We start from the raw sequence: 52988 nt of genomic DNA on the forward strand, positions 1-52988 counted from the left end.
CTTGGCCTCCAGATACTGCGTGCGGTCCATGCCCTCATCGGGCATGTCCGGGTTGAGCTCATAGGGCAGCCAGGTGATGGCGAAGCGCTCGGTCAGCCCATGGCGGGCAAGCGCCGTCTCCAGCCGCGTCTTGCCGATGAAGCACCACGGACAGGCAATGTCCGAGACGATCACGAGCGGCAGCTTGTCCTGCATGTCGATGTCCTTCGTATCAGGCGGGCGGATAGCGATGTTGCCCGCCATGTCGGTCTTCGGCGATGGCTTCCGCACCCGGCATCTCGCAACCGGAGAGGAAGGAAGGGCCGACCGGAATCTTGCCGGCGCCGCCGGGGATGTCGAGGATATAGGTCGGCTGGCACAGCCCCGAAAGGTGTCCGCGCAGGCTTTTGACCAGGGCCTGCCCCTCCTCCAGCGTCAGGCGGAAATGCGAGGTGCCTGGCGCGAGGTCGGGATGGTGCAGGTAATAGGGCTTGATCCGGTTCTCGACGAAGGCGCGCATCAGGGCACCCAGCGTCTCGACATCGGCATTGACGCCCTTGAGCAGCACGGACTGGCTGAGCAGCACATGGCCGGCATCGGCCAGCGTCGCGATGGCCGCGCGGGCGTCATCCGTGAACTCGCGCGGATGGTTGGCGTGAACAGCGATATAGCTCGCCTTGCCGGGGATGCGCAGCGCCCTGGCATAGTCCGGCGTGATCCGGCCGGGATCGACGACGGGCACGCGGGTGTGCCAGCGCGCGACCTTGATATGCGGGATGCTGGCAAGGCGCTTGGCGACTTCGCGGATGCGGCGGGCGGAGAGGATGAAGGGATCGCCACCGGTCATGATGACTTCCCAGATCTCGGGATGGGAGGCGAGATAGGCGAGCGCTGCGTCGAGCTTGGCGCCGGTCAGCGCGTCACCGCCCGGGCCGACCATTTCGCGCCGGAAGCAGAAGCGGCAATAAACCGGACAGGCATGGACGAGCTTGAGCAAGGCGCGGTCGGGATAGCGATGCACCACGCCTTCGACCGGCGAATGGGCGTCGTCGCCGATCGGATCGGCCAGTTCCTGCGGCAGCGTGACGAGTTCGGCGGCATCAGGAATGAACTGGCGCGCAATCGGATCGGCCGGGTCCGTGGGATCGACCAGCCCGGCGACGGCTGGTGTCACTGAGACGGCATAGCGCTCCGCCACCTTCTGCAGGGCTTCACGACGCTCGGGCGCGGCAAGCCCGGCCTCGACGAGCGCGTCGATGCTGCGCAGCGGCTGGCCTCCGGGGGGCTGGTGAACGGTCATGCGCCTCCCCTGCCCGGTTCCGCAACCGGCGTCCAGAGCACATCCTCGATCCGACGCGCAGCCGTGCAGAGCATGACGAGCCGGTCGAAGCCGAGCGCAATGCCGGACGCCGCCGGCATCAGCGCCAGCGCTTCCAGGAAATCGGCATCGATCGGATAGCGCTCGCCATAGATGCGCTCCTTCTCGTCCATGTCGGCCTCGAAACGGCGGCGCTGCTCGGCCGGGTCGGTGAGCTCGCCGAAGGCATTGGCGAGCTCGACACCGCAGGCATAGAACTCGAAGCGCTCGGCCACGCGCGGATCGCCGGGCTTCGGCCGGGCGAGCGCGGCCTCGCTGATCGGGTATTCGCAGAGGATCGTGGCACGGCCGCGGCCGAGATGCGGTTCGACGCGCTCGGACAGCACGCGGCTGAAGATGTCCGACCAGCTATCGTCGTCAGCCAGCCGGATGCCGGCGGCGAGCGCCTGAGCGGCCAGCGCGGCGCGGTCCGTCGCGCCGTTGGGCGAGACGGTCGCAAGCAGGTCGATGCCGGCATGGCGCGCGAACGCACCGTGCAGCGTGAGCCGCTCGGGCTCGGCGAGGGGATCAGCCTCGCTGTCGCGCCAGCGCAGCAGGGTCGCCCCGGCGGCGCGGGCCGCCTCGGCCATCAGTGCGGCGCAATCCTGCATCAGCACCGCGTAATCCTCGCCAGCGCGATACCATTCGAGCATCGTAAATTCGGGGTGGTGCAGTGCCGTGCGCTCGCGGTTGCGGAAGACGCGGGCGAAATCGAAGATGCGCGTCTCGCCGGCCGCCAGCAGCTTCTTGGCCGCAAATTCCGGCGAGGTATGCAGGTAATAGGGATGCGACTGCGCGGCATTGTCGATCAGCGTCGTGCCGAAGCCGTGCAGATGCGTCTCGTTGCCGGGCGAGCGCTGCAGGATCGCCGCCTCGACCTCGATGAAGTCGCGCGCCTCGAACCAGCGCCTGAGCGCCGTCTTGATCCGCCCGCGGGCGAGAAGGGCCGGGCGGCGGTCGGCATGAACATCGGGGCGCCAGAACGGCGTGGGGGACGAACTCATCGAATCTCGCGTCGGAACCGTCGGGAAGCTTCCGTTTCGCGCGCGAATGCGGTAGTTGCGCGGCGACAGGAATTCGCATAGCGCGCGAGAACGCCGCGCACCAGCAAGGACATTCACGTGGTCAAGGTCATCGCCTCTTCCGTCCGCAAGGGCAACGTCCTCGAGCTCGACGGGCATCTCTGCACCGTCATTTCGGCCGAGAGCTTCTTCCCCGGCAAGGGCACGCCGACGACGCAGATCGACATGCGCCGCATCGCCGACGGCGTGAAGATGACGCAGCGCTACAAGACGACCGAGCAGGTCGAGCGCGCCTATGTCGAAGACCGCGACTTCACCTATCTCTATCAGGACGGCGAACAGTACGTCTTCATGAACCCGGAGACCTACGACCAGATCCATGTCGACAAGGACGTCGTGGGCGACGCGGCCCCTTATCTCCAGGAGAACATGAAGGTCTCGCTCTCGGTGTTCGAGGACAAGGCCGTGGCGATCGAGCTGCCGCAGCGCGTCACGCTCGAGGTCGTCGAGACCGAGCCGGTGACCAAGGGCCAGACGGCCTCCTCCTCCTACAAGCCGGCGATCCTCTCCAACGGCGTGCGCAGCGCCGTGCCGCCGCATGTTGGCGTCGGCACCCGCATCGTCGTGATGACGGCCGACGGCTCCTATGTCGAGCGCGCGAAGGATTGATCTGCTGGAGCAGAGCAAGCTGAAAGAATATTCTTTATAACGATGCGCAGCGGGCCCTTTCCGGGCCCGTTGTCGTTTCGAGGTTTCCCATGCCACTCACAGTCCAGGCCGCCGCCCTTTCCGGCTTCGTGCAGACGCTCAAGGCGCTCGACGCCATTCTCGACAAAGCCCTGGAGCAGGCCGAGACCCGCAAGATCCAGCCCGAAGTGCTGCTGACGGCGCGTCTCGCTCCCGACATGCTGGCCTTCACCCGCCAGATCCAGCTCTGCTGCGATTTCGCCAAGAACGCCGTGGCGCGGCTCTCGGGCGGCGACAACCCGCGCTTCCCCGACGAGGAGAAGAGCTTCCCGGAGCTGAAGGAGCGCATCGCCAAGACGCTGGCCTTCGTCGCCGCCGCCGACAGCGCCGCTCTCGATGCCGGGCTTTCCCGCGAGGTCACCTTCCCGCGTGGCCCCTCGGCAACCGTGACGATGACAGGCGAGGCCTATCTCACCCGCTTCGCCATCCCGAACTTCTATTTCCACGCCACGACGGCCTACGACATCCTGCGCGAGAACGGCTTCCAGATCGGCAAGCAGGACTTCCTGCTCGGCGTCTTCGACGCCTGAGGCTAGAACGGGCCGGGGCATGCCCGCGGCGCCTGCGATCACGATCGAACGCGCCTCTCCCCGGGATGCCGGGGAGATTGCCGCGCTTTATCTGGCCTCGCGCACCGAAGCCCTGCCCTATCTGCGCCGCTGCCATAGCGACGAGGAGATACGGGGCTGGATCGAGGCCGTGAGGCTGCCCACGGGCGAGACCTGGGTCGCACGCGAGGCCGGGCGCATCCTCGGCTTCTTGTCACTCGACGGCGGGGAACTCGACCAGCTCTATCTGCTGCCCGGGCATTTCAGGCGCGGCATCGGCTCGCTCCTGCTTGCCAAGGCCAGAGAACGCAGCCCCGACGGCCTCAGCCTGTTCACTTTCCAGCGGAATACGGCCGCGCGGGCCTTCTATGAACGCCATGGCTTCCGCCTCGTCGATCTCAATGACGGCACGCGCAACGAGGAGGGCGAGCCGGACGCGCTTTACGAGTGGCGGAAATCGTCGGCCACCGAGGGCTTGTAATCGGCGACCAGCCTTCCCATCTCAGGGTCACGATGATGTATCGAGGGCGTTCCACTGCTCTCCATCTTCGTTGAAGACGGCCATGAGCCGAACGTGTGACGCCGGATGTACGCGCGCCCGTTCCGGACATGGCCGTTGGCTTTTAGAATGCCCGTAGCGCCCTGGCGCTGCGGGCTTTTTCTTGCGCCCGGGGACGGAAGCGCGCGCAATGTTCATTGTATGTTCATATCAAAAAGCGCAGATTGAGTGTGAGGCGAGGCTCATTTGATGGGAGGTTCGTCATGATCTCAACCTTCAGCAGCAACAAGATGGTTGTCACGGCTTTCGCCGCGGCAGCGCTCTCCATGGGCGTCATCGCATGGTCGGCCCCCGCCGAGGCGCGGTTCGGTGGCGGCGGCTTTGGCGGTGGCGGCATGGCGTTCCATGGCGGCGGCAGCTTCCATGGTGGCGGCATGGCCTTTCGCGGCGGCGGTGTCCCGATGCGCGGTTTCGGGGGCGGCGGGTTCGCGCGTCAGGGTTTTGCGCGCCCGGCATTCGTGGGCCCCGGCTTCGTCCGGCCAGGCTTTGCCAACCGGGCGGTGTTCTTCCATGACCGGCGGTTCTACAATAACCGCTTCTTCTACGGTCCGGCCTTCGCGTTCGGCGTGGGAGCGCCCTACTACTACAACAGCTATTATGGCGACGACTGCTACTATGTGTGGCGGCGCAGTTTCGATCCGTGGGGCTATGTCGTCGCTCGCCGCGTGCTGGTCTGCCAGTGACACGGCCCTTCACGGGGCGCGACAGCTTCAGCGGCGGCAGCCCGCACCGCCGCGAAGCGATGCGGATGTGCCGGTCACGCTCGCAGTAAGCGATCGTGCGGCGTTTCATCGCGATTGACGACGACCATGAGCCGAACATGGGAGGCCGATGCACGTGCACCGTTCCCGCCGCATGGCCGTTGGCGTTTTGGCGCCGCTATGATGCGGGCGCCGCGCGGTTCCAAGGCATGCGCGCGAGCAGCATGGCCAGTCCGCACCAGCCCGTCGCACCGGCAAAGGCCAGCATCGCCCCCATGATCCCGGCAATGGCGAAAGCCACAGTCAGACCGGCAAAGCCGGCGAGGACCAGGAGCGCGACCATCATTCCGACGATCATCTGAACCTGGCGGAAGATCGACAGCCGCGGACCGGCGTTGCCGACGATCGGCAAGCCAGCGGCCCGCCAGGCGACGATGCCGCCATCGAGGCTGACGCTCTCCGCCCGCTGGGCGGCAAGCGCGCAGGCCTGAGCACTTCGCATACCGCTCTGGCACTGGAAGATCAGCGTCCGGTCGCGGGGCAGTTGCGCCAGCGCGCCCGGCAAGCCGCTCAGCGGCAGGGAGACCGCGAGCGGGATATGGCTGGCGGCAAATTCGGCCGGCTCGCGCACATCGATCAGGAGCGCTTCGCCAGCGGCCAGCTGACGCTGCGCCTCTTGCGGGGAAAGGGAACGGGTCATGATGGCTGCCTTCCGCAGAAGTGGACGTAGAGCACCCCCATCAGCTCCATCACGGCCGGATGGGCGATGAAATAGTGCAGGGTTCGGTGGTCACGCCGGAAATCGACGATGCCCTCCGCCTTCAACTTCGCCAGATGCTGGGACATCGAGGTCTGCGCGATGGCGGTTTCGGCGATCAGTTCGCCGACGCTGCGCTCGCCCTTCGACAAGGCGCAGAGGATCAGCAGTCGCTGCGGATTGGCGAGCCCCTTCAGGAAGCCCGCCACCCCTTCGGCCTTCTCAGCCATCGCCTCGGCCAGCGCCGGCTCTTGCTTCGTTTCATAATTCATGTTTTTATGATATTATAAAAATATAAACTGTCAAGGATCGACATCACCATGAGCAAGGACTACCGCACCATCACCCAGGATATTTCCGCCTATATGCGCGAGCTGCGTGGGCTCCAGCCGGAGGCGATGAAGGGCTTCAGCACCCTCGCGCAGGCGGCCGGCGCCGATGGCGCGCTCGACAAGAAGAGCAAGGAGTTCATCGCGCTCGCCATCGGCATCACGCAGCGCTGCGACGGCTGCATTGGCTTCCATGCCAAAGCCTTGGCCGGGCTCGGCGCCTCGCGCCAGGAGATCGCCGAAGTCGCGGCGATGTCGGTCTATATGGGCGGCGGCCCGGCCCTGATGTATGCCGCGGATGCGCTGCGCGCCTTCGATCAGTTCGCCGCCCCGGCAGCCTGAAGCAGCGCCCGGCCTCTAGGATCTGCTCAGCCCTCGTCCTGAGGAGCCGTTCCGGCAGGAACGGCGTCTCGAATGATGATGGCTCCACACTCCAAAACAGACGCTGGAGCACGCGCCGATCAGGTTGTTTCAACCTGATCGCATCCGGCTCTAGCCCTGCAGGAAGGGGTTGTTCAGCCGCTCCTCGCCCAACGTGCTGGCCTGGCCGTGTCCGGGCAGGAACTGCACGTCGTCACCGAGCGGCAGGAGCTTTTCCCTGATCCCCGAGATCAGCGTCTCGTGATTGCCATAAGGGAAATCGGTGCGGCCGACGGAGCCGGCGAAGACCGTATCGCCGGCGAGCAGGAAGCGCAGATCCTTCTGGAAGAAGGTGACATGGCCCGGCGTATGGCCGGGGACGTGCTGGACCGAGAAGGTCAGGCCGCCGAGCGAGACTTCGTCGCCCTCCTGCAGCCAGCGCGTCGGCTTCACCGCCTTCATGCCGAGGATATCGAAGCGCAGGCCCTGCTCCGGCAGGGCATCGAGCAGGAACCGGTCGGCCTCATGCGGGCCGATGATCGGCAGCGAGAGCGCCTCGGCGAGCTCGGTGGCGCCACCCGCATGGTCGAGATGGCCATGCGTTAGCCAGATCGCGACCGGTGTGACGCCGAGCTCCTTCAGGGCTTCCTGCAAGCGCGGCGCGTCGCCGCCGGGATCGACGATGGCGGCCTGCTTGGTCTTCGTGTCCCAGAGGATGGAGCAGTTCTGCTGGAACGCCGTCACCGGCACGACGGCGATCTGGAGCGGCGCTTCGGGCTGGTCGGTCATCGGAGAGCCTTCGGTTCGAGCGATACGAAAGGGCCTCAGCGCCCGCCGCAGCGATTGGCGAGGAGGGCGCGGTAGTTCACCAACTCGGAATCCATCTCCGCGACATTGCGCTCGCGCTCCGCCCCGCTCTGGCAGGCGGCGAAGACCGAGCGAGCCTTCTGGAGATAGCCGACATGCTCGCGAAAAGCCCGGCACTGGGTCGCCTGATCGGCGCTGGCCGCGGCCGAGAGCCGGGTCTGCTGCAAGCGGAAGCCGGCCTCGTTCTGGAACAGGTCGCGCGAGCAGGTTGCCGGGCGCGGCTGCTGGGCGAGCGCCGGACCGGCAAGCAGAGCCGACAGCAGCGCCAGGATCAGCGCAGTCCTCATCCGAGGTTCAGCTCCTTGAAGAAGTCGTTGCCCTTGTCGTCGATGACGATGAAGGCCGGGAAATCCTCGACCTCGATCTTCCAGACCGCTTCCATGCCGAGTTCCGGATATTCCAGGACCTCGACCTTGCGAATGCAGTCCTGCGCGAGGCGCGCCGCCGGGCCGCCGATCGAGCCGAGATAGAAGCCGCCATGGGCCTTGCAGGCTTCCCGGACCGCTGCGGACCTGTTGCCCTTGGCCAGCATCACCATGGAGCCGCCGAAGGACTGGAACTGGTCGACGAAGGAATCCATGCGGCCGGCCGTGGTCGGGCCGAAGGAGCCGGAGGCGAAACCCTCCGGTGTCTTGGCCGGGCCGGCATAGTAGACGGGATGGTTCTTGAAATACTCGGGCATGCCCTCGCCGCGCTCAAGCCGTTCGCGGATCTTGGCGTGGGCGAGGTCGCGGGCGACGACGATGGTGCCGGTCAGCGACAGGCGGGTCTTGACGGGATGCTTGCTCAGCGTCGCCAGGATCTCGCTCATCGGCTGATTGAGGTCGATCTTCACGACATCGCCGCCGAGCTTCGCCTCGTCGACATCCGGCAGGTATTTCGAGGGGTCCGTCTCCAGCGCCTCGAGGAAGATGCCGTCCTTGGTGATCTTGCCCTTGGCCTGGCGGTCCGCCGAGCAGGAGACGCCGAGCCCGATCGGCAGCGAGGCGCCATGGCGCGGCAGGCGGATGACGCGGACGTCGTGGCAGAAATATTTGCCGCCAAACTGCGCGCCGACGCCGAGCGCCTGCGTCATCTTGTGGACCTCCTCCTCCATCTCAAGGTCGCGGAAGGCATGGCCGGAGGGCGAGCCCTTCGTCGGCAGCGCATCGAGATATTTGGTCGAGGCGAGCTTCACCGTCTTGAGGTTCTGCTCGGCAGAGGTGCCGCCGATGACGATGGCAAGGTGGTAGGGCGGGCAGGCCGCGGTGCCGAGCGTCAGGATCTTCTCCTTCAGGAACGCCATCATGCGGTCCTTGGTGAGAAGCGACGGCGTCGCCTGGTAGAGGAAGGTCTTGTTGGCGGAGCCACCGCCCTTGCAGACGAAGAGGAACTTATAGGCATCCTCGCCCTCGGCGTAGATGTCGATCTGCGCCGGCAGGTTGGTCGCGGTGTTCTTCTCCTCGAACATCGAGAGCGGCGCGAGCTGGGAATAGCGCAGGTTGCGCTTGAGATAGGCGTCATGGACGCCCTCGCCGAGCGCCGATTCGTCGTCGCCGTCAGTCCAGACCTTCCGGCCCTTCTTGCCCATGACGATGGCCGTGCCGGTGTCCTGACACATCGGCAGGACGCCGCCGGCGGCGATATTGGCGTTCTTCAGCAGGTCATAGGCGACGAACTTGTCGTTCGAGGTCGCCTCGGGGTCGTCGAGGATCTTGGCGAGCTGAGCCAGATGGCCCGGGCGCAGCAGGTGGTTGATGTCGATGAAGGCTTGTTCGGAGAGCTTGCGGATCGCCTCGCGGGAGACGCTCAGGACCTCGCGATCACCGACCTTCTCGACGCTGACGCCTTCACTTCCGAGTTTGCGATAGGGCGTCTTGTCCTCACCGAGCGGGAAGAGATCGACATGCGTGTAGGCCATGATCAGCGGCTCCGAAGCGATGAAGCGCTGCGCTCTCGATTTGGGACAGAGACCGCTCCACCGACAGGCTCGCTGTGGATCAGAACGGTCTCCAGCCGGACGCGCGGCGCCGTATGGCCGGCGTCATAGCCCGTCGACCGGCATCGTCCAAGCAGTCTTTAATGAGTTTAAGCGCAGGCGGCCTGAGTGGCCGACTCGGCAAGGATGGCGTGGATCGCCGCCGGGTCACGAATCTTGCGAACCTGCTCCAGCACCGACTGGTTGCGCAGCACGCGCGCAACGCGAGCCAGCGCCTTGAGATGGTCGGCCCCTGCCCCCTCCGGCGCGATCAGCACGAAGATGATGTCGACGGGCTGGCCGTCGAGCGCGTCGAAATCGATCGGCTTCTCGGTGCGGGCGAACAGCCCAACCAGGCGGTCGATGCCGGGCATGCGGCCGTGCGGGATAGCGATGCCGTCGCCGATCCCGGTCGAGCCGAGGCGCTCACGTTGGAGCAGCGCCTCGAAGATCTCTCGATCGGGCAAGCCCGTGAGGGCGGCGGCATGCTGGGCAAGCTCCTGCAGAGCCTGCTTCTTGCTGTTGGCCCGCAGTGGCGAAATCACCGCGGCGGGGCTCAGGAGATCGGTCAGCGTCATTCGCCCGTCCATGCATGTCCCGTGCCGGCCGAAACGCCGTCGGCACGGTTCAAGGTTCGACGGCCGGAGCGGTCGCCCCGCCGGCCTCAGGACAGCGATGCCGGCGGGTCGATCCAGCCGATATTACCGTCGCGGCGGCGGTATACGATGTTCATCCGGCCATTGCCAGCATGGCGGAAGATGATGACGGGCGAACCAGTCAGGTCGAGCTCCGCGACCGCATCGCTGACTGTCAGAACATGCAGCGATTTGGTGGTTTCGGCCACGGTCACCGGGTGATCGCCTGCGGAAACACCGTCGAACTCCTCGATATCGTCATCCGGAGCCGCAATCACATAACTGGGGATTTCGATTCCGGCGTCGCGTCCGTTGGCGGTCGAACGGTCCTTCAGCCGACGCTTGTAGCGTCGCAGCCGCTTCTCGATGCGCTCAGCCATCTTGTCGAGGCTGGCATAGGGATCGTGGGCGGTGGCGGAGGCTTCCAGCGTGATCCCCGAAGAGAGGTGGATGACGGTGTCGGTACGGAAGGCCGTACCGTCCTTGTCGACCGTGACGTGTCCCTGATAGCCGCCCTCGTAGTATTTGCTGACGGCTGCAGCGACCCGCTCTTCGGCCTGGCCGCGCAGGGCCTCGCCGACATCGAGATTCTTGCCGGAGATTCGCAAGCTCATGGACTGCTTCCCCTTGTTTAGCCATGGCCAGTGCTTGGCCATCTCCAAGAGCTAAGAACTGCGAGTCCGGGATGTCAATGTGACAAGGGCAGCATGGCGCCGATGCGCCGGCGTTTTGGAACCAAATTGCTCAACGCCCTGCGGCCGCCATCGCAACCTTCTCCCGCCGCCGCTCCATCGATGAGGGAATGCGCAGCGATTCCCGGTATTTCGCGACGGTGCGCCGGGCGATGTCGATGCCGGTGGCCTTGAGCTTCGTGACGATGGCATCGTCGGAGAGCACGTCGCGCGGACTTTCCTCGTCGATCATCTGCTTGATGCGGAAGCGCACGGCCTCGGCCGAATGCGCCTCGCCATAGCCGGTGGCCGCAATCGCCGCCGAGAAGAAGTACTTCATCTCGAAGACGCCACGCGAGCAGGTCAGGTACTTGTTCGACGTGACGCGCGAGACGGTCGATTCGTGCATGCCGATGGCGTCGGCGACCGTCTTCAGGTTGAGCGGGCGCAGATGCTCGACGCCATAGGCGAAAAAGCCGTCCTGCTGGCGCACGATTTCGCTTGCAACCTTCAGGATCGTACGGGCGCGCTGCTCCAGCGAACGCGTCAGCCAGTTTGCCGTCTGCAGACATTCGGCGATGAAGGCCTTGTCCTCGTCGTTGCGCGCCGCCTTGGAAACGCGGGCATGATAAGTCTGATTGACGAGCAGGCGCGGCAGCGTGTCCGGGTTGAGGTCGATCAGCCAGGAGCCATCGGGCGCAGCGCGGATGAAGACATCCGGAACGACCGTCTCCGCCGCCGAGCCGCCGAAGGCCCGGCCGGGCTTGGGATCGAGCCGGCGGATCTCGGCGACCATGTCGGCGATATCCTCGTCATCGACGCCGCAGACGCGCTTCAGCGCTGCAAAATCGCGCTTGGCGACGAGGTGGAGGTTCGCCAGCAGAGCCTGCATCGCCGGATCGAAGCGGTTGCGGTCGCGCAGCTGGATCGCGAGACATTCGGCAACGTCGCGTGCCGCGACGCCCGAGGGGTCGAAGCTCTGGACGATGCGCAGCACGGCTTCCACTCGCTCCGCGCCGACGCCGAGACGTTCGGCAATGTCCGGGACGGGCTCGGCGAGATAGCCGCTGTCATCGACCGCATCGATGAGGTGGCGGCCGATGATGCGCTCAGCCTGATCGGCAACGGCGAGGTCGAGCTGGGCGCTGAGATGATCGTGCAGCGAGGCTTCGGCCGTCAGCCCGCTCTCGAAGCCTTCCGGCCCGTCCTCAAAGGAGCCGCCGCGCGAGCCATAGGCGCCACCGATCACCGGAAGGCTGTCGGCGCCGCCTGAATCGCTGCGGGCCGTGCTCGGCTGCTCGCTCTGAAAGACATTGTCGAGACCGGTGCCGAGCCGGCCCTCCATCCCCTCCTGGGTATGCAGGCTTTCGGCACGGGCAAAGCTCTCGGGATCGGCAGCATGCAGGCTCTCGGCCTCCGCGCCGCTGCCCAGCGGGGCTTCCGGGCCGTCGTCCCGCTCCAGCAACGGGTTCCGTTCAAGCTCGCCGTCGACGAAGTTCTGGAGTTCCAGATGAGAGAGCTGCAGGAGCTTGATCGCCTGCAGCAACTGCGGCGTCATCACCAGGGACTGGCCCTGACGCAACTCCATGCGCGGCATCATTGCCATGCGCGAAAAGCCCTTCTCGATCACGCGCCGCACGGCACGCTTCTTGCTTGCGAGAGGACCCTAGCGTCTGCTCACCGCCGCGTCAAAGCCCATGCCCCATTCGTGGGCAGGAAATTTGATGCACCGCAGCAAAACGACGCAAATCGAAGCAGGCGCCCCAGGTTAAAGGCGGAAATCCTCGCCGAGATACACACGGCGGACATCGGGATTGGCGATGATCTCGGCCGGCGAGCCTTCCGTCAGCACGCGGCCGGAATGGATGATGTAGGCGCGGTCGACGAGGCCGAGCGTTTCGCGGACGTTGTGATCGGTGATGAGCACGCCGATGCCGCGGTCGGTCAGCTGGCGCACCAGCGCCTGAATGTCGCCGACCGCGATCGGATCGATGCCGGCGAAGGGCTCGTCGAGCAGGATGAAGGAGGGCTTTCCGGCAAGCGCGCGGGCGATCTCGCAGCGACGACGCTCACCACCGGAGAGCGCGATCGACGGCGCCTTGCGCAGCCGCGAAATGGTGAACTCCTCGAGCAGTTGGTCGAGCTGGCGCTCGCGCGCCTTGCGGTCGGGCTCGACCACCTCGAGCACGGAACGGATGTTGTCCTCCACCGACAGTCCGCGGAAGATCGAGGCCTCCTGCGGCAGATAGCCGATACCGAGGCGGGCGCGCTGGTACATCGGCAGCCCGGTGATGTCGTTGCCTTCGAGCGAAATGACACCGAAATCGGCACCGACCAGGCCGGTGATCATGTAGAAGATCGTGGTCTTGCCGGCGCCGTTCGGGCCGAGCAGGCCGACGGCTTCTCCCTGGCGCAGAGAGAGGCTGGCATCCGACACCACGGTGCGGCCGCCATAGCTCTTGCGCAGATTGCTGACGGCGAGGATTCCCGGCCCGCCGATCGCAGCAGCCGTGGCGCCAAACGCGCCCTCGCCTGCGGCGCGGTTTCCGCCGCCAAAAAGCCCGCGCAGGCGGCCGAACACTCCGCCCGGGCTCGGGGCCTGGGTCCGTGCGGGCATGGTGGCGGGGCGAGGTGCTTCGGAGACAGTCACTGCGGCACGATCGGTTGGGGGCTCAGTTGGTCGGCTTGGGGGCCGGCTTGGCGCCCGGCTTGTTCGCGTCGGGCTTGTTCGTATCCGAGTTCGGCACGAAGAAGCCCTGGACGCGGCCGCCCTTGTTGGTCTCGACATTCGCGACGCCGGTGACCGTGTTGTAGGTCAGCTTCTCGCCGCGAGTGATGTTCGGGCCATCGTTCAGGGCGACGTTGCCGGTCATGATCACGACATTGTTTGCGCGGTCGAACTCGGCATTGTCGGAGGTCGCGGCCTGGGTCTTGGACACGACCGTCACCGGCCCCTTGCAGAGGATGCGCTTGATCGAGCTGTCATTGCTGTTCGGCGCGGCCGGAGTCGCGGCAGCGGGCTTGGCAGCGCCAGCGCCGCCCTGGCCGCCGGCACGCCCTTCGTAGAGCACGGTCATCACCGAACAGCGAACCGTGGTCTCGCCCTGAACCGCCACGACATTGCCGGTGAAGACGGCCTTGTTCTCCTTGTCGAGCACATCGAGCTTGTCGGCATCGATCTTGATCGGCTCCTTGCTGTCGCCGCCGAGACCGCCGAGCGGAGAAGAGGCATTGCCGCCGCGCGCCTTGCCCTGCGCGGCCTGCGCAAGAGCCGCCTGCGGGGCTGCTGCCATGGCGAAGCCCGCGGCCAACAGCAAGGCGGCAGCGCGGAATTCCTTGGCGAAACGGAAACTGTGGCTTGCCGTGCTCATGTCACTGTCTCTTCCCGTTGCCAGCATCGTTGGCGGGCGTGTCGCCTGCCGGAGCCACCCGATTCGCGTTCAGCAGTTCCAGCATCGGCGTGCTGCCCTCGCGCTCGGGCCCGGCGATCGTACCTGCTGGCGCGTTCCTGATGAAGACCCGGACTCGCCCCTCGAAGACGATCAACTCGCCATTGTTCTTCACGTCAAGCGTGTTGGCGTCCACCGTCGTCTCGCCGAGAGAGACCTTGACCGGCTCCTGCGAAGTCACGGCGCCGGATTTGAAGTCGATATCGGCCGTCTTCATCTGCATGTCGTGGCCGCTCTCGGTACGAACCTTCACGTCGTCGACGAGCTTGAGCTTTTCCTTCTGCGTATCGAACAGTCCGGTCTTCGCATTGACCGTCACCCAGCCCTCGCGCTCCATCTGGATGCGCGCGGTCAAGATCTGCAGCTCGATTTGCGTCGGATTCTTGATTTCCTGAAAGGCGTTCTCGGCCGTGACCTGATAGGGCCGGTTATTCTTGCGGTAGCCGGAGAGCTTCGGCGTCTCCATCCGGACCTTGCCGCCGGTGATGCCGACCGAACTGACCGAGACATTGGCGAGCTTGCCGCGGAGCGGATTGAGGAAGGGGACGACGACCAGCGCAACCACCAGCGTCACCGCGGTCACAGGGATCAGCTTGCGCAGGATGTGAACGGCCCGGGTGTGACGGCGCGCGGCAGCAAAGGCCGCACGGCGGCGCAGCGCCTGCGCGGAAATCCTCCCCGCCGGGTCGTTCAAGGTCATTGCCACAGTCATGCCCCGCGCAATGGCAGCCGCTCACGGCTTTTTCGTGTCGCCGGGCGAACCGCAACGCGCCCCCGCGCCGCTCGCTCCAGACCGGACGGGCGCGCCCCTTGCGCCAATCTTCGCGGCAGACTGACGCAAGAACCCTTCGAAATTGTCAAGTGTGAGCGAAGATGTCGGTCTCGCTCCAGCCGGCCAGATCGAGCTCCGCACGGTAAGGCAGGAACTTGAAGCAGGCCTGGGCGAGATCGCCGCGACCCTCGCGCGCCAGCATCGCCTCGAGCTTGGCGTGGAGCGCGTGCAGGTGCAGCACGTCGGAGGCTGCGTAAGCGAGCTGGGCCTCGCTGAGCGTATCCGCCCCCCAGTCGGAAGATTGCTGCTGTTTCGAGAGCTCGACGCCGAGCAGCTCGCGCACCAGATCCTTCAGTCCGTGACGATCCGTGTAGGTGCGGGTCAGCTTCGAGGCGATCTTGGTGCAGTAGACCGGAGTCGTGACCACTCCGAAAGCGTGGCGCAACACCGCAACGTCGAAGCGCGCGAAGTGGAAGAGCTTCAGCACGGCCGGATCTTCGAGCAGGCGGATCAGGTTCTTGGGCCGCTCGCCACCCTTCAGGATCTGGACGACGTCCGCCGTACCGTCACCACGCGAGAGCTGGACCACGCAAAGCCGATCGCGATGCGGGTTGAGGCCGAGCGTCTCGGTGTCGATCGCGACGCTCGAGCCGGCCTCATAACCGTCAGGCAGATCGCCGCGATGAAAACGGATGGTCATGCTCGAAACCTCACTCGGGCCGCGCTGAGGCGCCCTTCAACGGTACCCACGGAATGGAACGGCGGCAGACCGCGCCGCAACGACGCGCCTTCCGCAGCTAGCGACCCCGTATCGCCGGTTCAAGCCTTTTCTGATTTGGCACAACTGGCTGACCACACCGTTAACCTTTTATTCACTATAAGCTTCAAGCTTTCGTTAAGACATGCGAAAAGGGGCGGCAACGGAGCGCGACGCATGTCCCCGATTCGCCTTTTCTGCGATCTCGATGGCCGCATCGGTTTGCGCGCCTTCTGGCTCGGCAGTGCCGTCGTGGCGCTCACGCTGTTTGCGCTGCAAAGGATCCTGCCCCAGCTGATGGTTCCTCAGACCGCGCGAACCGTCCTCGCCTTCGCGAACGCCTTCGCGCTGTTTCCCTGGGCGGCGCTGGCCGCCAAGCGCGCCGCCGACCGGGGCGGCAGCTCGCTCTTCGGCGTCTTGCTGGTCTGCGCGATCGTGCTGCCGGAGTACCTGCGGTTCTACATGCCATTCGGCTGGCGCCCTTCACTGGAAGCGATCTCGACCATCGCGTGGGTCGTCGCTTTCATCGATCTCGGTCTGATGCCTTCAGCCCGGAACGAGCCGGCAGAAGCGCTGGTCGCGGTCGAGGCCGGTTCCCGCTAGGCCGAAAGCGCGCTAAAGCGGCGGCATGACGAACGCACCTGCCGCTTCAGCCCCTGCCCTTTCCTTCGACCCGGCCGATCCGGCTGCGCTCACGCAGGCGCTGGTACGCTGCCCCTCCGTCACGCCGCAGGAAGGCGGCGCGCTCGCCCTGCTCGCCTCCGTTCTGGTGGCCGAGGGCTATGAGGTGCAGCGCCCGGTCTTCAGCGAGCCGGGCACGCCGGATGTCGAGAATCTCTATGCCCGCATCGGTAACCGGGCCCCGGTCTTCGTCATCGCCGGGCATACCGACGTCGTGCCCGTCGGCGATGAGGCCGCCTGGACACGCGCGCCCTTCGATGGCGCGATCGAGAACGGCATCCTTTATGGACGCGGCGCCTGCGACATGAAGGGCGGGCTCGCCGCCATGGTCTCGGCTGCGATCCGTTATCGCCGCGAGAATCCCGATGCGCCCGGCTCGATCGCCTTTCTCGTCACCGGCGACGAAGAGGGACCAGCCGTCAACGGCACGGTGAAGCTGCTGCAATGGGCGCATGAGCGCGGCGAGCGCTTCGACCACTGTATCCTCGGCGAGCCGACAAATCCGGCGACGATGAGCGACATGATCAAGATCGGCCGTCGCGGCTCGCTGACCGGCAAGCTCACCGTCCACGGCATCCAGGGCCATGTCGGCTACCCGCATCTCGCCGACAATCCGATCCGCGGCATGGTCCGGCTGCTGGCGGCGCTCGACGCCACCCCTCTCGACGCCGGTACCGAGCATTTCGACCCGAGCAACCTCGAAGTGACGACGCTCGATGTCGGCAACCCCGCGACGAACGTCATCCCCGCCCAGGCCAGGGCCGTCTTCAACATCCGCTTCAACGACGTCTGGACGCCGGAGACCCTCGCGGCAGAGCTTGACCGGCGCCTGCGGGAGGCGGCGGGCAACACCGTGCGCTACGAGATCGACTTCCAGCCGACCAATGCCGTCGCCTTCCTGACCGAACCCGGCCCCTTCGTAGCCATGGTCGCGGATGCCGTCGCCGCCGAGACCGGCAAGCGGCCGCAGCTTTCGACGACCGGCGGCACCTCCGACGCCCGGTTCATCAAGAGCTATTGCCCCGTTGTCGAATACGGTGTCGTCGGCAAGACGATGCACCAGATCGACGAATGCGTTGCCGTCGCGGACCTCGCTGCGCTTGAGCGGATCACGCATCGGTTACTCGCCAGCTATTTTGCAGCGCAACACAAGGCTTGACGCGCCGGAACCACGGGTCATTATCCGCCTTAGACGAAAGTCTAAGATCGCAGATGATGGAGACCGTGATGAGGCTCGCCGCCGACGACATCGCGCGCTCGCTGCGCGGTTCCTGGCACTTGATGACCCGCGGCACAGAGGCGCTTTCCGAACTCGACCTCAGCCGGGACGGATTCTGGCGCTCCTATCTCGCCTTCGCATTGATGCTGCCGGCAACGATCGCAATCCTCGCCGCGACGCGCCTGATGGCCGGGCTGCCGAACAGCGCCGGCCTCTTCACCGCCCCCGCGCTCGTGCTGGCGGTCATCGGCGCGCTCTGTCTCGCCATCCTCGCCGTGCCGGCCCTGCTGATCGCGCTGCGGCCCGAACTGGCGCAGGCGCCGCGCTTCACCAGCTTCGTCATCGCCTGGAATTGGGCCGGCATCGTCTCGGCCAGCCTGATGGCGGTTCCGGCTGCCGTCTTCGCACTCGGCTGGTCGACACCGCAGCTCGCGATGGTGCAGTCCGCTTTCTTCGCCGCGATCGTGCTCAGGCTGCGCTATTGCGTGGCGCGCGCCGCCTTCGGGCCGGAGGGACGCGCCATCGCGCTGCCGCTGGTCATCGCCAGCGTCGTGCTCGACTATGGCGTGATCCAGCTGTTCGACCTGTTCTGAGCCGGCCTCAGTAGTCGACCCCGGCGAGATAGAGCCCGCAGGACGGCGCCAGCGCCGCGCACTGCGCCCGGTCGCGCGCCGCCAGGATCTGGCCGAGCTTCGCTTCCGGCCAGCGCCCCGCCCCGACCATCTTCAGGCTGCCGACGATCGAGCGGACCTGATGATGCAGGAAGGAGCGCGCATGGGCGTAGACCACGATCTCCGCGCCCTCGCGCCGGACATCGAGCCGGTCGAGCGTACGCATCGGGCTGTTGGCCTGGCATTCGGCGGCGCGGAAGGTGGTGAAGTCGTGGTGGCCGAGCAGCGCCTTGGCGGCCCGGTCCATCGCCTCATGGTCGAGCTTCACGGGGACGTGCCAGACGCGTCCTCGATCGAGCGCCGGCGGCGCCCGCCGGTCGAGGATGCGATAGATGTAATAGCGGCGCTTCGCCGAGATGCGGGCATCGAAATCGCCGGAGACCTGCTCCGCGCTCAGCACGCTCACCGGGACGCTGGATTTCAGCCGGGCATTGGTCGCGTCGCGCACGACATCGGTGCGCCAGTCTTTCTCGAAGTCGACATGCACGACCTGATGGGTGGCGTGGACGCCGGCATCGGTGCGGCCGGCGCAGTGCAGCCTGACGGGATGGCCGCAGAAGGCCTCGACCGCCTCCTCGACGCTCTGCTGCACTGAAGGCCCGTTGAGCTGGCGCTGCCAGCCCGAGAACGGCGTGCCGTCATATTCGATGACGAGCTTGTAGCGCGGCATCAGACGCTCTCCCCTGCACCGTCATCCCGGACAAGCGGCGAAGCCGCGCCGATCCGGGATCCATGCCGGAGCGCTGCCGATGAAGGTTTCGGCATGGATCCCGGGTCTTCGCTTCGCTGCGCCCGGGATGACGGCGTGGAGGGTGAGATCATCGATTCAGAGCTTGTCGCCGGCCCCGAGCCGGGCGCCGCGCAGGAACTCGGCCCCGCTCATCGGCGCCTTGCCGGCGCGCTGGACCTGCAGCAGCTTCACCGCGCCGACGGCGCAGGCGACCGTGCCCTCGTCGTCAAGCAGCGTGCCGGGCTCGGCCGCGCCGCCGGCGCGCGCGGTACGCAGGATCTTCAGCCGCTCCGGCCCCTTGCCGAGGTCGATCTCGGCGAAGGCGCCCGGGAAGGGCGAGAGGCCGCGCACCCGGTCATGCACCTGCTGTGCCGGCAGCGTCCAGCTCAACTTCGCCTCAGCATTGGTGATCTTGGCGGCATAGGTGACGCCCTCTTCCGGCTGCGGCGTGAACTGCAGGCCGCCGCGACCGAGGGCGGCGAGCGCCCGCACCATCAGATCGGCGCCGAGGATACTGAGCTGGTCATGCAATTCGCCGGCGGTCAGATCCGGGCCGATCGGCAATGTCTCGACCATGGCGACGGGGCCGGTATCGAGCCCGGCCTCCATCTTCATCACGCAGACGCCGGTTTCGGCGTCCCCGGCCATGATCGCGCGCTGGATCGGCGCGGCGCCGCGCCAGCGCGGGAGCAGCGAGGCATGAAGATTGAGGCAGCCGAGCTCGGGCAGGTCGAGGATCGCCTGCGGCAGGATCATGCCATAGGCGACGACGACGGCGACATCGGCCTGATGCGAGGCGATGATCTCGGCCTGCTCCGGCGTCTTCAGCGTCGCGGGCGTGAAGACCGGGATGCCGAAGCGCTCGGCCGCCCTGTGCACCGGCGAGGGCTTGAGATCGAGGCCGCGGCCGGCCTGCGCCGGAGCGCGGGTGTAGCAGGAGACGACCTCATGCCCCTGGCCGACGATCTCCGTCAGCACCGGCACGGCGAAATCCGGCGTGCCCATGAAAATGACGCGCAAACTCATACGCTCGACTTTACCTCAGCTCCGGCATGGCACCGGAAAGAATGAAACAGCCCTCATCCTGAGGAGCAGCCGGAGGCTGCGTCTCGAAGGATGGTCCAGTAACCTCCTGAAGCATCCTTCGAGACGCCGCGTGCCGCGGCTCCTCAGGATGAGGGCCCGGATGATGCCTGTCGATTACGCGGCCCGCTCGCGCTTGGCCGCCTTGGCGAATTTCTTGGTGACGCGCTCGCGCTTCAACCGCGAGAGATGATCGATGAAGAGCACGCCGTCGAGATGGTCGATCTCGTGCTGGAGGCAGGTGGCGAGCAGACCGTCAGCCGCGATCTCATGTGTCTTGCCGTCGAGGTCCATGTAGCGGACCTTGACCTTGGCCGGGCGCTCGACCTCCTCGTAATACTCGGGGATCGAGAGGCAGCCCTCCTCGTAGGCGCTGAGTTCCTCCGAGGACCAGGTGATCTGCGGGTTGATGAAGACCTGCGGCTTCCTCGGCTCCGGCTCCTCGCCCTCCTTCGTCTCCGGCTTCGACAGGTCGATCGTCACGACGCGCAGCGGCGCGCCGATCTGGATCGCGGCGAGCCCGATGCCGGGCGCGTCGTACATCGTCTCGAACATGTCCTCGACCAGCGTCCGGATCTCGGGCGTGATAGCCGCGACCGGCTTCGAAACGAGGCGAAGCTGGGCGTCGGGCAGGATGACGAGCGGGCGAACGGACATGGGATTCCAAAGAGAAAGAGCTGTTGAGCCCGGGACATAAGCATTTGTGAGAGAGCGGTCAAACTGTTCCGCTTTCGTTCGCTATTCTACATCGAATCGGCTAGGCTCCGCGCATGAACGAGATCGCCTTCACCCTGCTTGAACGCCCGGTGACATGGGCAGAGGCCGCCCTCGGCTTCGCGGGCTTGAGCCTCGTCTTGCTGTTCATGGCGGTGATCGCTGGCTGGCGAGGCGGCAAGAACCGCGCGATCGAGGCCGCGATGGCAGCGGAACGTGCCCGCGAGATGGACGACAAGGTCGCGGAGATGAACCGCCAGCAGGCCGAGCTCGCCGGCCGGATGCAGTCGATGGCGGAAATCCTCTCGACAAGGCAGGGCGACCTCGCCCGGCTCGTCGCCGACAGGATGGACGGGCTGAGCCACAAGGTCGGGCAAGGCCTGGAGCAGAACGTCCGCCAGACAACCGAGAGCCTCGGCAAGCTGCAGGAGCGGCTGGCGGTGATCGACACCGCCCAGAAGAACCTGACAGACCTGACCTCCGAGGTGGTGACACTCCGGGACGTGCTCGCCAACAAGCAGGCGCGCGGCGCCTATGGCCAAGGCCGGATGGAAGCGATCATCCGCGACGGGCTGCCCGCCGCCTTCTTCGCCTTCCAGCCGCAGCTCTCGAACGGGCGCCGGCCGGACTGCCTGGTCACCCTGCCCGGCGACGGGCGTGGCCTTGTGATCGACGCCAAGTTCCCGCTGGAGAGCTTCACGCTGCTGCGCGAGGCGCGTGGCGAGGAGGCGAAGAAGGCCGCCGGCCAGCGCGTGCGCAGCGATGTCGGCGTGCATGTGAAGGACATCGCCGAGCGCTATTTCCTGCCCGGCGAAACACAGGACGTCGCGCTGCTCTTCGTGCCCTCGGAATCGATCTATGCCGATCTGCACGAGCATTTCGACGATGTCGTGCAGCGGGCGCATCGGGCCCGTATCATGATCGTCTCCCCCTCGCTGCTGGCGCTGGCGATCCAGCTGATGCAGTCGCTGGTGCGCGACGCGCGAATGCGGGAGGAGGCGCAGGTCATCCAGACCGAAGTCGGCAAGCTGCTTGACGATGTGCGCCGGCTCGGCGAACGCGTCGATAAGCTCGACAATCATTTCCGCCAGGCGCAGGACGATGTCGGCCAGATCAAGACCTCGGCCGGCAAAGTCACGAGCCGCGCCGAGAAGATCGGCGCGCTCGATTTCGACGACGAGAAGAGCGAGCCGAAGCTGCCCTTCGCCAAGGGACTGGAGCTGAAGGCCGCGGCGGAGTGATCAACTCCGGTTGAGCACCGCCGACAGTTCGGGCTTCACGTTCAGCGTCTGGAAGACGACGCAGTAGCGCTCGGTGAGCTTGAGCAGGGTGTCGAGCTTCTCCTGCGGCGCATCGGTCTCGACATCGAAGGAGAGGCGGATCGCCTTGAAGCCGACGGCTGCATCCTTTGCGACGCCGAGCGTGCCGCGGAAGTCGAGATCGCCCTCGGCGCGCACCACGCCCTTCTTCAACTCGATCTCGAGCGCGGTCGCCACCGCCTTCAGGGTCACGCCGGCACAGGCGACCAGAGCCTCCAGCAGCATATCGCCCGAGCAGAGCTCCGCGCCCGAACCGCCGGTCGCCGGATGCAGGCCCGCAAGCGCGATGGCGCGGCCGGTCTCGACCTTGCAGGCGATATGCTGGTCGTCGAGCTCGCCATGGGCCTTGAGCGTGATGACGGCGGCCTCGGGATTGGTCCGATACTCGTCCTTGAGCGGCGCCTGCAGGGCGCGCAGAGCGGTGACGTCCATGATCGTGATCCTCGTGAAGCGGTCCGCCGGCTTGTAGCCGCTTCAGGCCGCCGCCTCCACCTCCGGCGCGGCGTGCCGGTTTTCCTTGTCGAGCGCCCGGCGCAATTCGCGCCGCAGGGTGACGAAGCCGACGGAGCCCTCCTCGCGCGGACGGGCCAGCAGATTGTCGAGGCTGAAGGCGGGCGGCCCCGGCTGCCGTGGCAGGACGAGGATGCGATCGGCCAACCGCAAGGCCTCCTCGACGGAACCGGTGGCGATGGCGACGGCGGGTCGCGCTTGCGTACAGAGCTCCGGCAGAAAGGCGGCGAGCCGGCTGCGGGTTTCGGCATCGAGCGCCGCAAAGGGCTCATCGACCAGCAGCAGCCGCGGCCTGACCAACAGAAGGCGGGCAATGGCGAGCCGCAGCAGCCCTTCGGGCGAGAGCGCGCCCGGCCGCTGCGTCGCCTGCCCCGCGAGGCCAAGGCGCACCAGCACATTGGCGATCAGGCCCTCGCGCTCGAACGGCGTCGCCTTCGGCAGGACGAAAGCCAGGTTCTCGGTGAGATCGAGCCAAGGGAAGAAGCGCGGCCGCGCGCAGAGCAGGCCGATTTCGGCCGTCGGCACCTCACCCTCATCGGTCCGCAGGCCGGCAAGCGCACGCAGCGCCGCCCGCCGCACCTCGGACGCGCCTAGCAGGGCGACGATCTCGCCGGCAGCAGGGCGCGGCGGAACGGTCTCGGGAGAGCGGGAGAGAGTGTGAAGAGCGGCCGACATTGCTGGCTCCATCCATGAACAAGGCGGAAGGAGCGCGGACGGCAGCAGGCCGTCCCGTCGTCCCGCGCTTTAGCTGCATTTGTTTCGCGCCCGCAAGCTGAGGCTCAAATCGGCGCGTGTCCTTTTCTAAGGTCCGAACGTCCGCTTTGTCAAACGACATGCCGGCCGTCTCGACCGTCCTTTCCTGATGCGGCGCCTCGTCGCGCAGGGAGCGGTCGACCGCGCGCAGCGCCTCGCGTTTCGCGCTTCGCGAGGCGGCGGGTGATGCTTGTCATTGATGCGATCCCTCATTTCGACGACGCGAGGAATCGGGACGGGTGGCGTCCTTGGCCCCACGCTTTAGCTGCACTTATTTCGCGCCCGCAAGCTGGTGGCTCAAATCGGCGCGCATCCGCCTTTTAGGTCCAGTCGTTCTGTTTGTCGAACAACACAATCGTGATCGGCAACTGCATCATTACCGTATACAGGCTGTAGAATTTAGTTCTCTCGTCCCCTTTCCCCGCGTGCTAGAACAAATGGCAGACGACGGAACCGTGCCCACGTGACAGCCTCCTCGACAGCGCCCGCACTTGCCCTCTCCGACATGCTGCACGATCCGGAGGCGGGCATCGCGAGACTGTTCGAGGCGGCGCGGCGGAAGGACAAGGCGGAGAAGCGGCAATTGCTGGTGGCGGCGCTGCGGCAGTTGCTCGACGATGGCCGGGTTTCGGCCAAGGCGATCCTGACCGGTCCGCGCGGCGGGCTTTCCTGCGCGCACCGGCTCTCGGCCGTGATGGATGCGGTCGTCATCGGGCTGCACAAGGCCGCGACTTCGTATTTCTATCCGGCCGACAACCCCTCGCAATCGGAGCGGATCGCGGTGGTCGCCGTCGGCGGCTATGGCCGCGGCACGCTGGCGCCCGGATCGGACGTCGATCTTCTCTTCCTCTTCCCGCATAAGCAGACCGCCTGGGGCGAGAGCGTGGTCGAATCCATGCTCTATCCGCTCTGGGACCTGAAGTTGAAGGTCGGCCATTCCGTGCGCTCGGTCGATGATTGCGTGCGCGAGGCGCGGGCGGACATGACGATCCGCACCGCCCTGCTGGAGGCACGCTTCCTGGTGGGCGACCGGGCGCTGTTCGACGAGATGACCCGCCGCTTCAATGCTGAGGTGGTCGAGGGCACGGCCGCCGCCTTCACCGAGGCCAAGCTCGCCGAGCGCGAGACGCGGGTGCAACGGGCCGGCGCGTCGCGCTATCTGGTCGAGCCCAACGTCAAGGACGGCAAGGGCGGCTTGCGCGACCTCAATACGCTGTTCTGGATCGCCAAATATTCCTACCGCGTCGATGACGTGCGCGAACTGGTCGCGGCCGGGCTCTTCGACGAGGACGAGCTGCAGATGTTCCAGCGCTCGGAGGAGTTCCTCTGGCGCGTACGCTGCTGGCTGCATTTCATCACCGGACGCGCCGAGGAGCGGCTCTCCTTCGACCTGCAGCGCCAGGTCGCCGCCGCAATCGGCTATGTCGGCCGCAGCGGCCAAGCCCCCGTCGAGCGCTTCATGAAGGCCTACTTCCTGATCGCCAAGGATGTCGGCGACCTCACCGCCATCGTCTGCGCGGCGCTGGAAGCGCGCCAGCAGAAGCCGCGCGCGACGCTCTCCCGGCTTTTCGATACCCTGGCGAAGCGCAAGCGTGAGCGCTCCCTCGGCCATCGCGACTTCAAGCTGACGAGCCAGCGGCTCAACGTCGTCGACGACAGCGCCTTCGAGCGCGACCCGGTCAATCTGCTGCGGCTATACGAAATCGCCAGCCGCGAGGATCTCGCGATCCACCCCGGTGCAAGCCGCCTGGTGACGCAGTCGCTCAGACTGGTGACGCCGGGCCTGCGCAACGACCCGGAAGCCAACCGCATCTTCCTCGAAATCCTCACCGCCCGGCGCTCGCCGGAGGTGGTGCTCCGCCGCATGAATGAATCCGGCCTGCTCGGCCGCTTCATCCCGGATTTCGGCCGGGTCGTGGCGATGATGCAGTTCAACATGTACCATCACTATACGGTGGACGAGCATCTGATCCGGGCGATCGGCGTGCTGGCCGAGATCGACGCTGGCGTGCTCCAGGCCGAACACCCGCTCGCCAACGACATCATGCCGACCGTCGCCAACCGGCGTGCGCTCTATGTCGCCCTGTTCCTGCACGACATCGCCAAGGGCCGGCCGGAGGACCATTCGCTCGCCGGCGCCCGCATTGCCCGCAAGCTCGGCCCGCGCTTCGGCCTGACCAGCGCGCAGACCGAAACCGTGGCCTGGCTGGTCGAGCACCATCTCGATATGTCGACCGTGGCGCAGAGCCGCGACCTGGGTGACCCCAAGACGATCGAGAGCTTCGCCGCGACGGTGCAGACCCTGGAGCGGCTGAAGCTGCTGCTCATTCTCACCGTGGCGGACATCAAGGCAGTCGGTCCCGGCGTCTGGAACGGTTGGAAGGGCCAGCTGCTGCGCACGCTCTATTTCGAGACCGAGCTCGTGCTGGCAGGCGGCCATTCGGCCGTCGAGCGCAAGGCGCGCGTCGCCATGAAGCAGGACGCGCTGCGTCAGCGCCTGGCGGATTGGAGCGCGGAGGAGCGCGACGCCTATATCGCGCGCCACTACCCGGCCTACTGGATCAAGGTCGATCCCGACCGGCAGGAAAAGCACGCCCGCTTCCTGCGCGAGGCCGAACAGGCAGGGCGGACGACCGCGACCATCGTCGAGACGGACAAGTTCCGCGGGGTGACCGAGCTCACCGTGCTGGCGCCGGACCATCCGCGCCTGCTCGCCATCGTCACCGGAGCCTGCGCGGCGGCCGGCGGCAACATCGTCGACGCCCAGATCTTCACCACCAGCGACGGGCTCGTGCTCGATACCATCTCGGTCTCGCGCGCTTTCGACCGCGACGACGACGAGCTGCGCCGGGCCGAGCGGATCGCGGCCGCGATCGAGCGGGCGCTGAAGGGCGAGATCAAGATCGCCGATCTGGTGGCCCAGCGCCGGGCGCCGCCGCCACGCGGCCAGACCTTCCAGGTGCAGCCGGAAGTCATCATCGACAACGTGCTGTCGACGCGCCACACCGTGCTCGAGGTCTCCGGCCTCGACCGGCCGGGCCTGCTCTACGATCTCACCACCGCGATCGGGAAGCTCAACCTCAATATCGCCTCGGCCCATATCGCGACCTTCGGCGAAAAGGCGGTCGACGTTTTCTACGTCACCGACCTGACCCATGCGAAGATAGTCTCGACCGGACGACAGCTCTCGATCCGCAAGGCGCTGCTCGACGTCTTCAAGCTCGAGGCCGAGAAGCCGGCGCCGGCCAAGGTGAAAGTGCCAGCTCGCGCTTGATTTAACGGGCTATAAGGCCGATATCCGGCACGAACGCGGCTGCGCCCCAATATGATCGGCCCCGGCTCTGCAAGGAGCGGCGCAGCCAGCCAGACAAAGGGACCTGAAGATACGATGACGCAGAACCCTGCGACGCAAGACCCCAATCTCGAAGCCGCGGCCGATGCAACCGAGCAGGCCACGGCCGCCGAGGGCACCGAAGCCCTGGTCGCGAAGCTCCAGGCCGAGCGTGACGACCTCAAGGACAAGCTGCTGCGCACCCTGGCCGAGATGGAGAATCTGCGCCGCCGCACAGAGCGCGAGATCGCCGATGCCAAGGCCTATGCGGTGACGAGCTTCGCGCGCGACATGCTCGGCTCCTCGGACAATCTGCGCCGGGCGCTGGAGAGCTTGCCCGAGGCCGCCCGCAACAGTGCCGAAGGCGACGTGAAGACGCTCTACGAAGGCGTCGAGCTGACCGAGCGCGAGCTGCTTAAGACGCTGGAGCGTCACGGCGTACGCCGGATCGATCCGCAGGGCGAGAAGTTCGACCCGAACCTGCACCAGGCGATGTTCGAGGCACCCGACGCCGCGATCGCCAAGGGCCTCGTCTCGAAGGTGATTCAGGTCGGTTATAAGATCGGCGAGCGCGTTCTGCGCCCGGCGCTGGTCGGTGTCTCCGCCGGCGCGCCAAAGGCGGCGGAACCGCCGGCCGGCGACGCGCCCAAGCACTGACGCCGTGTTCGAAGCCGCCGGCGTCGCCATCTTCGCGCTGACCGGCGCGATCGTCGCGGCCCGCAAGGGGATGGACCCGTTCGGTTTCATCCTGCTGGCAACCGTCACCGGTGCCGGCGGCGGCACGTTGCGGGACGTTCTGCTCGGGAACAGCGCGTTCTGGGTGAATGACCCATCCGATGTCGCGGTCTGCGTCGTGGTGGCGCTCAGCGCCTGGACGACGGCCTATTTCCGGCCCGGCCTCCTCGAAGGCTGGGCCGGCCGCAAGGTCCTGATCTGGGCCGACGCGGCCGGGCTCTCGCTTTTCGCCGTCATCGGCACATTCAAGGGCCTTTCGGCCGGCGCGCCGGTTCTTTCCGCCGTGGCGCTCGGGGCCATGACCGCAAGTTTCGGCGGCATTCTGCGCGACATTCTGGCCGGCGACAGGCCGATGGTGCTCTGGAGCCGCGATTTCTATGTCACAGCGGCGACCGCCGGAGCGGCCGTCACTGCCATGCTGGTCGGGCTCGGCCTTCCGACCGCGATCGTCATGCTGGGCGGCCTGACCGCCGGCTTCGGTCTCAGGGCCGGTTCGCTGCTGTGGGGCTGGGCATTCCCGGGCCTGCCCGGAAAGCTCTAGGGTCCGAACTCAGGGCTTCGTCACGCGCCTGAGCGTCAGATTGATCCGCCCGCCTTCCGGCAGCAGCGTCGAGGAACCGGAGAGGATCCGGTCGATGCCGTGATAGGCCAACCGCGCCTCGCCGCCGAAGAGCAGCACATCGCCGGAAGAGAGCTTGAGTGAGGTGGTCTTGCCGCCGCGTTCCGCCCCGCCGATGCGGAAGATCGCAGCGTCACCAAGCGAAACCGAGAGGACCGGGGCATCGAACTCCTGCTCGTCGCGGTCCTGGTGCAGGCCCATCTTCGCGCCACCGGCATAGAAGTTGACGAGGCAGGCCTCCGGCGGATGCGGATAGCCGGAAAGCTCGCCCCAAAGATCGAGCAAGGGCGCGGGCATGATCGGCCAGGGCTCGCCTGTCTCGGGGTGTTCAGGCTGATAGCGATACCCCCGCTCGTCGGAGACCCAGCCGACCGGGCCGCAATTGGTCATCCGCACCGAGAACGGCTTGCCCGTCTTCGGCATGCGCGGTTGGAAGAACGGCGCCTTGCGGGCGACCGCGCGCAGTTCCGCCAGCAGCGCGGCCTGCTCCATCGGCGCGAGCCGGCCCGGCCAGTGGACGACACCCGGCGCGACGACGAGGCGGGTCATGGTCAGAGCGTATCGAGGCCGAGCACGTCGGCCATGGAGTAGAGCCCAGGCGCCCTGCCTCGCCCCCAGAGCGCCGCCTTGACCGCCCCCTGCGCGAACAGACTGCGATCCTCGGCAACATGGGCAAGCTCGAGCCGCTCGCCCGCACCGGCGAAGATCACCTTGTGGTCGCCGACGACCGTGCCACCGCGCAGGGCGGCAAAGCCGATCGTACCGGGCTCGCGCGCGCCGGTGATGCCGTCCCGCACGGCAACGCGGTGCTGCGCCAGATCGACGGCGCGCCCTTGCGCCGCCGCCTCGCCCAGAAGCACCGCGGTGCCCGAGGGGGCATCGACCTTCATGCGGTGATGCATTTCAACGATCTCGATGTCCCAGTCCGTGCCCAGCGTCGCCGCGACCTTGCGCACCAGCGCCGCCAGCAGGTTGACGCCCAGGCTCATATTGCCGGAGCGGATGATCGGGGTGCGGCGCGCCGCCTCGGCCAGCCGAGCGAGATGCGCGGGCTCCAGCCCGGTCGTGCCGACGACATGCAGGATACCGGCCTCGGCTGCGAGATCGGCGAAAGCGATCGTCGCCTCCGGTGCGGTGAAATCGAGCACGGCATCCGCCGCGGCGAAGGCAGCGGCGGTATCGCTCGTCACGGCGACGCCGAGCGAGGGCAGACCGGCGAGCACGCCCGCATCGGCACCAAGGGCAGCGGAGCCTGCGCGCTCAATCGCCGCCACCAGCCGGCACCCCTCTGCCTGATCGATGGCGCGGATCAGCATCCGCCCCATGCGCCCGGCGGCTCCAACGACGACGAGACGCATATCACTCATGGCAGGCAGGCTCCGGGCTCTTTCGACGGCAAAGACGCCATGGCTTGGCCAGTACCGCAATAGGCCGGTTTTCGCTAGATCGCCGCGCGTCCGGCCGGGCGCGGCAACGGCGACCTATCTATCTGTTATCGCACCGGATTGTTCCGAAAAGTGGATTCCGTCTTTCGATCCGATCCTGTGGCGGCCCACCCGAAAGCCGGACAAAACAAAACGGCCGGGTTGCCCCGGCCGCTCTGGTTTCTCACGATGGCGGATCAGGCCGCCTGCTGGATGCCCGAGAGCTTCCAGGCGCCGCCGCGCTCGCGCAGGAAGGTCCAGTATTCCTTGACCTCCTGGGATTGCGTCGGGTTGCCGTCGACAACCTGGCCGCTCTTGCGATCGTAGAGCGCGTTCGTCAGGCTGAAGCGCATCGCGACGGTGGCGTAGTCGTTGTCGCCCTCGCGCCAGGCCTGCGACAGATCGCCCTGCAGCAGCTTGACGTCGGAGACGCGGTCGGCAACGCCGCGGCGGGCGTTCGCCGTCAGGTCCTCGTCGAAATACCCGAACATCTCCGGCGTGGTGCGCTGGCGCAGACCAGCCTCGTCTTCGTTCGAATAGGCGGTGTTGATCTCCCCGAGCAGGCGCTCGAAGCTGTTGAAGTCATCGCCGGCGAGCTCGATCGGCTGGGGCTGGGCGGCGGCAGCCGCGGCGCCACCGCCACCGAAGCCGCCCATGCGGGCCGCGGCCGGCTGCGGCCCGTCATAGCCCTGGCGGGCATAGGGCGCGCCCGCACCGGCGAGCTGAGGCTCGGAGCGGCGGCGGAAGAAGCGGATGGCGAGCATCACGATTCCGGCGATCAGCGCGAGCTGCAGCAGGAAGCCGAACATGCCGGCAAGCGAAGCCAGGCCGCCGAAGAAACCCGAGCCGGAGAGCATGCCGAACAGGCCAGCGCCGAGCAGGCCCGCGCCGATGCCCATCATCATGTTGCGGGCGAAGGACGGGCGAGCCGCCTGCGCGGCAGCCGCGCCTGCGGCAGGGCCGGCAAAGGACGGCGACGGCGAGGAGGGAGCCGTGCGCTGGAAGGTCTGGGCGCCACCCGGCGTCGTGTTGGTCGCAGGCGGCGCGCTGTTGGTGAACGACCCGCGGCTGCCCGAGCTGCGGCCGCCGCCCGGACGGGCTTCGGCAACGAGCGGCACGAGCAACAGGGCCCCGGCGACCAGGGCGACGGCACGTCCACGACGGGCGAGCGAAATCAGAGACATTGTTCCTCCCGGAGCCCACCATGGGCCCACCGGCCCAGAATATGGAGAGCGATTGCATTCCACGCAAGGCCTCGGCCGGCTAACAGACTGAAATCTCTTACTCTTTCAAATCAGTACATAATCATTCGTCGCGATCGGGCACGCATGGTAAAATGGTCGCCGACCTCGCCATGCTAAAGGCAGGGAGAGAGCCCATGACCGGATCCGGACCGAGGCCTCACCGACATCGGGCGCTGCGCTGGCTGCTCGCGCTCGCCGTGTTGTTCCTGATCAGCGAAGCCGCTGCAGCTGGCGAAACAGCCGTCGCGCTCGACCCGCCGCGTCTCGCGCAGGCGCCGGAGCCGCTCTGCTTCTGCTGGAACGATGGCCGCAAGATCGCCGAAGGATCGAACTCCTGCATCAGGACCACTCAGGGCCGCCGGCTGGCGACCTGCGGACGGGTCGTGAACATGATGTCCTGGCAGATCACCGAAACACCCTGCCCCGAAAGCTGAGGCGCAGCGAGCGACCCTGCATCAAAACAGAAGCGCCGCCGGGATGTCCCGGCGGCGCTGCATTTTCATGACTCTTGTGGTCCTAGCGACTTCGAGACTGACCCCGTCAGAACGCTCCCAGAACGATTGCCATCATGAACACGAAGGCCGCACCCATGATCCATCGGTCGAGACGTAGCGTGATACTCATCACACCCTCCTCCTGTCATTGACCTGTCGCGGAAGCTAGCAGAACTGACGGGGGCCGCAAGGGGGCGAGACGGTGGCGGCGCAACGGCGGAGGCTAGATCATCCTTAAAATTTGCTTAAAGCACTGATTAGATTTGGGGATATTTCGAAAGAGAAAACGTCGCAGAAGCGTCTTCCCACACCCCTCGCCTCGCCGCCGCCATGTTTCTCCACCGGGCTTCGCCGGCTGATCTTCACCGCGACTGGGAGCTGCTGCCCGGTCGCGCCCGGCACCGACGGTTAACGCGCGCCCAGCCCGAATTAAGGGCCGGTTCACCACCCCGTCAAAGTTAATCCGGCTGTGGCGGCCGGGGCGCAGTCGGTTGAGAAACCGTTCACCAAACGCTTCGCATTTGATGGGTATGCGACGCGCAAAACTCGCCCTCTTCGCACTTGGTCTGGTCGGCGCCGCCGGCCTGGCCGGCTGCGGCAAATTCCAGAAGCCGCAGCGCGCTCCCTGGCGCGACCAGGCCGAAGCAACCTGCATGGCCTCCGGCCAAGTGCAGATCTCGAGTTATGTCAGCCTGCGTGGCAAGGCGATCGACGGCCCCGGAATCTGCGGCATGCAGCAGCCGCTGAAGGTCACGGCCCTGCAGAACGGCAGCGTCAGCCTGACGAGCCCGGCCCTGCTCGCCTGCCCGGTCGTGGCGACGACCGACCAGTGGTTCGCCGAGGTCGTGCAGCCCGCCGCGATGAACATCCTTGGCGCACAGGTGATCGAGATCCGGTCCGGCTCCTATTCCTGCCGCGCGATGAACAACGGCACCTACACGACGCGCACGTCGGAGCATGCCTATGGCAATGCCGTCGACGTCTTCTCCTTCCGGCTGAACGACAACCGCGTCGTCACCGTCAAGGACGGCTGGCGGGGCTCGCCGGAGGAACAGAACTTCCTGCGCGAGATCTTCGTCGGCGCCTGCACCTATTTCGGCACCGTGCTCGGCCCCGGCGCCGATCCGATGCATTACGACCACCTCCACATCGACCTCGCCCGCCACGCAAAGGGCCGGCATATCTGCAAGCCGATCATCAAATACACGCCGAACTACAACCTGCCTCCGCCGGACCCGGCCCGGCCCTATTCCTCGGCTCAGAACGCCCCGGCATCTCCGCGCGGCAGTGCGCCGGCCGCCACGGCCTATGCCGGCGGGCCGCTGCTGCGCCAGCCGAACGAAGGCCTGCGTCCGCCCGGCGCGGTGCAGGGCGGCTATCCGGTCGCGAACAACGGGCGAGGCCAGGACAACAGCCTCGACGCACAGCAGCGCTTCCTGGAGCAATATGACGCGCGCCAGCGCCAAGGCCGCTTCCAGCCCCAGCCCTTGCCAAGCGAAACGCGCGGGCCGCTCGCCCTGCCCGGCGCGGTCGAGCCCTCGGAGGAAGAGGCCGCCCTCGGCGATGGCGGCGGCTCGGGCGTCGTCGACCAGCAGGGCTCCGAGGAGGCGATGCCGATCAACCCCGAGCACGACCCCTTCGCCTACAGCTCAGGGCGCGTACCGCGGAGGCGCTGAGGCGAGACCTCAGTGCGAAACGAGCACCTGACGGCATTCCGGCGGCAGGGCATCGAGCGACATCGGCGGCTTGGGCTTCGGCTTCGGACCCGGCTTGGGCTTGGGCGGATTGAAGATCGCCTGATACTGGCGCTCGACCCAGCCGCTCAGCTCCGCCCCGCAACCATCGCCGAAATTCGGCGGCTCCTGGCCCTGGCAGCTCGCCATGCCGGCCGGGCAGGCCATGCGGATGTGGAAGTGATAGTTGTGGCCCCAGATCGGCCGCACCTTATCCAGCCAGCTCTTGTCCGCCCCGGCCTCCCGGCAAAGCGCAACCTTCAGCGCCGGATTGACGAAGATGCGCTCGACGCGGGGTTCGGCCGCAACGGCCTTGATCAGGCGCGTATGGGCCGGGGTCCAGTTGCGCGGGTCGACGTCACGCCAGTCGGCGCGGGCCATGTTGACCGCCGGCATGTTCTCGCGCCCCTCGCGGTCGATCCGGCCCTTCGGCATCGGCGTGAGCCAGACATCGGCATCGAGCCCGATCTGATGCGAGGCGTGGCCGGTGAGCATCGGACCGCCGCGCGGCTGCGACATGTCGCCGACGAGAAGGCCCGGCCAGCCGGTGATGCGAGGCACGTCGCGGGCGAGCTTTTCGAGGTAATCGATCAGGACCGGATGGCCCCAGTTGCGATTGCGGTTGAGCCGCATCACCTGCCAGCTCGGCCCGTCGACCGGCAGCGCCTCGGCGCCGGCAAGGCAGCCGCGGGCATAGGAGCCGATGGCGCGCGGCTCCATGCTCGCCGGCGTCGTCTTCTGGCCGAAGAGCGCACGGGCGGCATCAGGATAGGCGGCGATGTTGGCGGCCCGCGTCTTCGCCTCCTGCTCGGCGGTCGACTGTGCCAGGGCAGCGGTCGGCAAGAGAGCCAGCGACGTGAGAAGGGCGGCGATTCGGGAGGTATTGCGCATGACGGCAGAATCGCCGCGACCTTCGGCGGCGGTCAAGCGCGACGGCTGGGCAGGCGGCGCGACGAATTGCAGCCTCGAGCCGAAGCGACGCAAAGCGGCCAGCTCTTCCTGCAATCCGAAATGAGGCGACCTGATCCGGGGTGCCCGCATCAAGCTCGAATGATCCCGAAGGCCTTTCCTCGGAACCGACCATTTCCGGACGGCGTTTCCCGTTAGAACGCCCCCCACAGGGGCACCGATTTACGGGAGCTTACCATGTCCACCGTCCTGATCGTCCTGCTCGTCATCCTGCTGCTTGGCGGCGGCGGGTATTACGGCCACCGCAGCTACGGCACTGCCGGCCTCGGCGGCGTGCTCGGCCTTGTCCTCGTCATCGTGCTGATCCTGTGGCTGCTCGGAGCCATCGGCGGCGCGCCTATGGCGTAGCCGCGCGCAGTTGATCGGCAGGGATCGCGCTACGGCTCAGGCGTCAGGCGCGATTGTCCCAGACCGCGATGGCAGCCGCCAGATCCTCGAGCGCGACGCCGACCGACTTGAACAGCGTGATGCCGCCGCCCTCGATCTGGCCGGCGATCCTGCCATGGCAGAGATCGGCCAAGGTGCCTGCGACCTGGTCGGCGCTGTAGCTGCCCTCGGCAATCGCGACGGCGACATCGCCGCCCTCGTCGATCGCCTTGCTGGAATCGACCACGACACGGGCACGATGCAGCGCATCGGCATCGGCCTCGCGCATCTGCATGGTGAAGCCGCCGATGAGATCGAGATGGGCCTCGCGCTTCAGCCAATGGCCGTGGATCAGCGGCTCGGTCGCATTGGTGGCGCAGGAGATGATGTCGGCGGTGCGCGCCTCGCCTTCGAGATCGGCGGTTGCACGGGCTTCGATGCCATCCTTCGCCAGTTCGGCGACGACAGCCTCGGCCGCCTCCGGACGGCGCGCCCAGATCGCGATCTCGGTCAGCGGCCGGACCGAGCGATGCGCCTTGATGATGAAGGGCGAAAGCGCGCCCGCCCCGACCATCAGCATGCGACTGGCTTCCGGATTGGACATGTAGCGCGAAGCCAGGGCCGAGGCAGCGGCGGTGCGCCAGGTCGTCAGGCGGTTGCCGTCCATCACCGCGAGCGGCGCGCCGGTTTCGCCATCCATCAGCAGATAGGCGCCCATCACGCCGGGCAAGTTGCGGCGGCCATTGCCGAAGAAGACCGAGACGATCTTCGTGCCGATATAGGGCTTGTCGACATCCGGCCCGTTCCAGGCCGGCATGGTCAGCAGAATGGCGTTTTCCTCGCCGGGGCGCTCGATCGCGTATTGCCCGCGCTTGGGGGCGATGACCTCGCTGCGGAACGCGTCATCGAGGATGTCGATCAGGGCGGGATAGCTCAGGGCCGCGTCGATCTCGGCCGCATCGAAAAGGCGCATCAATTACGTCCGCTGGTCAGGGCCGGCAGGGCAGAATCGGGAACGGCGGAACGCAGGGCCTGCGTCTCGGAGCGCAGGGTCTCGACCTCGCGACGATTGCGGCGCGCAGCCTTGCGGTGCTTGCCCTGGGCGACCCAGGACGCCAGGCCGCCGACAAGGACGCCGACGGCGATCGCCGCCAGCACCACGGCGAAGAGCGGCAGCTCATAGGAGAGCGCCGGCAGGTCCCGGCTGAAGGGATCGAGAGAAACCCGCACCGGCGCGCGGTTCGCCACCGAAAACAGCACGATCAGCAGCGCGACTGGAATCAGCACCAACGCCTTGAGAAAGGCCTTCATCACGTTCTCCGTGCCGGCAGGAACGGCCGGCTCTCGGCTTACGACTTGCCGTTGAGGCGCAGCCGCAGCTCCTTGCCCGTCTTGAAGACGGGGACGAACTTCTCCTCGACCTCCACCGCATCGCCCGTGCGGGGGTTGCGGCCGACGCGGGCGGAGCGCGCCTTGCGCGAGAAAGCGCCGAAGCCACGCAACTCCACCCTGTCGCCGCGCGCGAGAGCCTTCACGACCTCGTCCAGGATGGCCGAGACGATGTTCTCGATGTCGCGCTGATAAAGGTGGGTGTTCTGATCAGCGATCCGCTGAACGAGTTCGGATTTAATCATCGCCGGAGTATAACCATTTGTATCAACATCACTTTTCAGCGGCAGGCTGCCAGAGCGCCAAGGGCGCGTCAAGCCGCAAGCCGACCGGCTGGTCCGCGGCCCGCGCGATCGTCGCGGCCAGTGCCTCGAGCCCCGCGCCGCGCGCCATCGCCTCGGCCAAGCTCCATAGGCCAAAGGAGGAGGATTCGCTGCGGCGACGCCAGTCCCGCACCTTGAGATCCTTGGCGACGCCCCTCTCGCTTTCGAGCCAGGCGATCGCCTCGGTCTCGCCGCCGATCTGGTCGACCAGCTTCAGCGCCTGTGCCTGGCGGCCGGAATGGACCCGCCCGTCCGAGACGGTGGCCAGTTCGGCGTCGGCGAGGTGACGTCGGTCGCGCACCATCTGCTTGAACCAGGCGTAGTTGTCGTCGACGACGCGCTGGAGCGCCTCGCGCGCCTCCGGAGAGGTCGGCTCGAAGCCGCTCGGCGCGGCCTTGAGCGGGCTCGACTTGATCGACTCGACCTTGACGCCGACCGTATCGAGCAGATGCGAGACATTGGGGAACTGGAAGAGCACGCCGATCGAACCGACGAGCGAGGTCTGGCGCGCGACGATGCGGTCCGCGCCCATGGCAGCGATATAGCCGCCGGAAGCAGCGACGCCGTCGACCACGGTGACCATCGGCTTCTTGGCCGCGAGCTGGCGCAGCGCCGTGTGCAACGCCTCCGAGCCGGAGGTGGTGCCGCCAGGGCTGTCGACCCTGAGAACGACGGCCGAGACGACGCTGCTGTCCTCGACCGACTTGATCAGGTCGAGCGTGCGACGATCGCCGGAGATGAAGCCGGAGACGGTGACGCGCGCGATATGCGCGCTCGACAGGCTCACGGGGCTATCGCCCCTCCAGGCGAGGCCGCCGACCACTGCGGCGACGATCACACCGAGCACGGCAAGCACGCGCCAGAGCGTCAGCTTGCGCCGCAGGCTGCGGCGATCGGCGAGCAAGTCGGCATCGGACGACATCGGGCACTCCTGGAGCATGTTCCAACCGACTTGGCGGTCAGAGCATGCTCAACTTTTTGATTTGGCGCGAATTCTTTTCGCTCGACCGATCCCGGCCGAACGGAAAGCGAGCGGCGGCTGCGGGTCCGTGATGTAGACCCGACATGCCGGGCCGGCAAGGCGCGAGCTTGCCTTCAGGCCGCGACCGAGACGCGCGCCCGGTCGAGCGCGAGCAGCGCGAGGCCACTCGCGACCGAGCGGAAGGCATCGCCGATATGCACCTTCCCGGCGCCGAAACGTCGATCGAACAGGCTGCGCACCGCCGGGACATAGGAGGTTCCGCCGGTCATGAAAACCGCCTCGATGCGATCCCCGCCGAGACCGGCCTCCGCCAGAGCGCGGTCGAGCGCGGCTTCGATCGCGCCGACGTCGTCGGCGATCCAGCGCTCGAAATCGGTGCGGCGGATCTGCTTCTCGATGGTGACGCCCATCTGGCCGAAGCTCAGCGTGGTCGCCTCATTGTCGGAGAGCGCGACCTTGGCGGCAGAAACGGCGCGATAGAGCTCGTAGCCGAGATCGTATTCGATCACCGTCAGCAGGTCCTCGAGCTTGCCGGGCTCGACCGCCTCGCGGATCAGGGCATTGAGCTCCGCCATGGTCTCGCGGCTCTTCATCAGCGAGAGCTTGTGCCATTGCGCGAAGGCGGCGTGATAATGCGCGGGGACCGGCAGGAGCTTGCCGAAGGAGCGATAATCCGTGCCCTTGCCGAGCGCCGGCGAAACGGCGTGCTCGATGATGCGGTAGTCGAAGGTGTCGCCGGCGACGCCGACACCGGCGTGGGAAAGCGGGATGGCTTCAAGCCTGCCGCCCTCCCCCGGCTCAAAGCGCATCACCGAGAAGTCGCTGGTGCCGCCGCCGAAGTCGGCGACCAGCATGGTCTGCGGCTCCTTGAGATCGCGTGCGTACCAATAGGCGGCGCCTAGCGGCTCATAGGCGAAATCGACTTGGCTCATCCCGGCCTTGCCGTAGGAGGCCTTGAGGCGGGCGACCGCGAGCTCTTCGTCGGGCCGTTCGCCGGCGAAGACGACCGGGCGGCCGGATATCAGTGGCAGCGCGTCATGACCGGCGAGGCCCGCCGAGAGATCGGCCAGGAAGACGCCGATCAGATCCTCCAGCCGGAAAAGCTTGCCGAACAGCCGGGTTTCCTGAAAGGCGCGGCTGGAAAGATGGGTCTTGAGCGACTGCAGGAAGCGGTGCTCGGCGGTCATTCCCAGCGCCATGTCGAGCGCATCGGGGCCGCTGACATGGGTGACGCGGGTCTCGGGCGGGCGCCCCTCGCGCCAGAACATCAGCGCCGAGCGATAGGCGTCGACCGCGCCCTGCCTGGTGACGAAGGAGCGTGTCATGACCGAGCCGTCCGCTCCCGCCAACGCGACGACGCTGTTGGTGGTGCCGAAGTCGATGCCGATAGCGGCGGGGGTCATGGCGGGCTCCTTTCGCGAGATGGACAGGCCAGCCCTCCTCCTGAGGAGCGGGCGCAGCCCGCGTCTCGAAGGATGTTCCAGAGCGCACTGGAGCATCCTTCGAGACGCCGCTGCGCGGCTCCTCAGGATGAGGGCTGAGGATAATCAGCCGAAACAAAAGCCCGCGCGGATTTCTCCGCGCGGGCCGAATTCGAAGGCCGGCCGCTTCCGCGGCCGAAACCTCACTTCTTGTCGGTGGCCTTCTTGAGCGCGGCGCCCAGAATGTCGCCGAGCGAGGCGCCGGAGTCGGACGAACCGAACTGGGCGATCGCCTCCTTCTCCTCAGCCATCTCCAGAGCCTTGACCGAGACCTGGATCTTGCGGGCCTTCTTGTCGAAGAGCACGACGCGGGCGTCGATGCGCTCGCCGGCCGCGAAGCGCTCGGGGCGCTGCTCGGAGCGATCGCGGGCCAGCTCGGCGCGCTTGATGAAGGTCATCATGTCGGTGTCGGCGATCTTAACGTCGAGACCCGACTCCTTCACCTCAACCACCTCACAGGTGACGATCTGACCCTTCTTGAACTCGCCGGCATCCACGAAGGGATCGCCGCCGAGCTGCTTCAGGCCGAGCGAGATACGCTCCTTCTCGACGTCCACATCGAGAACGACGGCCTGCAGGACGTCGCCCTTCTTGTATTCCTCGATGACCTGCTCGCCCGGACGGTTCCAGTCGAGATCCGAGAGATGGATCATGCCGTCGATATCGCCTTCGAGACCCAGGAACAGGCCGAACTCGGTCTTGTTCTTGACCTCGCCCTCGACCGTCGAGCCCGACGGGTGCTGCTCCGCGAAGAGCTCCCACGGGTTGCGCAGGGTCTGCTTGAGGCCGAGCGAGATGCGGCGCTTGACCGGATCGACCTCGAGGATCGCGACGTCGACTTCCTGCGAGGTCGAGACGATCTTGCCGGGGTGGACGTTCTTCTTGGTCCAGGACATCTCGGAGACGTGGATCAGGCCTTCGATGCCCGGCTCCACTTCGACGAACGCGCCGTAGTCCGTGATGTTGGTCACGCGGCCCTTGAGGCGGGTGCCGACCGGGTAACGCTCGGCAATGCCATCCCACGGATCGGCCAGCAGCTGCTTGATGCCGAGCGAGATGCGGTGCGTGTCCTGGTTGATCTTGATGATCTTGACCTTGACCGTCTGGCCGATGGTCACGACCTCGGACGGATGGTTCACGCGGCGCCACGCCATGTCGGTGACGTGCAGCAGGCCGTCGATGCCGCCGAGGTCAACGAACGCACCGTATTCGGTGATGTTCTTGACGACGCCGTCGATGACCTGGCCCTCTTCGAGCGAGGCGACGAGCTCGGAGCGAGCCTCGGCGCGGGTCTCTTCGAGGACGGTGCGGCGCGACACGACGATGTTGCCGCGGCGACGATCCATCTTGAGGATCTCGAAGGGCTGCGGCTGGCCCATCAGCGGGCCAACGTCGCGGATCGGGCGGATGTCGACCTGCGAGCGCGGCAGGAAGGCCACGGCGCCGTCGAGGTCGACGGTGTAGCCGCCCTTGACGGTGTTGAAGATCATGCCGGTGACCTTCTCGCGGGCCTCGAAGGCCTTCTCGAGCTTGACCCAGCTCTCTTCGCGACGAGCCTTGTCGCGCGAGATGACGGCTTCGCCGAGCGCGTTCTCGATCCGGTCCAGATAGACCTCGACCTCGTCGCCGACGTTCAGTTCCTGCTCACGGCCGGGGCCGGTGAATTCCTTGAGCGCGACGCGACCTTCGGTCTTCAGACCGACGTCGATGATCGCCATATCCTTCTCGATGGCGACGACCTTGCCCTTGATGACGGAGCCTTCGAGGGCCTCGTTCCGGGTGAAGGACTCTTCGAGCAGGGCGGCGAAATCCTCGCGACCCGCGCTGTAGCTTTCAACTGCAGACATGTAATCTCCTGGGAGCCGGCCGCGTATCCCGCGGATGTCCGGCTTGGGCGCCTGGGCTGGTGTTGCGTTCCGGACCGCTACCGTCAGCTTCTCCTCTCGGAGGAATCCCGCCCCGATATACTCGGGGCCGGAGGCGCCATGCCGCCGGTTCGATCCGTATCCAAAGGGCCCGCTTCCAGCACGAAACGGGAGCAGGTCTCGAAGACCGCCCCCGGCGCATGATCGATCACGGCCCTTCGGACAAGGGCGATGTAATCCACTCCGGTCGTCAGAGCAAGCTTTCTGCCGCTTTTCCGAGGTCTCCGGCCGTGCCAGTGTGCATGCTCTAGGGCCGGCACAAGGGGAGCTTTGCATGGGCTGGGTCATACTCGGGCTGATCGTGGCCCTCGTCGTCTATGCGATCATGACCTATAACGGGCTCGTGACGATGCGGCAGCGCGTCAACCAGGCCTTCGCCGACATCGACGTCCAGCTCAAGCAGCGCCACGACCTGATCCCCAACCTCGTCGAGACGGTAAAGGGGTATGCGACACATGAGAAGTCGACGCTCGACGCGGTGATCGCCGCCCGCAACGCCGCCCAGGGCGCCAGCGGCGTGCACGACAAGGCGGCCGCCGAGCAGCAGCTTTCCGGTGCCGTCGGGCGGCTGCTGGCGCTGGGCGAGGCTTATCCCGACCTCAAGGCCAGCGCGAACTTCCAGCAGCTGCAGGTGGATCTCGGCAATGTCGAGGACAAGCTCGCGGCGGCGCGGCGCTTCTTCAACAATGCGGTCGGCGAGTTCAACGCGGCGATCCAGGCCTTCCCGGCCGTGCTGTTCGCCCCGCAGATGGGCTTCACGCAGCGCGAATTCTTCGATGTCGGCGAGACCGCGCGTGCCCAGATCGAGGTCGCGCCGAGCGTGAAGTTCTAGCGCAAGACTGCCGGCGGCAGGCAGGGGGAGCGCGAGCGATGGCTCAGGCCTTCGGGCTCTATACCCATCAGCGCAACAACCGGATCAGGTCCAACCTCCTGATCGCCGGGCTCTTCCTGCTCGTCTACCTCACCGCCTGGGGCCTGCTGCTGATCGCGTATGGCTATGGCGGCGTGCCGCGCGGGCAAACCGTCTTCGGCGAGGCGAACCGCATCTTCCGCTCCTGGTTTCCCTTCATCACGCTGGCGACGATCCTCTGGATCTTCGTCGGCTTCCGCATCAATGTCGCGCTGATCGGCGCGGTGACCGGCGCCAGGGGCATCACGCAGGCGGACAACCCCAAGCTCTACCGGATGCTGGAGAATCTCTGCATCTCGCGCGGCCTGTCGATGCCCAGGCTCGCCATCATGGAGAGCGATGCGCTCAACGCCTTCGCCAGCGGCGTGAACGACAAGCAGTTCACCGTGACCGTCACCAGCGGCTTGCTGGCACAGCTCAACGACGCCGAGGTCGAGGCGGTGCTCGCCCATGAGCTGACCCATATCCGCAACGGCGATGTCCGGCTGATGGTGGTCGCGGTGGTGATCGCCGGCGTGGTCTCCTTCATCGGCGAGATCGTGTTCCGCGGTTTCGGCCGCAGCAGGATCAGGGTTTCGTCGGACGATTCCAAGAAGGGCAACGGGCTGGCGATCGTCATCGGCGTCGCGGTGATCGCGATTTCCTGGTTCCTGGCCGTACTGATCCGGCTGTCTCTGTCGCGGTCGCGCGAATATCTGGCCGATGCCGGAGCGGTCGAGCTGACCAAGAACCCGGATGCGATGATCTCGGCCCTGCTCAAGATTTCCGGCCGGGCCGACATCGACGGCATTCCCTCCGGCGTGATGGACATGTGCTTCGAGAACGACCCCGACGATTTCGCCGATCTGTTCTCGACCCACCCTTCCGTCACCAAGCGCGTGCAGGCGCTGATCGAGACAGCGGGCGGACGCATGCCGGAGATGCCGCCGCACCCGCCCAAGCTCGCCGAACGTCAGGACCTGCAGACCATGGTGGAGGAGACGGCGGCGCGCGGCCCCTGGTCCCGCCCGCCGGCAGCGCCCGGCCAAGGCTGATCAGGCGACGACCAGCTTCGCGGGGTCGATCTCGAAAACGAGCGGATAGAAGGTGCTCCAGCGGTTCCAGCGCTGCGTCCCGGCCTCGCTGACCGCCCAGAGCTTGCCGTCCGGCGCGCGGCCGAGGTCTTCGATGCCGCCGGGGGCCGCGTAACGCGCCAGGACGGCGCCGGTGCGGCTGTCGAGCCTCGACAGGTATGCGGGTCGATTGCCGGCGCTCTGCGATATCCAGATGCTCCCGTCATCGCCGAAGGTCGCGCCCTGCGCGAGGAGCGGCAGCGGGATGGTCGCCGCCGCATCCGCGAGGCCGATCGCCGCCTCGCTCCCGGACAGCACCCGGGCGACCGGCACGGCATGGAGGCTAGGCATGCCCTCGCGGCGGAAGGGACCGAACCAGAGCCTGTCGCCGGATGCAGCAAGGAACGAAGGTCCCATCGCCTTGTCGACGCGCGCCTCCTTCAGCGGCACGCATTCGCCAACGCGGCAGGATTCCTTAAAATCGAGCGCGAGCAGACGTCCCGAATTGGCAACGAACAGCGTGTCCTTGACCATGGCGAGGCCACCCGGATGGCCGTAGGTCGCCGGCAAGGCGAAGCTACCGAGCAAACGCCCATCGGTGCGGGACAGGCGAAAGAGCTGGGACGGACCATTGTCCTGATCACGCTCGCTGCTGCGATAGGCGGCGATCAGGATCTCGTCGCGATAGACCGTCAGGCCCTGGGGAATGTAGCCTTCGTTCAGACCCGGAGACCAATAGCGGCGGCCGATGGCAGGCTCATTGGGCACGGCGCTGAGTTCGCGCATATCGTAGCCCGGCGCGTCGCCGGACAGGGACGGGCGCGCCAGCGCAGCGGGAGCCAGAAAGAAACCTGCGCCCGCCGCCAGGAGCCGGCGGCGATCCACGATCACGATTTCAGCGCCCGTCCTGCGCCCATTCGAGCGCTTCCTCCAACCGATCGTCGCCCCAGAACAATTCACCATCGCCGGCGACGAAGAAGGGCGCGCCGAAGATGCCGATGGACTTGGCATATTCGATCTCGGCTTTGAGCCGGCCCTTGACCTCCTCGCTGCGCGACAGCGGCAGCGCGACATTGGGATCGCTGCCGGCCTCCTTCAGCGCCGCCGTCAATACGGCTTCCTCCGCGATGTTCTTGCCTTCGCAGAACTGGGCCCGGAACAGAGCCCGCGAAAAGACCGGCGTCCACCCCGCTTCGCGGCCGGCCAGCGCCAACCGCGTCGCGGTCAGCGAATTCTGGGGAAAATTGTCGGGCTTGATGAAGCTGAACCCCTGCCGCCGGGCGCGCCGAGCCGTGTCGCGCCACATGTAACGGCCCTTGCTGGGGAAGAGTGCGAAGGGCGAGCTGTTCCAACCCTGCGCAGCAAAGATCGGCCCCAGCAGGAAAGGCCGCCAGCGCAAGGAGACACCGGCCTCCTCGGCCAGCTTCTCGATTCTGAGTGCACTCAGGCAGGAATAGGGCGACGCGAACTCATACCAGAAGTCCAGAACGGGACGATTCGGCATTCAGCCTCCGAACAGGTCGTCATCTCGTGTCGCGCATCGATGAGCCTGCGCCCTCCGAAGCACGACCGCAAGCGCCGCGAACGGGCGCTATCGGAAAGTGGGACGACGCCGTCGCCAACGCCGACCCATCACAGGACGACGCGGGATCGATCAGAAGGTTCCGATTGCTTCGCCCCGAACCCTGCGATAGTGCGCCATTGCGTCCGAAACGCGGCCCGCGGGCCGCCAGCAGGAAATTGATCAGATGGCTGACAGCAGCGTGAAGAAGGTCGTCCTCGCCTACTCCGGCGGACTCGACACCTCGATCATCCTCAAATGGCTGCAGACCACCTATCGATGCGAGGTCGTGACCTTCACGGCCGATCTCGGTCAGGGTGAGGAGCTCGGCCCTGCCCGCGACAAGGCGCTGCTGCTCGGTATCAAGCCGGAGAACATCTATATCGAGGACCTGCGCGAGGAATTCGTGCGCGACTACGTCTTCCCGATGTTCCGGGCGAATGCCGCCTATGAGGGCGTCTATCTGCTGGGAACCTCGATCGCGCGGCCGCTGATCGCCAAGAAGCTGATCGAGATCGCCGAGAAGACCGGCGCCGACGCCGTCTCCCACGGCGCCACCGGCAAGGGCAACGACCAGGTCCGCTTCGAGCTCACCGCCTATGCGTTGAAGCCCGATGTCGTCGTTATCGCGCCTTGGCGGGAATGGGATCTGCGCTCGCGCGAGCAGCTCATCGCCTTCGCCGAGCAGCACCAGATCCCGATCGCCAAGAACAAGCGCGGCGAGGCCCCCTTCTCCGTCGACGCCAACCTGCTGCACGCGTCCTCGGAAGGCCGTGTGCTGGAGGATCCGGCGGTCGAGGTGCCCGATTACGTCTATTCGCGCACGATCTCGCCGGAGGACGCGCCGGACACCCCGACGATCGTCACGGTCTCCTTCGAGAAGGGCGACGCGGTCGCGATCGACGGCGAGAAACTCTCGCCGGCGACGCTGCTCGCCAAGCTCAACGATCTCGGCCGCGACAACGGCATCGGCCGGCTCGACCTCGTCGAGAACCGCTTCGTCGGCATGAAGAGCCGCGGCATGTATGAGACGCCCGGCGGCACGATCCTGCATGCGGCCCATCGCGCCATCGAATCGATCACGCTCGACCGCGGCGCGGCGCATCTCAAGGACCAGATCATGCCGCAGTACGCCGAGCTGATCTATAACGGCTTCTGGTTCTCGCCGGAGCGCGAGATGCTGCAGGCGCTGATCGACAAGAGCCAGGAATTCGTCACCGGCGACGTCCGCCTCAAGCTCTACAAGGGCGGCGTCCACGTCATCGGCCGCTCTAGCGACTACTCGCTCTACGATCAGGACCTCGTCACCTTCGAGGAAGGCGCCGTGGCCTATGACCACCGCGACGCGGCAGGCTTCATCAAGCTCAACGCTCTGCGCCTGCGCACGCTGGGCCAGCGCAAGAAGAAGCTCGGTCTCTGAGCCCTCTCCTACGAAAGCCCGCCTATCGGCGGGCTTTCTTTTTTGAACCGACGGCCTCCTGAAGCGTTCAGCACTCTCCATTATCGATGTGAGTGCTTCTGCATGCTCCGCTGCCTCGCCGCCGTTCTGATCTCCACCGCGCTATCGGCTTCCGCCTTCGCACAAGAAGTCCCACCGAAGAGCGAGAAGCCGGCCACGCCGGAAATCGCGACCTGCAAGGCAGCGGCGCTCCAGACGCTCCACGCCAGGGAGCCGGAGATCAAGGACATCTATATCGACGAGGACGGCACCACGGTCGCAGTGTCGGAATCGAAGATCGAGACCATTCCGGTTACGCGCATCGTGATGGGTGAGGCCTATCTCCGGACCGACCGCTCCGACAAGCCCCGCCGTTTTCTCTGCCTCCTCGGCGAGAACAGCAAGGTGCTGCTGACCTTCTTCACCGCGCGCTGAAGCCGCATCCGATCGCGTTTCGGTTCGATCGGCGCGTGCCCCAGAGACGCTCCCGGCCTGATCGGCTTGGATCGGAGGCGAAGCGCACCGCCTCTAGGGCTCGTCGATGACCTCGGTCGCGGGCCGGTCGTGGCCATCGGCCAGTTCCTGGTGCCACTGGCCGTCCTTGTCCTGATAGACGATGCCATCGGTGTGGCCGGCGACCATCTGACGTGCCGCCGCCCGCGTGGCGGCCTTCAGCGCCGCCTCATGCGAACGGAAGGTTTCCGACAACACGTCGCCGACCTTATAGGCCCACCCGCCATCGTGCTCGACGATCTCGTACTTGACCAGGGCCATCGCACGTCCTCCTTCCGATCCGGGGAGAACGATGGTCCCGCCGCAGGGTTCCGTCTACTCCCCGTTGCCGCTGTCGGCGGCGCGCAGGCTGTCGAGCGTCGGCATCGAAGTGATGTGATAGCCGGCGTCGATGTGGTGGATGTCGCCTGTTACACCACCCGACAGGTCAGAAAGATAGTATAGAGCCGAGCCGCCGATCTCATCGAGCGAGACGGATTTGCGCAGCGGCGAGTTGGCCCGCTGCCAGGACAGCATGGCGCGCGCATCCGAGATGCCGGCACCGGCCAGCGTCCGCACCGGCCCGGGCGAGAGAGCGTTCACGCGGATGCCGCGCGGGCCGTAGTCACCGGCGAGATAGCGCACGCTCGCCTCGAGCGCCGCCTTGGCCACGCCCATGACATTGTAGTTCGGCATGATCCGGGTCGAGCCGCCATAGGTCAGCGTGATCATGCTGCCGCCCTTCGGCATGCGGTCCGCGGCGCGCTTGGCGATCTCGGTGAAGGAGAAGCAGGAGATCACCATGGTGCGCGAGAAGTTCTCGCGCGAGGTGTCGGCATAGAGCCCCTTGAGCTCGTTCTTGTCGGAGAAGCCGATGGCGTGGACGACGAAGTCGAGCGTGCTGCGCTCGGGATCGCCACCCCAGGCCTCGTCGAGAGCCGCAAAGGCCGCGTCGACGGAAGCGATGTCCTCGACGTCGCAGGGGATGACCAGATTCGAGCCGAGGCTTTCCGCCAGCGGGCGGACGCGCTTGCCCAGCGCATCGCCCTGATAGGTGAAAGCGACCTCGGCACCATGCGCGTGAAGGGTGCGGGCAATGCCCCAGGCAATCGAGTTCTGGTTGGCGACGCCCATGATGAGGCCGCGCTTGTTATGCATCAGCGGGAGCATGGCACACTCTGAGAGAGATCTTCAGGAACGGGTCGGATGGCGGGAGAGGAGGAAAACGCTCGGCAACTCTGGCTCGTCAAGCCTGAACGGCATCTGCGGATTGCACGCCCGTTGCACGGGCGGCGAACGTGACGCAGCACAACTAGGATTTCAGCACCGCGGCAGCCGCCGCCTTCGACGCCGCTACAGGGACGATCTCGAAGCGGGCAAGATCGCTCCACCGCAGAACCCATTCCTGCAGCAGAGCGACATCGTCGCATTCCATGATCTGGAAGCAGCGTCCCAGATCGGCGGCGACCCAGCTTTCGACGTAGCGCAAGCCTTCCGGCGCCATACGCCCGCGCTCATGGAAGCGGGCGTAGACATCCTTCACGCGGGCCTGATCGAAATGCTCGATCACCATGAAGAGCATGGCGGCCTCAGGCCTCCAGGCGCTTCATCACGATGGTGGCGTTGGTGCCGCCGAAACCGAAGGAGTTCGAGAGGACGCAGCCGAGTCCGGCATTGTCGATGCGCTTGCGCACGATCGGCATGTCGGCAAAGGCGGGGTCGAGCTCCTCGATATGGGCGCTCTCGCAGATGAAATCATTGTTGAGCATCAGCAGCGAGTAGATCGCCTCCTGCACGCCGGTCGCGCCGAGCGAGTGGCCGGTGAGCGACTTTGTCGCGGAGATCGGCGGGCTCTTCTCGCCGGCGCCGAACACGGCGCGGATCGCCTCGATTTCCTTGGCGTCGCCGACCGGGGTCGAGGTGCCGTGCGGATTGATGTAGTCGACCTTGGCCTTCACACCCTGCAGCGCCATGCGCATGCAGCGCTCCGCGCCCTCGCCCGAGGGGGCGACCATGTCGTAGCCGTCCGAGGTCGCGCCATAACCGACGATCTCGCCATAGATCTTGGCGCCGCGCGCCTTGGCGTGCTCCAGCTCTTCCAGCACGACGACGCCAGCGCCGCCGGCGATGACGAAGCCGTCGCGCCGGACGTCATAGGCACGGGAGGCGACCGACGGCCGATCGTTGAAGTCGGAGGACATCGCGCCCATGGCGTCGAAGAGGACGGAGAGCGTCCAGTCCAGCTCCTCGCAGCCACCGGCGAAGATCATGTCCTGCTTGCCCCACTGGATCAGCTCGTAGGCATTGCCGATGCAGTGGTTGGAGGTCGCGCAGGCCGAGGAGATCGAATAGTTGACGCCCTTGATCTTGAACCAGGTCGCGAGCGTGGCCGAGGCGGTCGAGGACATGCCCTTCGGCACGGCGAAGGGGCCGACCTTCTTGGAGGAGCCGCTCTCGCGGGCCTTGTCATAGGCGTCGATCAGCGCGCGGGTCGAGGGACCGCCCGAGCCCATGACGATGCCGGTCCGCTCGTTGCTGACTTCGGCCGGTTCGAGCCCGGCATCGACGATCGCCTGCTCCATCGCGACCTGATTCCAGGCCGAACCGCCGCCGTGGAAACGCATGGCACGCCGGTCGAGCACGGTCGCAGGATCGAGCGTGGGAACGCCCGCGACCTGGCTGCGGAAGCCGTGCGCGGCGAAGTCGGCGACATGGGAAATGCCCGATTTCGCTTCGTGCAGCGAGGCCAGGACCTCCTGCGTGTTGTTGCCGATGGACGAGACGATGCCCATCCCGGTGACGACGACGCGTCTCATGCTCGCTTCACTCCAGCTGTGAGCACGCGGCGGGCTGGCCCGCCGCTCTGGATTCGTACCGCGCAAATGGACCTCGCAGCAGCAGCGCGCAAGGTCGCGGTGCGTTTTTCCTCAGGCCGATTCCGGCTTGAACAGGCCGACGCGCATGTCGCTGACCGTATAGATGCGCTTGCCGTCCGCCTCGAGCCAGCCATCGGCAATGCCGAGCACGAGCTTCGACTTGAAGACGCGCTTGAAGTCGACGCCATAGACGACCCGCTTGACCGTCGGCAGCACCTGATCGGCGAACTTCACCTCGCCGACGCCGAGCGCGCGGCCGCGGCCCGGCAGGCCGAGCCAGCCAAGGAAGAAGCCGGTGAGCTGCCAGAGCGCATCGAGGCCGAGGCAGCCCGGCATCACCGGATCACCCTTGAAATGGCAATCGAAGAACCAGAGGTCGGGCTTGATGTCGAACTCGGCACGGACGAGGCCCTTGCCGTGCTCACCGCCCTCTTCGGCGATCTCGGTGATGCGGTCGAACATCAGCATCGGCGGCAGCGGCAGCTGCGCGTTGCCCGGCCCGAACAGTTCCCCGCGGCCACAGGCGAGGATCTCCTCGTAGCTGAAAGACGACTGACGCTGCATTCCCGTTCCGCTCCTTTGCGCCGGCTGGATTCGGCACGGCATATTCTGCGCCGTGCCTAACACAGCGGGAACCCGAAACGAAAGGGCGCAGGCGCGCCGACCCACACGCCAGCGTCAAAAACAGCCGCAGCCATGCGCCAGATCAAAGCGGACAGGGCCTTCATCCGCTAGGAAGTCGGTGTCGTGCTTGCGACGGTGAAGCTGAGGTCCTACATTTCTTTAGGATGATTTCAATAAACCGGCGGAGCTGCGGGCGCCCGTTGCGAACAAAGACACGAGAACGAGAATTGGCATGAGCGATCTGACTTCGCAAAACCAGGGCGACGGCTTGGTTGTGCGGCAGGGCTGCCCCTTCCACGATGTCCGGCAGAAGTTGCGGCGTGTCGGCCTGCGGCCAACCCGCCAGCGCGTTTCGCTCGGCTGGGTGCTCTTCGCCAAGGGCCAGCGCCATGTCAGCGCCGAGATGCTCTATGAAGAGGCGATGAAGGAGCGGATCCCGGTCTCGCTCGCGACGATCTACAACACGCTGCGCCAGTTCACCGAGGCAGGTCTCCTGCGCGAACTGACGCTCGACGGCGCCAAGGCCTATTTCGACACGGCCGATCACGAGCATCACCATTTCGTCGTGGAAGGCGAGAACCGGGTCATCGATATCCCGGCGCAGGAGATCGACGTCGCCAGCCTGCCGACACCGCCCGAGGGCTACCAAATCGCACGCGTCGACGTCGTGGTGCGGCTGCGCAAGATTGACGGCTGAGCCGGCCTCCTTTCGCTTGAAAGGTCGATGACGATGCGCTCTCTCCGCCCCCTGATCTCGCGGCGGACCTTCGCGGGGCTGGCTTTCGCCGCGGCTCTTCCCTCCATTCCCGCTGTCGCGGCGCCGCGGACGCTGAGCGGCACCGTGTCCTATCGCGAGCGCATGCTGCTGCCACCGAGCGCGATCGTCGAGGTCAAGCTCCTCGATGTCTCCCTGGCCGACGCGCCGGCTCGCACCATCGCCGAAACCCGTGTCTCCGGACGGCGCATCCCGGCGCCCTGGACCCTGCATTTCGATTCGCAGCAGATCGAACCGCGGCGCAGCTACGCGCTGCAGGCACGCATCCTCGATCGGGGACAGCTGCTCTTCACCACCACGGAACGACACGGCGTCTTTGCAGGCGGGCCGGACCAGACCGAAATCTGGGTCCAGCGCGTGGCGGCGCAGGATCAGCCGGCCACACCGGCCTCCTCCCCTATCGGGAGCTGGCGCCTCGCCAGTCTCGGCGGCGCCGAGACACCGGCTTCGATCACGACCGCCATCACCATCGCCGACGATGGCAGAGTGTCCGGACGCGGCGGCTGCAACGGGTTTGGCGGCAACGCGACCGTCCGGGGCCGGACGATCCGGTTCTCGCGCATGGTCTCGACGATGATGGCCTGCGCACCCGACGTGATGAATCAGGAGCAGCGCTTCCTGAAGACTCTCGAGCGGGTACATCGCTGGAGCATCGAGCGTCGCACGGGGCGGCTCGCCTTGCTCGACCGGGGCGGCCGGCCGCTGATGACGCTAACCCGGCAGTAGCCCCGACTGCCCGCCCGTCTCAGTCAACCTTTTCGTTCGGATAGACGCCCCAGAGGCGCTCCTGGCGGATAAAGCCGATGATGTTGCCGACGCTGACGCGGCACCAGGCATTGGCGCAGGAGTTGACATTCGTGACGACCCCCGCCTGCAGCCGGGCGACCACGTTCGCGTCCTCCGATGCGCTGCTACGCATCGGGAACACCTCGTCCTTGTTCCGGGACCACGGCGCCACGAGCGCAGTGCGGCGTCCGGAAAGCAGGCTGTGCAGCACCCAGCCCTCGGTGCCGTCGGCATCGCGCACGCGGCGCCAGGTCTCGAATTCCGCCGTCACCTCGACCGGCAGCCCGGCGCGCTGATAGACCCAGCGGGTGCGATGCTCCTTCGACGGCCCCTCGCGCAAATTCACCCGGTCCGTCTTTAGGCTGACATAGCGCGGCACCGGAAGGCCCGTGACGGAGCCCGCTTGCATGTCCTGCGCGGCGGCGGTGAGCGACGAACCGATGAAGAGTGCGCCGATCAGGGCGATTTGGCGCATCGTCGTAACCTTCATCCGCCGTTCTCCCTGTTCGGCACCCTGCCCCCGGCGAAGGGTCAAGTTGTCTTCCGCTKCGCCGCCGCATAGACAACTCATACGGGGCTGCGCAACCGCTCCATTCCTGGGCCAGCAGGGTTAATGGCTGGTTGAAGGCCGCGGCGAATACGGATGACGGAAGGGTGACCGGCATGTCGAAGAAGAAACCCCTGGTCGTGGTGACGCGCAAGCTGCCCGCGGTGGTGGAAACCCGAATGCGCGAGCTGTTCGACGCCAGGCTCAACATCGATGACAAGCCGATGTCGCAGGCCGCCCTCGTCGAAGCCGTGAAGACCGCCGACGTGCTGGTCCCGACAGTCACCGACAAGATCGACGCCGCCATCATCGCGCAGGCCGGGGACCAGCTCCGGCTCATCGCCAATTTCGGCAACGGCGTCGACAATATCGACGTCGCCAGCGCCGTGCAGCGCGGCATCACCGTCACCAACACGCCCGGCGTGCTGACCGACGACACCGCCGACATGACGATCGCGCTGATCCTTGCCGTGGCGCGCCGGATCGCCGAGGGCGCCCGCGTCATCCCCGACGACGACTGGGCCGGCTGGTCGCCGACCTGGATGCTTGGCCGGCGCATCACCGGCAAGCGCCTCGGGATCGTCGGCATGGGACGCATCGGCCAGGCCGTGGCGAAGCGCGCCGCCGCCTTCGGCCTGTCGATCCACTATCACAACCGCCGCCGGGTCGATCCGCGCACCGAGGAGAGGCTCGATGCAACCTACTGGGATTCGCTCGACCAGATGCTGGCGCGGATGGATATCGTCTCGGTGAACTGCCCGCATACGCCGGCAACCTATCACCTGCTCTCGGCGCGCCGCCTCAAGCTGATGAAGCCGGACGCGATCCTGGTGAACACCGCACGCGGCGAGATCGTCGACGAGACGGCGCTCGCCCGCATGCTGGAAGCCGGAGAACTCGCCGGCGCGGGCCTCGACGTGTTCGAGAGCGAGCCCGCCGTCAATCCGCGACTGCTCAAGCTCGCCCGCCAGCACAAGGTCGTCGTCCTCCCGCATATGGGCTCGGCCACCCATGAGGGCCGCGCCGACATGGGCGAGAAGGTCATCGTCAACATCAAGACCTTCATGGACGGCCACAAGCCGCCGGATCGCGTGCTGCCGAGCATGCTCTAGCAGCGGACCGAAAAGTGGAATCCACTTTTCGGCAGAATCCGATGTTCTGACAAAGCGATAGATCGCTATGCGCCCGTGGGACGCATGGCGATCTGAAAGCCGGGCGCCTCAGGCGGCGTGGAGCTCCGCGAGCCGCGCCGCCTCGCCCGGCCAGTCCCGATAGGTGTCGATCACGCCAGTGGCCCCTGCAGCCAGCAGGCGATCGCGCATACGCGGCTTGTCATGGGCCGTTCCGGTGAAGCCCACCACCTGCATGCCCGCCGCCCGCGCAGCCTGCACGCCCGGCACGGAATCCTCCAGGACGAGGCAATTTGCCGGCTGAACAACCATCTGCGCAGCGGCGAAGAGGAAGACGTCAGGCGCCGGCTTGCCGCGGGCGACCTGCGACGCCGAAAAGACATGCGGATCGAACAGGTCGAGAAGGCCGGCGAGGCCGAGGTTGCGCCGCAACGGTTCGAGGCTGGTCGAGGAAGCAACGCAACGGCGCCCGGCGAGCAGAGGCAACGCCTCCCGCACCCCCGGCAGCGCCCGCAGCTCGCGTTCGAGCCGGGCAGCCACGCCGTCCTCGATTCTGCTCTCGAAATCGGCCGGCAGCCGGCGGCCGAGCGCCGCTTCGATCACCTTGAAGCCATCGGCAAGCGGAATGCCGACGA

Annotated in this window: 61 protein-coding genes (2 of these 61 cut by a window edge); 22 read left to right on the top strand and 39 right to left on the bottom strand. The window is 66.5% G+C overall.

Annotated features, from left to right (window positions below; translation table 11 throughout):
- The 3 genes in view from AC1DNE_RS16810 to epmA are tightly spaced (each overlapping or abutting the next) and all read right to left on the bottom strand, a layout consistent with a single transcriptional unit that may run on beyond the window.
- Positions 1-243 carry the start of a DsbA family oxidoreductase gene (locus AC1DNE_RS16810; RefSeq protein WP_476766819.1) on the bottom strand. The gene continues 471 nt to the left of window position 1, outside the view, so 243 of the gene's 714 nt are visible here — the first part of the coding sequence; it begins with the start codon at positions 241-243; the stop codon falls past the left edge of the window.
- On the bottom strand, positions 212-1279 hold the full coding sequence (locus tag AC1DNE_RS16815; protein ID WP_476766820.1) for a lysine-2,3-aminomutase-like protein: 1068 nt from the start codon (positions 1277-1279) through the stop codon (positions 212-214). The genes AC1DNE_RS16810 and AC1DNE_RS16815 overlap by 32 nt, the downstream gene beginning before the upstream one ends.
- Positions 1276-2340 carry an EF-P lysine aminoacylase EpmA gene (epmA, locus tag AC1DNE_RS16820; protein ID WP_441471505.1) on the bottom strand — a complete coding sequence of 355 codons (1065 nt, stop codon included), beginning with the start codon at positions 2338-2340 and terminating at the stop codon, positions 1276-1278. Before epmA ends, AC1DNE_RS16815 begins: the two co-directional genes overlap by 4 nt.
- Before the next feature lie 117 nt (positions 2341-2457).
- Here epmA and efp point away from each other — a divergent pair, with 117 nt between their 5' ends.
- The 4 genes from efp (at position 2458) to AC1DNE_RS16840 (ending at position 4895) form a co-directional block, all read left to right on the top strand.
- Positions 2458-3027 (top strand): elongation factor P, encoded by a 570-nt coding sequence (efp, locus tag AC1DNE_RS16825; protein ID WP_441471506.1) that lies wholly within the window; start codon positions 2458-2460, stop codon positions 3025-3027.
- Positions 3028-3116: 89 nt separating this feature from the next.
- Positions 3117-3635 (top strand): DUF1993 domain-containing protein, encoded by a 519-nt coding sequence (locus tag AC1DNE_RS16830; RefSeq protein ID WP_441471507.1) that lies wholly within the window; start codon positions 3117-3119, stop codon positions 3633-3635.
- Between the two features lie 19 nt (positions 3636-3654).
- On the top strand, positions 3655-4134 hold the full coding sequence (locus AC1DNE_RS16835; RefSeq protein WP_441471508.1) for a GNAT family N-acetyltransferase: 480 nt from the start codon (positions 3655-3657) through the stop codon (positions 4132-4134).
- A gap of 281 nt (positions 4135-4415) precedes the next feature.
- Positions 4416-4895, top strand: a complete 480-nt coding sequence (locus tag AC1DNE_RS16840; protein WP_441471509.1) for a hypothetical protein — start codon at positions 4416-4418, stop codon at positions 4893-4895.
- A gap of 196 nt (positions 4896-5091) precedes the next feature.
- On the opposite strand, the gene AC1DNE_RS16845 is transcribed toward AC1DNE_RS16840, so the two are convergent.
- On the bottom strand, positions 5092-5613 hold the full coding sequence (locus AC1DNE_RS16845; RefSeq protein WP_441471510.1) for a rhodanese-like domain-containing protein: 522 nt from the start codon (positions 5611-5613) through the stop codon (positions 5092-5094).
- Positions 5610-5942, bottom strand: a complete 333-nt coding sequence (locus AC1DNE_RS16850) for an ArsR/SmtB family transcription factor (protein ID WP_441471511.1) — start codon at positions 5940-5942, stop codon at positions 5610-5612. Before AC1DNE_RS16850 ends, AC1DNE_RS16845 begins: the two co-directional genes overlap by 4 nt.
- Before the next feature lie 48 nt (positions 5943-5990).
- On the opposite strand from AC1DNE_RS16850, the gene AC1DNE_RS16855 reads away from it, so the two are divergent.
- Positions 5991-6341: a carboxymuconolactone decarboxylase family protein gene (locus tag AC1DNE_RS16855; RefSeq protein WP_441471512.1), complete on the top strand. Its 351-nt coding sequence runs from the start codon at positions 5991-5993 to the stop codon at positions 6339-6341.
- A gap of 150 nt (positions 6342-6491) precedes the next feature.
- Here the strand turns inward: AC1DNE_RS16855 and AC1DNE_RS16860 are convergent, their stop codons facing one another.
- The 10 genes from AC1DNE_RS16860 to AC1DNE_RS16905 form a co-directional block, all read right to left on the bottom strand.
- The gene (locus tag AC1DNE_RS16860; RefSeq protein WP_476766821.1) at positions 6492-7148 is read right to left on the bottom strand and encodes an MBL fold metallo-hydrolase; all 657 of its coding nucleotides are present in this window, start codon (positions 7146-7148) and stop codon (positions 6492-6494) included.
- Positions 7149-7183: 35 nt separating this feature from the next.
- Entirely contained in the window at positions 7184-7513 is a 330-nt protein-coding gene (locus AC1DNE_RS16865) for a hypothetical protein (protein ID WP_476766822.1), read from the bottom strand.
- On the bottom strand, positions 7510-9126 hold the full coding sequence (locus AC1DNE_RS16870; RefSeq protein WP_441471515.1) for a fumarate hydratase: 1617 nt from the start codon (positions 9124-9126) through the stop codon (positions 7510-7512). Before AC1DNE_RS16870 ends, AC1DNE_RS16865 begins: the two co-directional genes overlap by 4 nt.
- Positions 9127-9293: 167 nt before the next feature.
- Entirely contained in the window at positions 9294-9761 is a 468-nt protein-coding gene (gene ptsN / locus AC1DNE_RS16875; RefSeq protein WP_441471516.1) for a PTS IIA-like nitrogen regulatory protein PtsN, read from the bottom strand.
- A gap of 86 nt (positions 9762-9847) precedes the next feature.
- Positions 9848-10474, bottom strand: a complete 627-nt coding sequence (gene hpf / locus AC1DNE_RS16880) for a ribosome hibernation-promoting factor, HPF/YfiA family (protein WP_441471517.1) — start codon at positions 10472-10474, stop codon at positions 9848-9850.
- Positions 10475-10562: 88 nt separating this feature from the next.
- Complete coding sequence (gene rpoN, locus AC1DNE_RS16885; RefSeq protein ID WP_476766843.1) at positions 10563-12095, bottom strand: RNA polymerase factor sigma-54; 1533 nt, start codon at positions 12093-12095, stop codon at positions 10563-10565.
- A 162-nt stretch (positions 12096-12257) separates the two neighbouring features.
- Entirely contained in the window at positions 12258-13106 is an 849-nt protein-coding gene (lptB, locus tag AC1DNE_RS16890) for an LPS export ABC transporter ATP-binding protein (RefSeq protein WP_441471519.1), read from the bottom strand.
- A gap of 55 nt (positions 13107-13161) precedes the next feature.
- Positions 13162-13860 (bottom strand): LptA/OstA family protein, encoded by a 699-nt coding sequence (locus AC1DNE_RS16895; protein ID WP_441471520.1) that lies wholly within the window; start codon positions 13858-13860, stop codon positions 13162-13164.
- 1 nt (position 13861) lies between these two features.
- Positions 13862-14638: an LPS export ABC transporter periplasmic protein LptC gene (gene lptC / locus AC1DNE_RS16900; protein ID WP_476766823.1), complete on the bottom strand. Its 777-nt coding sequence runs from the start codon at positions 14636-14638 to the stop codon at positions 13862-13864.
- A gap of 157 nt (positions 14639-14795) precedes the next feature.
- Entirely contained in the window at positions 14796-15410 is a 615-nt protein-coding gene (locus AC1DNE_RS16905; protein ID WP_476766824.1) for a ribonuclease D, read from the bottom strand.
- Positions 15411-15644: 234 nt separating this feature from the next.
- Here AC1DNE_RS16905 and AC1DNE_RS16910 point away from each other — a divergent pair, with 234 nt between their 5' ends.
- The 3 genes from AC1DNE_RS16910 (at position 15645) to AC1DNE_RS16920 (ending at position 17960) form a co-directional block, all read left to right on the top strand.
- A complete protein-coding gene (locus tag AC1DNE_RS16910) occupies positions 15645-16070 on the top strand; it encodes a DUF805 domain-containing protein (protein ID WP_476766825.1) in 426 nt (141 codons plus the stop codon).
- Positions 16071-16095: 25 nt separating this feature from the next.
- Entirely contained in the window at positions 16096-17307 is a 1212-nt protein-coding gene (dapE, locus tag AC1DNE_RS16915; protein WP_476766826.1) for a succinyl-diaminopimelate desuccinylase, read from the top strand.
- A gap of 68 nt (positions 17308-17375) precedes the next feature.
- The gene (locus tag AC1DNE_RS16920; RefSeq protein WP_441471525.1) at positions 17376-17960 is read left to right on the top strand and encodes a hypothetical protein; all 585 of its coding nucleotides are present in this window, start codon (positions 17376-17378) and stop codon (positions 17958-17960) included.
- Between the two features lie 7 nt (positions 17961-17967).
- Here the strand turns inward: AC1DNE_RS16920 and truA are convergent, their stop codons facing one another.
- From truA to def, 3 genes are all read right to left on the bottom strand, one after another.
- On the bottom strand, positions 17968-18708 hold the full coding sequence (gene truA, locus AC1DNE_RS16925; RefSeq protein WP_441471526.1) for a tRNA pseudouridine(38-40) synthase TruA: 741 nt from the start codon (positions 18706-18708) through the stop codon (positions 17968-17970).
- A gap of 156 nt (positions 18709-18864) precedes the next feature.
- Positions 18865-19794 carry a methionyl-tRNA formyltransferase gene (fmt, locus tag AC1DNE_RS16930; RefSeq protein WP_441471527.1) on the bottom strand — a complete coding sequence of 310 codons (930 nt, stop codon included), beginning with the start codon at positions 19792-19794 and terminating at the stop codon, positions 18865-18867.
- Between the two features lie 174 nt (positions 19795-19968).
- Positions 19969-20508: a peptide deformylase gene (def, locus tag AC1DNE_RS16935; RefSeq protein ID WP_441471528.1), complete on the bottom strand. Its 540-nt coding sequence runs from the start codon at positions 20506-20508 to the stop codon at positions 19969-19971.
- Positions 20509-20621: 113 nt separating this feature from the next.
- On the opposite strand from def, the gene AC1DNE_RS16940 reads away from it, so the two are divergent.
- The gene (locus tag AC1DNE_RS16940; RefSeq protein WP_441471529.1) at positions 20622-21806 is read left to right on the top strand and encodes a DNA recombination protein RmuC; all 1185 of its coding nucleotides are present in this window, start codon (positions 20622-20624) and stop codon (positions 21804-21806) included.
- Here AC1DNE_RS16940 and AC1DNE_RS16945 read toward each other — a convergent pair whose 3' ends face one another.
- Both AC1DNE_RS16945 and AC1DNE_RS16950 read right to left on the bottom strand, forming a co-directional pair.
- The gene (locus AC1DNE_RS16945; protein ID WP_441471530.1) at positions 21807-22316 is read right to left on the bottom strand and encodes an OsmC family protein; all 510 of its coding nucleotides are present in this window, start codon (positions 22314-22316) and stop codon (positions 21807-21809) included.
- A gap of 42 nt (positions 22317-22358) precedes the next feature.
- A complete protein-coding gene (locus tag AC1DNE_RS16950) occupies positions 22359-23069 on the bottom strand; it encodes an ATP-binding cassette domain-containing protein (protein ID WP_441471531.1) in 711 nt (236 codons plus the stop codon).
- Between the two features lie 583 nt (positions 23070-23652).
- On the opposite strand from AC1DNE_RS16950, the gene AC1DNE_RS16955 reads away from it, so the two are divergent.
- The 3 genes from AC1DNE_RS16955 to AC1DNE_RS16965 all read left to right on the top strand — a co-directional run bounded on the left by AC1DNE_RS16955 (position 23653) and on the right by AC1DNE_RS16965 (position 27754).
- Entirely contained in the window at positions 23653-26421 is a 2769-nt protein-coding gene (locus AC1DNE_RS16955) for a [protein-PII] uridylyltransferase (protein ID WP_441471588.1), read from the top strand.
- A 114-nt stretch (positions 26422-26535) separates the two neighbouring features.
- Positions 26536-27135 (top strand): nucleotide exchange factor GrpE, encoded by a 600-nt coding sequence (gene grpE / locus AC1DNE_RS16960; protein WP_441471532.1) that lies wholly within the window; start codon positions 26536-26538, stop codon positions 27133-27135.
- A 4-nt stretch (positions 27136-27139) separates the two neighbouring features.
- A complete protein-coding gene (locus AC1DNE_RS16965; protein WP_476766829.1) occupies positions 27140-27754 on the top strand; it encodes a trimeric intracellular cation channel family protein in 615 nt (204 codons plus the stop codon).
- Between the two features lie 9 nt (positions 27755-27763).
- Here AC1DNE_RS16965 and AC1DNE_RS16970 read toward each other — a convergent pair whose 3' ends face one another.
- The 3 genes from AC1DNE_RS16970 to AC1DNE_RS16980 form a co-directional block, all read right to left on the bottom strand.
- Entirely contained in the window at positions 27764-28381 is a 618-nt protein-coding gene (locus tag AC1DNE_RS16970; RefSeq protein WP_476766830.1) for an alpha-ketoglutarate-dependent dioxygenase AlkB family protein, read from the bottom strand.
- Between the two features lie 2 nt (positions 28382-28383).
- Entirely contained in the window at positions 28384-29190 is an 807-nt protein-coding gene (dapB, locus tag AC1DNE_RS16975) for a 4-hydroxy-tetrahydrodipicolinate reductase (RefSeq protein ID WP_476841130.1), read from the bottom strand.
- Between the two features lie 263 nt (positions 29191-29453).
- Positions 29454-30440, bottom strand: a complete 987-nt coding sequence (locus AC1DNE_RS16980; protein WP_476766831.1) for a Tim44 domain-containing protein — start codon at positions 30438-30440, stop codon at positions 29454-29456.
- 194 nt (positions 30441-30634) lie between these two features.
- On the opposite strand from AC1DNE_RS16980, the gene AC1DNE_RS16985 reads away from it, so the two are divergent.
- Both AC1DNE_RS16985 and AC1DNE_RS16990 read left to right on the top strand, forming a co-directional pair.
- On the top strand, positions 30635-30934 hold the full coding sequence (locus AC1DNE_RS16985; protein WP_441471536.1) for a hypothetical protein: 300 nt from the start codon (positions 30635-30637) through the stop codon (positions 30932-30934).
- A gap of 590 nt (positions 30935-31524) precedes the next feature.
- The gene (locus tag AC1DNE_RS16990; RefSeq protein WP_476766833.1) at positions 31525-32670 is read left to right on the top strand and encodes an extensin-like domain-containing protein; all 1146 of its coding nucleotides are present in this window, start codon (positions 31525-31527) and stop codon (positions 32668-32670) included.
- 9 nt (positions 32671-32679) lie between these two features.
- On the opposite strand, the gene mepA is transcribed toward AC1DNE_RS16990, so the two are convergent.
- A complete protein-coding gene (gene mepA, locus AC1DNE_RS16995; RefSeq protein WP_476766834.1) occupies positions 32680-33618 on the bottom strand; it encodes a penicillin-insensitive murein endopeptidase in 939 nt (312 codons plus the stop codon).
- 255 nt (positions 33619-33873) lie between these two features.
- On the opposite strand from mepA, the gene AC1DNE_RS17000 reads away from it, so the two are divergent.
- Positions 33874-34044 (top strand): DUF3309 family protein, encoded by a 171-nt coding sequence (locus AC1DNE_RS17000; protein WP_441471539.1) that lies wholly within the window; start codon positions 33874-33876, stop codon positions 34042-34044.
- A gap of 43 nt (positions 34045-34087) precedes the next feature.
- Here AC1DNE_RS17000 and lhpI read toward each other — a convergent pair whose 3' ends face one another.
- The 6 genes from lhpI to rpsA form a co-directional block, all read right to left on the bottom strand.
- Entirely contained in the window at positions 34088-35035 is a 948-nt protein-coding gene (gene lhpI / locus AC1DNE_RS17005; protein WP_476841128.1) for a bifunctional Delta(1)-pyrroline-2-carboxylate/Delta(1)-piperideine-2-carboxylate reductase, read from the bottom strand.
- On the bottom strand, positions 35035-35373 hold the full coding sequence (locus AC1DNE_RS17010; protein WP_476766836.1) for a LapA family protein: 339 nt from the start codon (positions 35371-35373) through the stop codon (positions 35035-35037). Before AC1DNE_RS17010 ends, lhpI begins: the two co-directional genes overlap by 1 nt.
- Before the next feature lie 38 nt (positions 35374-35411).
- The gene (gene ihfB, locus AC1DNE_RS17015; RefSeq protein WP_149133844.1) at positions 35412-35696 is read right to left on the bottom strand and encodes an integration host factor subunit beta; all 285 of its coding nucleotides are present in this window, start codon (positions 35694-35696) and stop codon (positions 35412-35414) included.
- 28 nt (positions 35697-35724) lie between these two features.
- Positions 35725-36696, bottom strand: a complete 972-nt coding sequence (gene sppA / locus AC1DNE_RS17020; protein WP_476766837.1) for a signal peptide peptidase SppA — start codon at positions 36694-36696, stop codon at positions 35725-35727.
- 173 nt (positions 36697-36869) lie between these two features.
- A complete protein-coding gene (locus AC1DNE_RS17025) occupies positions 36870-38159 on the bottom strand; it encodes an Hsp70 family protein (RefSeq protein WP_441471543.1) in 1290 nt (429 codons plus the stop codon).
- 221 nt (positions 38160-38380) lie between these two features.
- Positions 38381-40084: a 30S ribosomal protein S1 gene (rpsA, locus tag AC1DNE_RS17030; protein WP_441471544.1), complete on the bottom strand. Its 1704-nt coding sequence runs from the start codon at positions 40082-40084 to the stop codon at positions 38381-38383.
- 352 nt (positions 40085-40436) lie between these two features.
- Here rpsA and AC1DNE_RS17035 point away from each other — a divergent pair, with 352 nt between their 5' ends.
- Both AC1DNE_RS17035 and AC1DNE_RS17040 read left to right on the top strand, forming a co-directional pair.
- Positions 40437-40994 carry a LemA family protein gene (locus AC1DNE_RS17035; protein WP_441471545.1) on the top strand — a complete coding sequence of 186 codons (558 nt, stop codon included), beginning with the start codon at positions 40437-40439 and terminating at the stop codon, positions 40992-40994.
- A 38-nt stretch (positions 40995-41032) separates the two neighbouring features.
- Positions 41033-42106: a M48 family metallopeptidase gene (locus AC1DNE_RS17040; RefSeq protein ID WP_441471546.1), complete on the top strand. Its 1074-nt coding sequence runs from the start codon at positions 41033-41035 to the stop codon at positions 42104-42106.
- Here AC1DNE_RS17040 and AC1DNE_RS17045 read toward each other — a convergent pair whose 3' ends face one another.
- Together AC1DNE_RS17045 and AC1DNE_RS17050 are read right to left on the bottom strand one after the other, a co-directional pair.
- The gene (locus tag AC1DNE_RS17045) at positions 42107-43015 is read right to left on the bottom strand and encodes an NHL repeat-containing protein (protein WP_441471547.1); all 909 of its coding nucleotides are present in this window, start codon (positions 43013-43015) and stop codon (positions 42107-42109) included. It lies immediately after the preceding gene.
- A 4-nt stretch (positions 43016-43019) separates the two neighbouring features.
- Positions 43020-43628 carry a 2-hydroxychromene-2-carboxylate isomerase gene (locus tag AC1DNE_RS17050; RefSeq protein WP_441471548.1) on the bottom strand — a complete coding sequence of 203 codons (609 nt, stop codon included), beginning with the start codon at positions 43626-43628 and terminating at the stop codon, positions 43020-43022.
- A 244-nt stretch (positions 43629-43872) separates the two neighbouring features.
- Between AC1DNE_RS17050 and AC1DNE_RS17055 the strand changes: the two genes are divergently transcribed.
- The gene (locus AC1DNE_RS17055; protein WP_441471549.1) at positions 43873-45105 is read left to right on the top strand and encodes an argininosuccinate synthase; all 1233 of its coding nucleotides are present in this window, start codon (positions 43873-43875) and stop codon (positions 45103-45105) included.
- Positions 45106-45207: 102 nt separating this feature from the next.
- Entirely contained in the window at positions 45208-45558 is a 351-nt protein-coding gene (locus AC1DNE_RS17060) for a hypothetical protein (protein ID WP_441471550.1), read from the top strand.
- 93 nt (positions 45559-45651) lie between these two features.
- On the opposite strand, the gene AC1DNE_RS17065 is transcribed toward AC1DNE_RS17060, so the two are convergent.
- The 5 genes from AC1DNE_RS17065 to fabA all read right to left on the bottom strand — a co-directional run bounded on the left by AC1DNE_RS17065 (position 45652) and on the right by fabA (position 49055).
- Entirely contained in the window at positions 45652-45897 is a 246-nt protein-coding gene (locus AC1DNE_RS17065) for a DUF2188 domain-containing protein (protein WP_441471551.1), read from the bottom strand.
- A gap of 54 nt (positions 45898-45951) precedes the next feature.
- Positions 45952-46785, bottom strand: coding sequence for an enoyl-ACP reductase FabI (gene fabI / locus AC1DNE_RS17070; protein ID WP_441471552.1), 834 nt, complete (start codon positions 46783-46785; stop codon positions 45952-45954).
- 142 nt (positions 46786-46927) lie between these two features.
- Positions 46928-47197, bottom strand: coding sequence for a DUF3303 domain-containing protein (locus tag AC1DNE_RS17075; RefSeq protein ID WP_441471553.1), 270 nt, complete (start codon positions 47195-47197; stop codon positions 46928-46930).
- Between the two features lie 7 nt (positions 47198-47204).
- Complete coding sequence (gene fabB, locus AC1DNE_RS17080) at positions 47205-48431, bottom strand: beta-ketoacyl-ACP synthase I (RefSeq protein WP_441471554.1); 1227 nt, start codon at positions 48429-48431, stop codon at positions 47205-47207.
- 111 nt (positions 48432-48542) lie between these two features.
- Entirely contained in the window at positions 48543-49055 is a 513-nt protein-coding gene (gene fabA / locus AC1DNE_RS17085; protein WP_476766838.1) for a 3-hydroxyacyl-[acyl-carrier-protein] dehydratase FabA, read from the bottom strand.
- 292 nt (positions 49056-49347) lie between these two features.
- Between fabA and irrA the strand changes: the two genes are divergently transcribed.
- A complete protein-coding gene (irrA, locus tag AC1DNE_RS17090) occupies positions 49348-49812 on the top strand; it encodes an iron response transcriptional regulator IrrA (RefSeq protein WP_441471556.1) in 465 nt (154 codons plus the stop codon).
- A gap of 27 nt (positions 49813-49839) precedes the next feature.
- On the top strand, positions 49840-50616 hold the full coding sequence (locus AC1DNE_RS17095; RefSeq protein WP_441471557.1) for an META domain-containing protein: 777 nt from the start codon (positions 49840-49842) through the stop codon (positions 50614-50616).
- A gap of 19 nt (positions 50617-50635) precedes the next feature.
- Here the strand turns inward: AC1DNE_RS17095 and AC1DNE_RS17100 are convergent, their stop codons facing one another.
- Positions 50636-51166: an SH3 domain-containing protein gene (locus AC1DNE_RS17100; protein WP_441471558.1), complete on the bottom strand. Its 531-nt coding sequence runs from the start codon at positions 51164-51166 to the stop codon at positions 50636-50638.
- Between the two features lie 173 nt (positions 51167-51339).
- Between AC1DNE_RS17100 and AC1DNE_RS17105 the strand changes: the two genes are divergently transcribed.
- A complete protein-coding gene (locus AC1DNE_RS17105; RefSeq protein ID WP_441471559.1) occupies positions 51340-52335 on the top strand; it encodes a 2-hydroxyacid dehydrogenase in 996 nt (331 codons plus the stop codon).
- A 108-nt stretch (positions 52336-52443) separates the two neighbouring features.
- Here the strand turns inward: AC1DNE_RS17105 and AC1DNE_RS17110 are convergent, their stop codons facing one another.
- Positions 52444-52988, bottom strand: the 3' portion of a protein-coding gene (locus AC1DNE_RS17110) for an HAD family hydrolase (protein WP_441471560.1). The gene runs 136 nt beyond the window's last position; 545 of the gene's 681 nt are visible here — the last part of the coding sequence; its start codon lies off the right edge, out of view; it ends in the stop codon at positions 52444-52446.

This window comes from Allobosea sp. 05L423, from assembly GCF_056397745.1.

Excerpts from the sequence above, each read along its gene's own strand:
- AC1DNE_RS16815 (WP_476766820.1), bottom strand. The coding sequence starts at position 1,279 with ATGACCGTTCACCAGCCCCCCGGAGGCCAGCCGCTGCGCAGCATCGAC.
- epmA (WP_441471505.1), bottom strand. The coding sequence starts at position 2,340 with ATGAGTTCGTCCCCCACGCCGTTCTGGCGCCCCGATGTTCATGCCGAC.
- AC1DNE_RS16830 (WP_441471507.1), top strand. The coding sequence starts at position 3,117 with ATGCCACTCACAGTCCAGGCCGCCGCCCTTTCCGGCTTCGTGCAGACG.
- AC1DNE_RS16835 (WP_441471508.1), top strand. The coding sequence starts at position 3,655 with ATGCCCGCGGCGCCTGCGATCACGATCGAACGCGCCTCTCCCCGGGAT.
- AC1DNE_RS16840 (WP_441471509.1), top strand. The coding sequence starts at position 4,416 with ATGATCTCAACCTTCAGCAGCAACAAGATGGTTGTCACGGCTTTCGCC.
- AC1DNE_RS16845 (WP_441471510.1), bottom strand. The coding sequence starts at position 5,613 with ATGACCCGTTCCCTTTCCCCGCAAGAGGCGCAGCGTCAGCTGGCCGCT.
- AC1DNE_RS16850 (WP_441471511.1), bottom strand. The coding sequence starts at position 5,942 with ATGAATTATGAAACGAAGCAAGAGCCGGCGCTGGCCGAGGCGATGGCT.
- AC1DNE_RS16855 (WP_441471512.1), top strand. The coding sequence starts at position 5,991 with ATGAGCAAGGACTACCGCACCATCACCCAGGATATTTCCGCCTATATG.
- AC1DNE_RS16860 (WP_476766821.1), bottom strand. The coding sequence starts at position 7,148 with ATGACCGACCAGCCCGAAGCGCCGCTCCAGATCGCCGTCGTGCCGGTG.
- AC1DNE_RS16865 (WP_476766822.1), bottom strand. The coding sequence starts at position 7,513 with ATGAGGACTGCGCTGATCCTGGCGCTGCTGTCGGCTCTGCTTGCCGGT.
- AC1DNE_RS16870 (WP_441471515.1), bottom strand. The coding sequence starts at position 9,126 with ATGGCCTACACGCATGTCGATCTCTTCCCGCTCGGTGAGGACAAGACG.
- ptsN (WP_441471516.1), bottom strand. The coding sequence starts at position 9,761 with ATGACGCTGACCGATCTCCTGAGCCCCGCCGCGGTGATTTCGCCACTG.
- hpf (WP_441471517.1), bottom strand. The coding sequence starts at position 10,474 with ATGGCCAAGCACTGGCCATGGCTAAACAAGGGGAAGCAGTCCATGAGC.
- rpoN (WP_476766843.1), bottom strand. The coding sequence starts at position 12,095 with ATGGCAATGATGCCGCGCATGGAGTTGCGTCAGGGCCAGTCCCTGGTG.
- lptB (WP_441471519.1), bottom strand. The coding sequence starts at position 13,106 with ATGCCCGCACGGACCCAGGCCCCGAGCCCGGGCGGAGTGTTCGGCCGC.
- AC1DNE_RS16895 (WP_441471520.1), bottom strand. The coding sequence starts at position 13,860 with ATGAGCACGGCAAGCCACAGTTTCCGTTTCGCCAAGGAATTCCGCGCT.
- lptC (WP_476766823.1), bottom strand. The coding sequence starts at position 14,638 with ATGACCTTGAACGACCCGGCGGGGAGGATTTCCGCGCAGGCGCTGCGC.
- AC1DNE_RS16905 (WP_476766824.1), bottom strand. The coding sequence starts at position 15,410 with ATGACCATCCGTTTTCATCGCGGCGATCTGCCTGACGGTTATGAGGCC.
- AC1DNE_RS16910 (WP_476766825.1), top strand. The coding sequence starts at position 15,645 with ATGTCCCCGATTCGCCTTTTCTGCGATCTCGATGGCCGCATCGGTTTG.
- dapE (WP_476766826.1), top strand. The coding sequence starts at position 16,096 with ATGACGAACGCACCTGCCGCTTCAGCCCCTGCCCTTTCCTTCGACCCG.
- AC1DNE_RS16920 (WP_441471525.1), top strand. The coding sequence starts at position 17,376 with ATGAGGCTCGCCGCCGACGACATCGCGCGCTCGCTGCGCGGTTCCTGG.
- truA (WP_441471526.1), bottom strand. The coding sequence starts at position 18,708 with ATGCCGCGCTACAAGCTCGTCATCGAATATGACGGCACGCCGTTCTCG.
- fmt (WP_441471527.1), bottom strand. The coding sequence starts at position 19,794 with ATGAGTTTGCGCGTCATTTTCATGGGCACGCCGGATTTCGCCGTGCCG.
- def (WP_441471528.1), bottom strand. The coding sequence starts at position 20,508 with ATGTCCGTTCGCCCGCTCGTCATCCTGCCCGACGCCCAGCTTCGCCTC.
- AC1DNE_RS16940 (WP_441471529.1), top strand. The coding sequence starts at position 20,622 with ATGAACGAGATCGCCTTCACCCTGCTTGAACGCCCGGTGACATGGGCA.
- AC1DNE_RS16945 (WP_441471530.1), bottom strand. The coding sequence starts at position 22,316 with ATGGACGTCACCGCTCTGCGCGCCCTGCAGGCGCCGCTCAAGGACGAG.
- AC1DNE_RS16950 (WP_441471531.1), bottom strand. The coding sequence starts at position 23,069 with ATGTCGGCCGCTCTTCACACTCTCTCCCGCTCTCCCGAGACCGTTCCG.
- AC1DNE_RS16955 (WP_441471588.1), top strand. The coding sequence starts at position 23,653 with ATGCTGCACGATCCGGAGGCGGGCATCGCGAGACTGTTCGAGGCGGCG.
- grpE (WP_441471532.1), top strand. The coding sequence starts at position 26,536 with ATGACGCAGAACCCTGCGACGCAAGACCCCAATCTCGAAGCCGCGGCC.
- AC1DNE_RS16970 (WP_476766830.1), bottom strand. The coding sequence starts at position 28,381 with ATGACCCGCCTCGTCGTCGCGCCGGGTGTCGTCCACTGGCCGGGCCGG.
- dapB (WP_476841130.1), bottom strand. The coding sequence starts at position 29,190 with ATGCGTCTCGTCGTCGTTGGAGCCGCCGGGCGCATGGGGCGGATGCTG.
- AC1DNE_RS16980 (WP_476766831.1), bottom strand. The coding sequence starts at position 30,440 with ATGTCTCTGATTTCGCTCGCCCGTCGTGGACGTGCCGTCGCCCTGGTC.
- AC1DNE_RS16985 (WP_441471536.1), top strand. The coding sequence starts at position 30,635 with ATGACCGGATCCGGACCGAGGCCTCACCGACATCGGGCGCTGCGCTGG.
- AC1DNE_RS16990 (WP_476766833.1), top strand. The coding sequence starts at position 31,525 with ATGCGACGCGCAAAACTCGCCCTCTTCGCACTTGGTCTGGTCGGCGCC.
- mepA (WP_476766834.1), bottom strand. The coding sequence starts at position 33,618 with ATGCGCAATACCTCCCGAATCGCCGCCCTTCTCACGTCGCTGGCTCTC.
- AC1DNE_RS17000 (WP_441471539.1), top strand. The coding sequence starts at position 33,874 with ATGTCCACCGTCCTGATCGTCCTGCTCGTCATCCTGCTGCTTGGCGGC.
- lhpI (WP_476841128.1), bottom strand. The coding sequence starts at position 35,035 with ATGCGCCTTTTCGATGCGGCCGAGATCGACGCGGCCCTGAGCTATCCC.
- AC1DNE_RS17010 (WP_476766836.1), bottom strand. The coding sequence starts at position 35,373 with ATGAAGGCCTTTCTCAAGGCGTTGGTGCTGATTCCAGTCGCGCTGCTG.
- ihfB (WP_149133844.1), bottom strand. The coding sequence starts at position 35,696 with ATGATTAAATCCGAACTCGTTCAGCGGATCGCTGATCAGAACACCCAC.
- sppA (WP_476766837.1), bottom strand. The coding sequence starts at position 36,696 with ATGTCGTCCGATGCCGACTTGCTCGCCGATCGCCGCAGCCTGCGGCGC.
- AC1DNE_RS17025 (WP_441471543.1), bottom strand. The coding sequence starts at position 38,159 with ATGACCCCCGCCGCTATCGGCATCGACTTCGGCACCACCAACAGCGTC.
- rpsA (WP_441471544.1), bottom strand. The coding sequence starts at position 40,084 with ATGTCTGCAGTTGAAAGCTACAGCGCGGGTCGCGAGGATTTCGCCGCC.
- AC1DNE_RS17035 (WP_441471545.1), top strand. The coding sequence starts at position 40,437 with ATGGGCTGGGTCATACTCGGGCTGATCGTGGCCCTCGTCGTCTATGCG.
- AC1DNE_RS17040 (WP_441471546.1), top strand. The coding sequence starts at position 41,033 with ATGGCTCAGGCCTTCGGGCTCTATACCCATCAGCGCAACAACCGGATC.
- AC1DNE_RS17050 (WP_441471548.1), bottom strand. The coding sequence starts at position 43,628 with ATGCCGAATCGTCCCGTTCTGGACTTCTGGTATGAGTTCGCGTCGCCC.
- AC1DNE_RS17055 (WP_441471549.1), top strand. The coding sequence starts at position 43,873 with ATGGCTGACAGCAGCGTGAAGAAGGTCGTCCTCGCCTACTCCGGCGGA.
- AC1DNE_RS17060 (WP_441471550.1), top strand. The coding sequence starts at position 45,208 with ATGCTCCGCTGCCTCGCCGCCGTTCTGATCTCCACCGCGCTATCGGCT.
- AC1DNE_RS17065 (WP_441471551.1), bottom strand. The coding sequence starts at position 45,897 with ATGGCCCTGGTCAAGTACGAGATCGTCGAGCACGATGGCGGGTGGGCC.
- fabI (WP_441471552.1), bottom strand. The coding sequence starts at position 46,785 with ATGCTCCCGCTGATGCATAACAAGCGCGGCCTCATCATGGGCGTCGCC.
- AC1DNE_RS17075 (WP_441471553.1), bottom strand. The coding sequence starts at position 47,197 with ATGCTCTTCATGGTGATCGAGCATTTCGATCAGGCCCGCGTGAAGGAT.
- fabB (WP_441471554.1), bottom strand. The coding sequence starts at position 48,431 with ATGAGACGCGTCGTCGTCACCGGGATGGGCATCGTCTCGTCCATCGGC.
- fabA (WP_476766838.1), bottom strand. The coding sequence starts at position 49,055 with ATGCAGCGTCAGTCGTCTTTCAGCTACGAGGAGATCCTCGCCTGTGGC.
- irrA (WP_441471556.1), top strand. The coding sequence starts at position 49,348 with ATGAGCGATCTGACTTCGCAAAACCAGGGCGACGGCTTGGTTGTGCGG.
- AC1DNE_RS17095 (WP_441471557.1), top strand. The coding sequence starts at position 49,840 with ATGACGATGCGCTCTCTCCGCCCCCTGATCTCGCGGCGGACCTTCGCG.
- AC1DNE_RS17100 (WP_441471558.1), bottom strand. The coding sequence starts at position 51,166 with ATGAAGGTTACGACGATGCGCCAAATCGCCCTGATCGGCGCACTCTTC.
- AC1DNE_RS17105 (WP_441471559.1), top strand. The coding sequence starts at position 51,340 with ATGTCGAAGAAGAAACCCCTGGTCGTGGTGACGCGCAAGCTGCCCGCG.